Below are 57,671 nucleotides of genomic sequence, written 5' to 3'. Positions count from 1 at the left end.
TCGTACGTTCCATCTTCAATGTCCACTAAGAAATGTCGGATAACGTTCGTTGGAATCAGATATCCGATATTCTCTCCTTTGGTAGCTACTTGAAAGGCTACACCCACTACTTTATCGTCCTGAATAGCCGGGCCGCCCGAATTACCCGGATTGATTGCCGCATCCACTTGAAGAACGAGATGACTATCGACGGACGAATGGGAATATTCCGATTGTTCCTTCCGGGAAACGATACCTCTTGTTACGGAAACTTTGTTCCCGCCGATCGGATATCCTACGACGATTAATGGAGAATTCAGCTCGGGAATTTCTCCGAGCTCTAGATCACGGGAATCCTTATAGAATTGTCCATCTTCCGCTTCCAGGATGGCTAGGTCGCAATCATGGGCAATAAATAGGATCTTTACCCGATACCACTCGGTTTGATTATAACGTTGCACTTGAATGAACTTTGCGTTCGATACCACGTGAGCGTTCGTAAGAATTCGTTTCTTACCGATCAAAAAACCGGTTCCAGAACTTGCGCGTACTCCGTCGGTTGTCCATGGGGAATATGGATTAATAGCTTGGGAGTAGACTTTGATTTGAACTACGGCCTTCCGAACGCTATCAAAGTCCGTTTTCTCCTCTGCAAAGGAAGGTAGTGAAAATACGAAAAAAACAAAAGAAACGAATGCAACTTTAAGAATAGGCATCAAACTTCAATGGCCTTCGAATTCGCAGATAGAATAGACATCGACTCCTAACTCTTTTTTCAATTTGGAAGCTCCTCCCAAATCGGGTAAATCGATAATTACGCCCGCTTCCGTAACCACTGCGCCTAGACGCTGCAAAAGTTTCGTCGCAGCGATCATAGTGCCTCCGGTCGCAATTAGATCGTCCATTAGCAGAATTTTATCACCCGGAAAGACCGAGTCCTTATGAATTTCAATGATATCCTTTCCGTATTCAAGATCATATTCTTGGGCGACGGTTTCCGCAGGCAGTTTTCCCTTTTTCCGAATCGGAATGAATCCGGCTCCCAATTGAAAAGCGACGGGGGCGCCGATTATAAAACCTCGAGCTTCGATTCCCGCAACTTTCGTAATTCCTTGGTTGGAATACCTGTCCACAAAGGTTCCGATAGTAAGTGCTAGACCTTCCGGATCCAACAGGAGAGAAGTGATATCGCGAAAAAGGATTCCTTTTTTGGGATAATCGGGAATGGTGCGAATTTTTGATTTAACGATGGACATAGGCTCGAAGTCCTATTCCAATCTTCGGAAGCGCGGGAACAATTCTTTTTTGATGAAACCGCCCTTAATTTAGGGCGGCTATCAACCTAATTTTAATATGCTTTTGCTCGTAAGGCAGCAATTCTTTCCTCTAAAGGAGGGTGGGTAGCAAATAGGGAAGCAAATCCGCCTGCGCGATTTGATATTTTAAGAGTCGCAATCGATTCCCCTCTTTGATCTACAGGGTCGACGGTAAAGGCAGCTTTAAGCCGTTCGAGCGCGGCAATCATATTACTTCTGCCTGCTAATTTTGCACCGCCGGCATCCGCACGATATTCTCTGGCTCTCGAAACGTAAGCGACCACGATGGAACCCAACAATCCGAATACCATTACGAGTACTTGTTGAATCATAAACCGCATAAAGAAGCCTCCGCCTCCGCGATCGTCATCGCTCCTACTGAGCTGGGATGCAATTAGAGTGCTCACAATCCAAGCAAAGAAAAATACGAATGAATTCACCACTCCCTGCACTAGGGTCATAGTTACCATATCTCCGTTCGCAACGTGAGATAGTTCGTGTCCGAGAACTCCGTCGATTTCTCCGCTATCCATTCCATTTAAAAGTCCGGTAGAAACTGCCACAAGCGCGCTAGATCGGCTAGGCCCGGTTGCAAAAGCATTCACTTCCGGAGACTGATAATAGCCGACTTCCGGCATCGGTAAACCAGCCGCGTCTGCGAGTCTTTTGACTCGTGCGACCAAATCTCTTTGCCATCCTGCTGCCGTACGAGGATCTATAATCTCGACTCCCATCGACATTTTAGCGGTAAATTTGGAAATGAAGAGTGAAATAAATGCACCGCCCATCCCCCATATCGTGCAGAAAAGAAGCAATCCTCCGTACGAAATACCCGATTTTTCCAGATAGCTGGCGAGACCGGTAATTCTTATTAAGAATGCGATCGTTGCTATCACTGCGAGGTTTGTTATCGCAAACAATCCGAATCTACGAATCATCCACATAGGTGACTTTTTCTCCTTATATAGAAACGTTCGGGACGAATTTCATCCCCGGGTGTTCTTCCCATATCCTATTAGACCGCTCTCGGTTCCTTCCGTAAGAAGGAAGCCAGCAGAAAAAGTAAGACTAAAAGCAAATATCCTTTCACAAACGGGCCGAAATTCGGCTCAAATGGAGTTAAAATTGCGTTTCCACGCAGCGAATAAGCATGAATAAATCCCGTCGCGGAAAGAAAAACTCCCGCTAAGCTCGCCAGAATCGCCTTCTTAAAATCTCGATCGATCACAAACGTCGCAATCGCCGCCCATACCATGGAAGATAGAAGAAATCCTTGAGAAAGACTTAAGAGCCCCTCTAACGGATACGGAAAGATGGGTTGATTTGCGGGGACCAATGATAGCCAAATATTCGGAGTCTGGGAAGCCGCAGCAGTTCCCTCGATCGCCTTCGTTAAAATCGGATCCGCGTAATTAAAAGTACTCTGGATTAAGAGAACGCCCCAACCCGCAATCGCAGGTAGTAAACCGATCACTACGGCGGGCGCATGCCGAGTCGGAGTCGCTTCGAAAGCTTGGGAGCCGATTACGATTCCGATCCATAAGACGATTGCCATTCCTGCCTCGATAGGGATAAGCTTAGAAAGGAATCCCATAAGCCCCAAGAAAGCCGCGACGGTCATAAAAACTCCGTTCAGCGTAGAGTAGCCGGCCCTCGCTCCTAGCGCTTTCCAACCGGGATGACCGATATAAATCGTAGTAGGGAAGGGCGAACCGAAGAATGAACCTGCAACGGTTCCGATTCCGTTCGCTAGAAGAGAATTTCGAGTATTGAATTTATCTCCGGCCGCCTCGGCGGATTCTATATTTTGAAGAGATCCGATTACGTTGAAAATTCCCATCGGGAGAATGATCGAAAGATACTCTCTGATATCCGCTTCCTTAAATACGGAAAAAATTTCACCTGCGCTCCAGATCGGAAGATACAATCCGATGCCGACCGAGGATTTTAACGCTTCCGGATCCATAATCGGTTTTCCCGAAAAATAGGGAGAATACCAAGCCAAGATAGTTCCGACTACGACCGAAATCAGGCCGCCCGGAATTTTAAAAGGAAAAACCACGCGTCCAAAATATTGTAATAAAATAATTCCGAAAGGAACGAAAGCGACTAGAGGATTCTGAAAGGTTCGAATTAAAAAATCCATCGAGATGAATGTGAGAGCGATTCCTGCAAGAGCGGAAAGAAGCGCAGCACGGGGCGTGGCTTTCCGAATCCTTTCCGCAACAAAGGCTCCTAACATTTCGATCAATCCTGAGAGAAAGCTCGCTAGTAGGCCCATCGCCCAGGCAGCCTTATAACTTCCCGTTTTTAAATAAACGGGAAACATTACGAAAAATACGAAAGCGAAAAGTGATACGGTGTTAATCCCGTATGGTAGCGCAGTGACATCGGTTCTACCTTCCGCTTTTGCAAGTTGCCTCGCTTGAAAGGCGTAGAATAAGTTTCCCAATAACAAAGAAACTGCCGCGCCGGGAATAATAACTCGAAAAACGAATTCTTGAGGCATTCCGCATGGCCCGACGCAGAGGGCGACTAACACTAAGATCTGAATTAAATTGTCGATCATTAGGCCGAAGAAACCGTCGAGATCTCCCGGTACGAACCATCTGTAATTACTCATTTTTTGTTTTTACTCCCGAAATCCACTTCAATGACGTTGTCTTTGCGCTTCTTTCCTTTGGCCTTCGATTCTGTAACGAATTCTCCGGACGAGGGCAAAGAATCGGTTTCGGCGAATTCAGGACCAGTTCCCGCGGAAGATTGCAGCTTGCCTAAGAAAATTCTCATTTGCGAAACGGTTTGCTGAGATTTATCGAAGTACCGAAACACTGCGTCCCAAGGAATGAAAACTTGCTCCCAAGTGTACCCGAATTGAAGTTCTGCGTAAGCCCAATCCTGTTCTATACGAATGTCCCTCGCGGCTCGCGGACCTATGACTAATATAATTCCGGATTCAGATTCATCTCCGATTAAGCCTCTCTTTCCGATTTTTAAATCGGGATGAGGCATAGCATGCAGATAGAAAGTACCGAACCTTTCCCAATAGAGGGAGAAGAGTTGTTTTTTAAAATCGCGAAGTACGGTGATATCTTCGGGGTTATGATCCATTCTTTTCTAAGGCCCTGGCCTCTTCTTCAGTAATGTAATCCTTATGAACTTTGTATTCCGGAACTAGCTCTTTAAACCGAGTAAAGATATCTTTTTCCTGGTTGGAACGTGCGGCGTTCAAAAGGGCCTGAAACCTGGCCTGGAAGCTGCTAACATCGCTATCTTCTAAAGGGGCGGCAATCCTGATTTTTGGATGGTGAGTTTTTTTGATGCCCTCTAAATCCAATAACAATTCTTCGAAAAGTTTTTCTCCGGGTCTTAGGCCGGTAAATTCGATAGGGATGTCGACATACGGTCGTAAGCCGGATAAACGAATCATTTCCTCGGCCAGGCTGAGAATTCGTACCGGTTCTCCCATCTCCAATAAGAATATTTCACCGCGTTCACCCATGGAACCCGCTTGAAGAACTAATTGGGTAGCTTCCGGGATCGTCATAAAATATCGAATGACTTCCGGATGAGTTACCGTCACGGGTCCGCCGCCCTGGATTTGCTCCCGAAATCTTGGAATTACGGAACCGTTGGATCCTAACACGTTTCCGAATCTAACCGTAATGAATTTGGTCCGAGTCTCCCGAGATACATGTTGGATGTATAATTCCGCTACACGTTTGGAAGCGCCCATTATATTAACGGGGTTAACGGCTTTATCGGTCGAGATAAGTACGAAACGTTCTACTCCGGACAAACGGGCAATGTCCGCGACATTTTTAGTGCCTAATATATTATTTAAAACAGCTTCCGAGGGGTTTGTTTCCATCATCGGTACATGCTTATACGCCGCGGAATGAAATACGACTTCCGGTGAATGCGCTTCGAAAACGGAACTCACGCGCGAAAGATTTTTAATATCTGCGACGACCGGAAAAAACTCGATTCCGGAATGCGGAAAAATTTTGCGCAATTCATAATCTATTTCGTATAGAGGGGTCTCTGCAGAATCTAGTAGAACTAGTTTAGAGGGCTGAAAGATCGCGACCTGTCTACAAATCTCGCTTCCGATAGATCCGCCTGCGCCGGTAACTAAAATCGATTTTCCTCTGATATAAGAACGAATGGATTCGATTTCCAGATCGACCACCGGCCTCCCAAGAAGGTCCTCGACTCGGATTTCCCGCAACTGTTGAATTTTGGGAGAATCGAAGAAAAGCGAACCGATGGAAGGAAGGATTTTAAAGCCCACTTCAGTGGATTCGAAAGTCTTTAGCAATCGACCGATCAGCTTCCCGTCCGGATTTTTAATAGCGATAATTACTTGTTTAATCCCTAGTTTGCGAATGGTTTCTTCTGCTTTCGAGATATTCCCTAAAATCGGGACTCCTTGAATCAATGCGCCGATTTTACTTTCGTCATCGTCCAAAAACCCGACTGGATTTAATTTCAATTCGCTGTGTCTGCGGAATTCGGATAACAGGGACGCCCCCATTTTTCCGGCTCCTAGGATGAGAGTTGGAGCCCCGTGCTCCCTGGTTTTTCTAATGATATACTGATCCCGAAAGATACGCCAGGAAAGGCTTCTGAGACATAGGAAACTTAGCAAGAGAATGGTGTCCAGAACAGGGACCATCCGCGACATTTGGTCGAAGCGATTATAGAAGAGTAACACGGTTGTCGCAATAAAGGACGAGAGAACCGTGATTTTAATGATTTCCAGAAGGTCGTGAATCGAAGCGTAAGCCCAGATGGAACGATAAATATTCGAAAATAAGAATACGACCGATCGGCATGCGACTACGATCGCGAGAGGGATTAGAAATGTGTCCGGTTTTTGCAGGAAGGACAAGGATTCGAATCGAATTAAATGTGCTAAAAAGTAGGACAGGACCATAAAGCAAAGGTCCAGAGGGAATATCAAGGTCCGGCGATTCCAATGTTCCATTAAGGAAAAAATTATCGCTAAATGGTAAAAGTCCAACCTTTTTGGGTTTTTTCGGTTGCGGAAAACCCGGATCTTATCGATTCTCCAGAGTGCCACCTGTGAAAGAATTAATTGTCAATCTCCAAGGCAAACTCGATTCGGTACTTGGGACCGCCTTTCGGGAAAAGATAGAGCAAGTCCTATCGTCGGAAATTCATCGAATTTTATTGGACGCGGGTGGGTTGACCGCCTGGGACCATGAAGGGTTAGTCCTTCTCAAGAATTCGGCGACAAATCACCCTCAGTCCAAATTCTCGGTCTGTTCTTTGCCCGCCACATTGGTCGAAGATTGGAAGAAACTCGGACTAGACGTAATCATTCCGTTTTTCTCAACCCGCGAGGAAGCGAAAGCTTTCTTAGTGCAGGATAGGAAGAAAGATATAGAGGAAGGCATGGTTGCCTGTCCGATCTGTTTCCAGTTTTTGCGAGTGAAAGGACAAGGGAATTATCGATGTCCCGCCTGCTCTCATATTTTTTATTTAACTTCCGACTATCGAACAGCGACCTTCGAAAAACTCTTCTAAAATCTTTCTAAAGAATTCGAAAAAATCGAATTGGTAAAGAAATTTCTCAAAGTATATTGCTTGCCATACCGTCCCTTTAGGGACTTTTTTTCCTATGAACAAGAATTCTTCCCCAATTGTAAGCGGGTTAGTAAATCGCATTCTTGACAGTGGACTTGGAATTTTTCGCCTCCTATATTCCGGGATTCGAGCAAAGCTTGCCTTTTTTACGGGTAGCTTGATCGCTTTAACCATCCTAATTCTTTCCTTCATTTATGTGCGTCAGCAGACCGAGATTCTCACCGAAAGTTATGAACGGGAGGCCGCCATTTCTAGAAGATATATATCGTCTCTCGTTTTGGAATTGGACAATATTTCCCAAAGTTTAATTAGGATCGAGGAATTTAGGGATCGAGTTAGTAAGCAAACCGAAGCTCTTAAGAAATACAGAACCACGAAAACGTTAGTCCAGGAAAAAAAAGTTTCCCTATTCGGAATCAAAACAAGCCTTTTCGGAGCATTAGGAAAAAGCAAAGTACGTAAAACTCTCGACACCTATTATTCGGAATATCTTTCCAAGGCAGATATTGAAATTCTAGAGAAAAATATTAAGGCGCAGCTGCAACAAGAAGGCAGTGAGCGTGTGGGGGAAAAGGATTTTTCCGAACTACAATCGTTGGCAAGAAAATTCGTGTTTGCCGATAGGGACGCATCCTTACTTCGCAAGAGATTGTACGAGATTAAAGAAAATCAGGAAAAAACGGATCCGACTGAACTGTCCGCGTTGGAAGAGGAAGTAAAGAGCAAATTTTTGATCGCTCGAAAACATCGTTCTAAAATGGATTCGGCGATCGTTCAGCTTCTGGCCGATTCCAGGCGCAAGAAAATCAAAGATTTAGGGTTGGATACGGGACGTTTCAGAATCCAGACCTTTGCTTTGACAGGAATCGTCCCCGGAGAAATATCCGAGCCTACCTTAGATACGCAAATTTTCGATCCGGATTCCCCGTTAAACGAAATCCCGTTTGATAATACATTGGAGGACGGTCTCAAAACCGCCCTATCGACCCTTGTCGAGAAAGTCGGGATTACCGGAGAAATCCCTCCAAATTCCTTTCAACAATCGAATCTTGAGTTGCAAGCTTTGTATTCTCCGCATTTTCGAAATCCGGCTTCGACCGAAAGAGCCAAACTGATCGAATCCGTTCGGAGGCATCCTGGTACTTGGAACGCTTACCTTGGCGAAGAAAGGGCCATCTTATCAGAACTAAGTAAGATTCCCCCTCTTTTAGAAGCAAGGCTTAAGGTTTTGAGAGAAAAGAAACCTCCGATTCCTCCTTTTAAGGATAAAGAATTTAAGAATTATTATGCGAACTATTCCTCTTTAGTTCGGAAACGAGACTTGCTATTTGCAACCTATCGAAGAAACAATCCGCCTAAGGAAGAAGACGTGGAAAAAGTGGAGGCTTTGGGGTCCGCTAGAAACTCCGCGCTTGAAGATCAGGTTCTTCTTCGCTTTCGACCCGACGGTTCCGATTATGAAAAATCGATTCAATCGGACGAGGGGGGTCAGTTATTCAAGAATAGATGGAGTGCCTTACGAGATTGGATTTATTCCGGAGAAAGCGAGACCCCGACCGCAAAGTTGAAAAATTTATTTCCGGACGGTATCATCGGAAATAGCCGAACGGAAGCGGAGCAAATCCTTTGGAAATTAGACACGACTCCCTTATTGGCGGAAGATGTGGACGATGTTCCTACCGTCATACTCGCATCCAATTTTTCCGGTTTGATTCGTACTATCGTGGATAGAACAGAGGGATTGAAATCCATTCGAAGTAATCGAGATAGGGCGGTACTTTCCGCCTTGGGAATTTGCGGGTTCTCCATCTTTTTAGCGATTTTCATATCGGGCATTGTCGTTCAGAAAATCAAACGTTTGATTCGTAACGCAGAAGAAGTTGGAAAAGGAGATCTAAACGTAGAGTTCGAGCCCGGCGGGAATGACGAATTCGGAAATTTATCTATCGCTCTTAATCACATGGTAAGCGGCTTGCGGGAAAGGGAAAAGATCAAAGGAATTCTGGGTAGCATGATCGATCCGGTTGTTATCGGCGAAGCGATGAAGGATCTAGCTGCGCTAAAGCGCGGAACCGAAAAAAGGGTCACTGCTTTCTTTTCCGATGTCGCCGGGTTTTCGGCGATTAGCGAAAAGTTAAGCTCAGTAGAACTTGCCGAATTATTAAACGAATATCTTTCCGCAATGACTCTTATCTTAAAGGAGCACGAAGGAGTTCTGGATAAATACATCGGAGACGCGATCGTAGGTATTTTTAACGCGCCGGTGGACGTAGAACAACATTGTATAAAAGCAGCTAAGGCTTCTTTGAAGATGCTCGCAAAGTTAGAGGATCTCCGGAAGACTTGGAACAAAGAACATCGTTATATTCCCGAAGCCCGTGACATGAATATACGCATCGGCTTGAATACCGGTTTGGCGAAAGTCGGATTTATGGGGACGGATGCGTTAGCTTCTTATACTATGATGGGTGATACGGTAAATTTGGCGGCTCGTTTAGAGGCTGCCGGAAAAGATTACGGAGTATCGATTCTTGTTTCGGATTCCGTGTATGAAGAAATTAAAAATCAAATCGTAACTCGAAAATTAGATTTGGTTAGAGTTAAAGGTAAGAACGATCCAGTTGTGTTATATGAGGCGGTTGCCGAAATTGGCGATAAAATTCCTTCCTCTCTAAAGGAATCGGTCGGTCTATATGAAGAAGGTTTAAGTCTGTATCTCGACAGAAAATGGGATCAAGCGATTCGTAAATTTCAAGAATCGCAGACAGCTAAAGGTCATTCCGATAAAGCAGTCCTTTTACTCACTGATCGATGCAAGGAATACAAACTGAATCCTCCTGCTTCAAACTGGGATGGAGTATATACTAGAGACCATAAATAGAGTATTCGACGCCTGGATTTTGAAGAAGCTCCCACAGAATTTGTACCTTCAAAAAAGACTTTTCAGATTCCGAAGGACGTGATACTAACGACATTGCGAAACCGCCTCACCGGCCCCCACCCAGTAGGGGTGGGGAATCATATCCTAAAGTCGAAACCCGGTAACCCGTTCCGATTTTTTGCTCAGGGATAAGCCTAATAGTCCGTCATCTGCGAGTAAGACGGCTCTCCGCTTTGCACGAGTTAGAGCGGTGTAAAGAATTTCCGTTCGGAAGAGTTCATTAGTCAAATTCTTGCTCTCGGGTTTTTCGGGATCCGGAGGATAAAGAATAAATATATTATCATATTCCGAACCTTGGGACTTATGCACCGTAATTGCAAACGCAGGTTCGTGCGAGGGTAGGGTGTCCAAAGCAAAGTCTCGAATCATTCCGTCCAAAAGAAATATCGCGCGAAGCTCGGGGTCTCCTGAAATTGTTTTAGCTTCTAAAATGACCCCGGTGTCGCCGTTGAACATTCCTCTTGAACGATCGTTTTTTGTGATCATGATCGGAAGCCCCGGGAAATATGTACGGTTCCCGATCGTTAGGGTCTTTTTATACCCTTTCTTTATTAGTATCCGATTGATGTCCCGATTGATTCCCTCGCTTCCAAAATCCCCTTGTCTAAGAATAGTGAGTATTCGGGAATGATTCAAATCCTTCGAAAGATATTCAATTAGTTTAATGCTTTCATTATTCGGATCCGGAAGTTTTGCCAATCTAGGTTGAATCCAATTCTCTATATATTTTTCCAAAAAGCGGTTCCGGTTCTTCGGAAAATCCGATAGAATCCGATAAAATCCCGCTTCATTTTCGGATGATGTCGAATCTACTATTTCGTCTAGGGAAATATTAGTTCGCGCTGCAAACATGGATTTTAAGAGAGAATCTACATTCGAGTTTTCGCCGATACACTCTTGAGCAGCGGCGAAAATCGGAGACGCATTTCCTTCCTGCCGATGGCTTCTATTTAGGCGAAAGAAATTCGAAGATGAGGAAATCGAGGCAACTATGTCCGATAATATTGCCCCCGCTTCCACGCTCGGTAATTGATCAGCATCTCCTAGAATAATGAATCTGAATTTCTCCCGTTTCCGATTCGGTAAGGATCTCAGCAAATTGGACATCAAATCTAGATCGACCATTGAAACTTCATCGATTACGATGACGTCGTAAGGTAGTCGAAAATCTTTTCCGAATTTATAAGAATTATTCTTAGGGTTATAACCTAAAAGCCGATGGATCGTTGCCGTCGGCAAATTTAAAAGTTTTTGATCTAATCCGTTTTCGGCCCGGTTTAGGTTTAAAGTATTTTCTAAAGATTCTTTTAATCTCTGTGCCGCTCGGCCTGTCGGCGCGGCTAATCCGATTTTTTCGGTTTCATAACCTAAACGAACCAGCGCTCGCAAAAGACTCGTAATCACCGTCGTTTTTCCCGTTCCGGGACCACCGGTCAGTACAAAGAAAGAAGATTTAAGTGCCGCCTCTAACGCTTCCTTTTGTTCCCCCTCGCCGCAAAGAGTTACTTTAATCCCGTTTTTTTGAAATTCCAGAGGATCATTTTCGGTGATGTCTTTAATAATATTCTGAACTCGATCTCTCTGGTCTTTAGGGACTTCGCGAGCTAGTAGGTCGCGGAAGGAGTCTTCAACTTCAGTTAAAGTTTCAAAAGTTTTTCTGTAATATAAAATCCCGTTGCGAGATCTAAAAAACGGGGACTCGAAATTCTTCCGGATTTGATTTTCGGATACGCCTAAACTGCCGGTTCTCAACGCTTGCAATAAACGCAGATTCAATTCGTACAAGTCTTCTTTCTTGACTTCCGGTAACACGCGAGACATTTCAGCGGAAAGGAACATTACGTAATCTAGATCGACGATCGGAGATTCCTCTATCATTCTTTTCCCCACGAATCATTGTGTTTCGTTTCGAGTACTTCTAGAAGCAGACTTTTCGATTTCTCGATAAAAGAAGTATCAATGTGTTGGAAGAATGTCCCGTTTCCATTTTGTAAGGGGTCCATCCCTCGTAGAAAAATAAAATACATACCTCCTAGCAGACAGGGATCGTATTTCGGTCCGTATTTATTGCGAAGCCAATCGTCTAGGACAAGGGAATAAAGAGCCAACTGAATCGAATAGGATTCGTTGACCTTAATTTCTATATTTTTCTCGGAATAAGATGGCTGATTTCCGGGCTGGCCTAGCTTATTAGATTTCCAATCGGCAATCCAATATTTTCCCCCGGAAAAGAAGATAAAATCCACGGTTCCGTTTAATAATTGGCTTTCGTTCTCGATTTTACGATTGGGAATCCTCAGAAAGAAATCGACTTCGTGTTTTCTTTCCTCTGAGCTCAATTCGGCTAAGCAATTCAAACTTTGAGTATAGGGGAGTTGGCTTCTCAGAGTATTCCAAAGAAAGGTAGCTGCCCTTTCCGTATAAAATTCGAGCAGATCTTCGTCCTTACCGTATCCATGTATCCGAAGAGAGTTTTCTATTTCTTTCCACGCGGGGAAATCCTTCAATTCTATCGGATTGTTTGCACGTAAAAAATATGAAAAATCAATCGTTTCTAATAACGCATGAAGGAGATTTCCCATTTGATTTGAAGATGGTAAGTCGTCCTGAGCGGACTGTAAGAATTCGAGTTCGTCGCCTTTCGCATTTTCAGTCTCTATCCGATATCCATTTTCTCTCTGAATGCTCGTATAGCGATCTAACGAAGAATAACTCTCGAGAATGATCGTTCGTTTCTCGCAGCCGTTTGGCCAATGAAACACATCCCTAACAGCTCGGTGTTCCGCGAGATCCGATTCGGTATCTTCGGGCAAATCTGTATTTTCTTGGAATCTTGTGAAGAATTTAACTTCATAACCCGTTTTCGTTTCATTCTGATAAATCTTGGCGACACTCGACGTCGGATCAAAATTCGGCATCGCTGCTTCGAACGATCTACGGAATAACTCCAAGGGTCTTTCCGGAGCGGGCGAAGATAACAGGGGAAAATAGAACTTATACATAGCTCTTGTGACCGCCACGTAATATAATCTTTTGTCTTCGTTTATTAAATACTCTTTAAATTTCTCTAGTTCTTTCTTTTCCAGATCGATTATTTTTACGCTCTGCAATTCGTGATCCGCAATCGCGGTCGTTTCCCGATATTCGAAGTATTTTCTTTGAGCAGGGGACCATCCCGTAAATCCTCCTAAAAGGAATACGAAAGGAAATTCTAAACCTTTGCTGGAATGAATTGTTAGAATTTTGATCCGATCTTCCTCGGTTTCTCTTTCCAGATAATCGTCTTCCTCTCGGGTGGACGAATTAGTAATGCAAGAATCGAGATGCTCGATCAGTTCGCGCAGAGAAAGATCACTTAAGGACGCTTGTTCCGATAAAAGAAAGAAGATTTGTCGAAAATTCGTAATCCTGCGTTCCCAATCTCGAGTTTTCTCGGTATCTCGAGGTTTAGCTAGTAAACTTTCGGTCAATAAGGAACGGAAAAGATTTGCGTATTCTTTTTTTCTGGCATATCGACGCCAAGATTCTAACAGTCGCTTTTCTTTGGATTCGACGGAATATTCATCGAATCGGTGCAAATCTGTCGGTCGGACTTCGAATAAATCCGAGAGTAAGAGTTTATAAAATGAATCGGGACTTCCTTCTTCGTTTATACAAGAAAGAATTTGTCTGCAACGATAAGCTTCGTTTGAGGAAAACAGTCCTCTCTTTTTGCTATAAGTATATGGAATTCCTTCCGCTCTTAGATAATTTTCCAATTCCTTTGAATCGTCTTGGTTTCGGATCAAAATCGCTATATCTCCGTAACGCACTTTTCCTGCGAACGGAGGCCGCCCGGGTCGTTCTTTTTGGATTAAGATTCTAGATTCGCGGGATACCAAATGCAGAATTTCCGAAACTATAAATCTAGCATAAGGATCTCTTAATGCTTCTTTGCTGGAAGCGGAGGGCAACTGAAATGCGTTAAGAGCGCCGCGCTCGCTCCTATCCGAATATAGGACGGCTTTTCTACCGGACGCAGCAGAGTTTACTTTCGCGTACGGAATCGGATCAAAGCCCGGCTCTCTTAACGGAAACCAATCTCCTTTTGGGGCGGAAAAAAGGTCGTTATACGCCGCAATCAATTCCGGTAATGAACGTCGATTCGTATCTAATTCCGGGTAAACGACGGATCGGTCCGCGAATTTTCCGTTTAAATCCAAATTTTTTTTTGCTGATAAATACGTACCGATATCCGCTCCGCGAAATCCGTAAATTCCCTGTTTGGAATCTCCGATCAGAAATAAACGAGTCTCTGAATCGGCAATGCCACTCTTTTCGAGAAAAAGATTTCGGAAAATGCTGTACTGTTCGGAATCCGTATCTTGAAACTCGTCTACGATCGCATAGTGGAATCTTGTCTTTAATTCGGTTGATAATACTTGATTAACGGACAAAGATCGGGACAAATTCCGGATCATATCACCGTACGTAATTTCGCCTTCTTCGGCCTTTTCGGAAGGAGTTTGCTTCACGATAATTTCCGAAATTTGAACAACGAATGAAACGGCTATCGTCTCCAAATCGGAAAGAGCTTTTTTCACTTTTTCTCGTTGTGCGATATAAGTACCGCATGCTGGATCGGATTCTCCTTTCTTTAATTCGTCGTCTGAGAAAAGAACGCTTCCGACTCCGGATTCTTTTCTTTTTAAACGCCTGATCTCCAAGATCGCTTTCGTTACCCTGATCGGATCGAATGGCTCCATCGCGGATAGGGCTTTAGCTAGGATTTTTTTGAAGGCGAGTTCCCGGTCTAAAAATGCTTTTTTGGTGTTTGCATGTACGTATTTCAATAGCAATTCTTGTAACGGCAGGATGGCCGAATACTCGCGAGATAATGTCTGAATACATAGACAGATCTCTTTTTTTCCGGGTAAAAGATTTGGACGAGGCATCAGCCTAACATTCGAGGGGGAAATCTCCTTTTTTCCGGCAAGTTCCGATATAAAATCTTCCCAAGTATTTCCAGTGAATCCGTTATCAAAAAAATTACGTAATTCTAATAGAGTTAAAGCTAGGCTTTCTTTCGGTATCTCGCCGACGAATTCAGAATGCATCCTGGAATATAGAATCCTATTCAAAGGCTCGGATTCCGGAACAAGCTTGGCATTTACGGGATATCCGGTTTCTAAGGAATATTCCCTGAGAATCTTACTACAAAATCCGTGGATAGTGGAAATATAGGCTTGATCGAGTCGGCCTGCTTGCGCCAAAAAAAACTGACGTTCCGGCTCTAAAATCGGATTAGTTCGAACCGCTTCCTCCAAGTTCCGAATTCTTTCCTTAATTCCGGCCCGAATTCTGGATCTTAATTCCGAAGCGGCCTTATCGGTATACGTTAGAACTAAAATCGATTCGATTCCGAGCGGAGGAGAAGTTTCGGCATCGGAGTCCCAGGCAAGAAAAGATTCTCTTAACAATTTCAATACTAAGTATACGATTGTGTGGGTTTTCCCCGTTCCGGCGGAAGCGCCGATAAAACCGTTTCTTTTGGAATCGATTCCATCCGCGAAAGAGGGAGGAAAATCGATTGAAATCGGCCTCATGATAGACTCCGCAAAACAGGTTCGTATAATTTCTCGGATAAATCCAAAGCATTTACCGGAATATGATCTTTAGGAGACGGTAAAAGTCTGAGCGTAGGATTTAAATATTCGGATAAGTCGTATTCTAGAGATTCCCGAATCCAAAGCGAGTATTCTTGAGAAAGTCTTTCTCGATCCTCTTTTTTTGCACTTTGCGAGATTTCTTTTCGAAGCGGAAAATCTTCCCAAAATTGCGGAGAAATTAATGCAGTACAAGGACGGAGGTATTCTTCTACAAGATCTTTTAGGAAATTTTTGCTTTCCAATCTTTCCGATTGTAATTGATATTCGTCGGGCGCCCCTTCTTTAGAGACGTATCCGAATAACACCTGCACTGTCTTTTGTTTTTTCGATTCCGTCGGTATGAGATCCAGGAGTGATTGTATTATTAGCGGCTCGATTCCGTTTTTCAGGTTTTTTTTCGAATTTGGATAGATTAAGATTATGTTTGCATTCTCGTCGGAAACGAACACCGATTCCTTCAGTCCGCTAAAGTACACTCGAATTCCTTCGGAAATATCTAAGAATGGGCTCGGCAGAGAAAGGATAGATCCTTGTTTAGCGGTCTCGCCGAAAGAAAGCGCGTCGTAAAAATAACTTTGATTTATCAGTGGTCCGATTTTTTCCCAGGACCGTTCGAACTTTTCCGCATTGAGAATCTCTTCTACGTCACGGTAGGTTCCTCGCGGAAGTAAGCCGCGTTTGCCGAAATTCTGAATCGTTTTCTCGTATCCTTGTAAAAATATGGGGAGGGAATCGGTGGGTATCTTTTTCCCGGAAAAATTTTTTCCGAAAAGTTTCCAAGTTTCCGAAATTAAGGAAAAACTTTCCGAAATTCGAAACGGCTCTCTCTGGGATGCAGATTCTTCTTCTTCGAAGTCTTGGACGTACAGCCCGAAATTTTTCCTAAGAAAATAAAAGAGAGGTGATCTCCAAAATTGTATGAGCTCACTCAAATCGATCGTAAGTTCCTTTTCGATCTGTAATGACATTGCGGAATGCGAGGCCGTTCCGAAATTCAATATTTTTTTAGCGTATTCTCTTTTTCCTTCTTCTTGTCCGTAAGCCGTGATGGCGGACGCGTCGTACGTTTTAAAGAAAGTGGACCGAAAATCCTTTTCGCGGGGAATAGTCCTGGCTTCGAAATATTGTCTACTATGTTTGTTTAACGGCAGGGGAATCCTGACACTTTCTTCCGGATGTAGAATGAATTCTTTTAACGCTTGCTCGATTTGTAATAAGGAAGGGGAGGGCGCTAACTCCTCGTCCTTACCCGTATCCTGGGAAACGAAGGAGAAATTCAGGCTTTCTTTCGCGGATAAAATCGTTTCATATAACAAGGATTCATTCGTCTGTCTAGTCGTAATATCGCCTATACGAGGAGACAGATGTCTGAGGTTGAAGGCGGAGCGATCGTCGATTCCCGGAAACGCCCCCTCCCCGAGTCCTAGTATAAATATATGCCGAAACGGAATCGGGCGCATCGGTTGCAAAGCTGAGACGGTAATTCCGCCGGTAAGATATTTCCCCTTTCTGACCGGAATTCCGTCGCAGGACTCGCGAACAAAAGTTTCAAAAAATCGAATTCTATCCTTAGCATCGCCGGCATCCCACGAAATCCCTTTTAAGGATTCCAGTCGGGAAAACAATTCCAACGCTATCGCTGCTTCTTCCGGTTCTTCTTCGGCGGGAACGAGCATTGCCTGCGCGAATCTTAAGAACGAATCCAGTAATTCGTCGGATGAAAGACTTGGATCCGATAAACGATCGGAAAAGGAGTTCAGAAGGGATTCAACTTTTTTCCAAATACCGATCCAATTCTCTACGGAAATTTTATTTTGGGAAGGATAAGGCGAGACACCGGTATCCGCCTCTGCAGATTCGGGTAGGACTTCAGACATTGCCAATCGAATAAATCCGTTCCGAAAGGAAAATGACTGTGGATCACCTTCCAAGGAGTCGTCTACGTAAAGGTTTAGGTTTTTTGCATATATACCCCATTCTTGAACCGCTTCCGGGTCGATACCCCATTTTGCCTGGAAACAAGAATTTCGAAATAGGTCGAAGAATTCCTTTCTTGATTTTTTTCCAGTGAGTAACGGGAAAATACATAGCAATCCGCGCAAAAAGGAACTTGTCCCTCCGGCACGCACGTCTCGTATCGTATAAGGAAGAGTCTTTGGAGAAAATTCCTCCTTTCCATTCCGGTTCATTTGCTTCGCAAGGATTCCCCCTTCGAAGATGCTTTCAATTGCCGGCCGATAATCGGGAAGGTCTACGCAGAAAATACCGATATCCGTTAAGCGAAGTGTCGGATCATCATCTAGCTTGGAAAGAATTGCGTGAAAAACCGACTCCACTTCTCTTAATTTTCCCGAAGCCTCAGCTATTATTAGGCTTGCGTCGGCACGGAATCGCCTGTCCGACAGAGCTTGTTTTCCGCTTAAAAGATAAGTCTGTAGCGCTTCAAGCAGGGAATCTTGTTTTTTTTCGCGGTCTTGAATCTTATGAATTTGAGCCCCTGAAGCTAGCCAACTTTGATGGAGTGTGCGGAACGGAGTTGCCCAGCTACGACAAGTGGTTAGCCGCGATGCGTCAGTCGCGACCGCGTCTTGCGGTAGACCGAATTGGAATACTTCTACGGAAAGCTCAGGTAAAAGTGCGTTAAACAACGCTATATAGGTAGAAGATAATTGTGAGAGTCCGAATAAATATATTTTTCCGTGCTTTGCTTTTTTAGTATTCGGCGTTTTTTCCGAAGAGCGAGTTCGCATAGCAAATTGAATAAGTGTTTCGGCGTTAGCGCTTGCTGCAGTCGCTGCATATAACTCTTTTTGTAAAAAGAAAACCGGCGATTTCGTAGCATTCCATTCTTCGATGTCCTCGGCTCCTATGCGAAGCATTTCGTATCGATTGCCTATCCAATTTCGAATCCAATCCTGTCTTTGCAGTTCGTAATCTTTGAAATATTTAGCGAGTCTTCCGGATAATTCGAATAGTCGAACAGGATCTATCTTTTTTCTTCCTGATGGTAGAAGATACGCGCTTAGAATCGGGTAATCCGAGAGAAAGCCGGGTGTTTTTTGAATGTATTCGTAAATTAGAAAACGCCTAGCTTCCGGTAGAAGAAAGGGACGCGAATTAGGTTTTAGATCCGGAGAATATTTTTTTAATAAAAATTCTTCGATTGCCTTTTCTAAAAAGAGAAAACGGATATTGAAAACGATTCCGGCTCGCTTTACAAATTCCAAGTATAGCCACGTCTCCATACTTTGATTTGGAATTACTATAATCGGACTGTACAATCCGTCTTCTTCTCGTATTTCGGCGGAAACGGAAGAGAGCAGATTTTCCGCTAAGAGAGTTAAGTCGTCGGAAGAAAAAACTTTGATAGGCATCTTCAGATTCCAATTCTATCGACGGGAGTTTGCGAGAAAAGAGATTATTTCATTCACTACGGTCCGGCAACGAGCACCTAGGTAGACTTTCTAAATGTGACGATGCTAATCGGTTTTTCTTCATCGTGTGCGACCCGTAATTTGGCGCCTAATTGTTCGGCTAACAATTCGATGAATTCCACGCCTTGCCCCAAAACGATCGCAATCCCGGTAATTTTCAATTCCACTAAATCCGTTTCTAATTCGTCGATTTCTATATTGATAAGTCGTTCTGATACGGACGATTCGATTTGAGAATTCATTCCGGTAGTGATAATTTCTCCAGCAATCATCGCCATAAAAATTGCGTCTTTGATCGTAAGAAAGGTTTCATTTTTCGGGATATTTATTTTCGGGAATCGAATCGCTTCGGCCGCGATTCGATTCAGGTAGTCGGCGAATACGATGCTCATTGGGACTTTACCAGGATCCGATGGATCACTATCGATATCATGAACGCTGGATAAAGCCAAAACTCTGCGTTCCAGAATATTTAATGTCGGCGCGGCCCATTCATTGGAAGCTTTCAACAGCGAAATCAGTCCTAAGACGACCTGTAAATTATTTCTGACTCTGTGGTTCAATTCTTGGATTAAGGAATTCTTCTGGAGCAGAAGTTTTTCCAAATCAGTGGCGATCATTAATCCGATTACGGAGAGAACGATTAAGGAGCCGATAGAGTCCGTTAATACTCCAAAATTTAATTCTTCTCTTCTTAAATATGCTTGGATAAAAGAAAGTAACAAGCAAAACACGAAAACAAAAACGGTATGTTTTTTCGAGGCAAAGAATAAATGAAACAGCACGACTGTCGGAAACCAGAACGCAATATTATGAGTACCCCAAAAAGTCCCGACGCAAAGAGCCAAGCAAAAACTAATCGAGCAAATATAAACGGCTGCTATATATTTCCCGTATAAAATTAAGATAATGCTAATGAAAGAGGCAATTCCTCCGACGATTAAACCCAGTCTTTGAATGGAATATCCTAAAATAGAATCTGCGATCGGGATAATGACGGATATGAAAAAAAATAATAGGGAGGCAGGTAGAAGAAATTTTTTTCTACAAAACCTCGAGGTAATTCCGATGCCAGATTCATTTTTTTCGTTCAACATGATCTTCAGTTTAAGAATTTTCGTTTAGGACGCAGTTTTAATGAAAGTCTTACACTCGTATACTCTAATTATTCGAAGAGCAAGCCGATTTACAAAAGGAGGAAGATTCTTTTCTATTTTAGATGAAAGTAAAGTATACTAAACGAATTGGGTATCCTTGTTCCCCCTGAAATAGTATTTCTTCAAACAATTTTGAGAAATTAGAATTCGCTATAATCCTGAATTTCTAGCGTGCGAGCGACGAGATTTCCATTTGGTTAGTATACTGAGAGACAACCACAGGCGACCCGATTCTATTTTCTGGAGAATACTCGAAGGAGTTTTGTCTCATTAAATTGATTTAGTATTTTTAACTTACAATTCTTTGAGCTGAGGTAACTCCGTATAAGTCTCCTTCTCTAATAAAAATCGAAAAGAAATAATATATTGACTGAAATGAGAATTTCATTAAATTTTATACTCCGTTCAATAGTTTGTAAGTTCCCTATACTTACTTTGCATCTTTCCGGATTCATTTGGAGTAGATTGTTACGTGAGGTAACAAGGTACTTCCGATAATCGACATTATGTCGCTTGAAATTTCGACACTGTGTGCTTCGGAGGTTCAGTTCTTACTTTGCATTAGATACTCAATATTTCCTCTTATAGAAAAGTGCTAAATAAATCATAATTGTTACGTTAATTGAAACAGTACAAGGATCTTATATTGCAATTCTTTCCCCGCATAAATATCGATTACTCGAGTCCCGATTGATAAAAAAGAATTCTTGCAAGCGTCTATCTGCGATGTCTTTTAGTCCAAGCTGGTTCCTCTAGAGCGGATGAAGGAAAGATTGACAACCGCACAATAATTACCCCTTAAATCATTTGCCTGACAATGATTTCGTTTATTGGATAATATGCTTCAGGAAGAAATTAAGGATACTCTTCTCGATGGTTTGCGGTCGTCATCGGAAATTCATTTTTTAATCCTTCATGCGGTCGATGATTATTGTACTTGCATTGAAAGTAGTCATCTTTCTCCGTTTATCTTTTAGCCCGTCAATGTCGAATTCAGCATATTGTTTCAGATATTGATAACCGTTTACTCTGCTGGTTCCGAACTCTTGGCAAAGGCCAGTCATTGTCCATCCGTCCTGCTTCTGGCCACGAGAACTCTATTCTTTCTTGGTACGCAAGTCTCCTTCCAAGACATCTGGTTTTCTCCAAATGCTTGGATTATATAAGAGACAAAATTTTTCGGTAGATCTAGATCTATCTGTGAATTATAAGGTCTGAATCTATTTTTTGGCCGGCCGTACCGCTTAAAAAATCCGATCCTTCATTTTATTCTCCTGTTGCTTTTTTACCAAAGTTAAGTCCGACGACACCGCATTTGAATGTCGTGGAACTTATTAGTTTTAAATTGATCTTATCCTTAATGTCTTTAAATAACGGGATTCCATTACCCAAGATGACAGGATTGACATTGATCAAAAACTCATCAATCAATCCCATATTCATAAAGGAATGAGTCAGTCTGGGGCTGCCGAATATCATCATATTTTTCCCGGGTTGTTTTTTGAGTTTCGAAATTTCTTCCTCGACATTGCTTTTTATTAATCTTGTGTTATTCCATTCCGCTTTTTCGAGAGTTGTAGAAAAAACAATTTTTTGAATATTCTCCACCCAATCGGCATGATGGAGTTCCATTTTTGTCGCTGCCGGATTTTTCGGCACTGTCGGCCAATAGCTTTCCATCATCTGATAAACGACACGCCCGTACAGACAGGTATCAACCGATTTAAAATGCTCGGTGACATAGTGGAACACTTCATCATCATGTGAGATCCAATCCATTTCCCCATTCGGCCCTCCGACAAAGCCGTCCAATGACGTATGAGCGAGTACGCTTACTTTTCTCATTTGATTTCTCCTTGTTTAAGTTTCAATATTTAGGACACTGCTACAACCTGCCTGCTAAAAAAATCGCAAGTAGCCGCGCCAGAAAATCGCTCCCGGGGCCTACTTTCAACTGAAAATTCTACCAGTAATTACCAATATGTTGCGTAAACAGGGGCGAACTATGTCTGCGGTTCCATACTGACTTTACACTATATACTCCTGACCGAGTTCTCATTTATGAATCGATCTCAAATCGGAGATAACTCATTTATGGATAATGGTGGTTTGAAAAAGTTATGCGCTATGCAGCTGCAGTGCAAACTTTAACCGACCGACATGAAAATTGATAATTTATTTAAATAAAATGAAAAAACTAATCGCAGTAATGAATATGACACTGGACGGGTTTTACGACCATACGGCAATGAGTGCCGACGATGAAATACTTCAGCATTACAACGAGTTATTAAAGTAACTCAGGAACCCTTTTATATGGAAGGATAACATATCAACTAATGGAAAGCTATTGGCCAACCGTAATAAAAAATCCTACCGGTAACAAACCAACGGATGAATTTGCCGTAATAATAGACAATATTCCCAAAATTGTTTTTTCCCACACCCTGAAAAATGTTGATTGGAAAAATGCGAAATTGAAAAAGGAAGTTTTAGAACTCAAACAACAAGTAGGTAGAAACATTTTGCTTGGCAGCCCTAGTTTAATAGTGACCTTAATGCTACTGGGCTTAATTGATGAATACCAACTCAGTGTTAGGCCAATTATTTTAGGAAGCGGCCTGTCGTTATTTAAAAACATCCAAGATAGAATTAATCTTAAACTCTTAAAAACAAAAACATTTGATTGCGGTGCGATAACTCTTTACTATGAGTCGACAAATGAACGACTAATAGTATGAAGCGGATCGACTTCGGAGGAAAAGTGCCAAAAGTCTATAAAGTCTCCAAAATAATCCGAATGCAACATTGCGATGCTGCCGGAGTCGTCTTCACTCCACAGTATTTCAACCTTTTCGTCGAAGCTTTAGAAGATTGGTTCCGCGAAGAACTGGATTTTGGATTTCCCCAGATGGTTGTGGAAAAAAATCTAGGGTTGCCCGCAATGCGTTTTGTTGCTAAGTTCTTTAAACCGTCAAAACTAGGTGATGTCCTTGACTTTCGAGTTAAAGTAAAGCGGCTTCGAAGGAACAATGTTCTTGTTAATATCGAAGGTGTCTGCGGTAGCGAACGCAGGTGCATGGCAGATGTACTACACGGTTTTGCAGATCTTGATACTATGGCTCTGACTGATTGGCCGAATCATTTATTACTTAAACTTGAAGAATATTTGCATCAGCGCTAAGAACAGATGTCCTATAAAAAACGTTCTTCACTTTTCAGAATGGAAAGACAAGAAGTGGGAATTTTAGCAAATTATTATTGAAGAGTAAATTAATAAGTTGCTTATCTAGATTAATTCTTTATCGGAATCTTATCTAAAAAGTATATATTTGAATATAAAGTAAATTCTGGAATCGGAATGCCGCTATTTAATTAGGAAGCTTTACATTACTCCAGAATTTACTTTACCGGTTTTTGGCCAATGAACGGCACTGGGGATTCTCTGATTCTCTATAAGGATCGCGTTCATTTTATTTTTAATTTTGACCGATTTCGACTATTTTGTCCTGCTTCCGGTTAACGGATTCTGAAAATATCGGATACTTTCTATTCATCATCGCGGGCCGCCCGGCTGTTTTAGAGCGGCTTTGAATGAAAATCAGTATTTGATACATAGAGGAAAGAAATGAAAGTAAACCAAGCAATCGCATTAGTTACGGGATCGAATCGAGGAATCGGAAAGGCGCTTGTGGAAAGTCTGTTAGAGGGAGGAGCTCGGAAAATATACGCCGCTGCAAGAACTTGGAACGGAACAATTCCGCCGGATAAAAGGATTGTTCCCGTCGAATTGGATGTCACAAGTAAAAAGAGTGTTGCCGAGTTATCTAATCGAGCGACCGACGTGAATCTTTTATTCAATAATGCCGGGGTTCTGGATTTTAACGATATTTTAAATGCATCCGAGGATCAATTTGAACGAAACTTTTCCGTAAATTTTTTCGGAAACTTAAATATGGCCCGGACATTTACATCCATCTTGGAGAAAAACTCTGACGGAACGATCGTGAACATTCTTACATTATTGTCTCTTGCCAGTATGCCCGGTCTATCCGCGTATAATGCGTCCAAGGCAGCGGCTTGGTCTATGAGTTTATCTCTTCGTGCTACTTTAGTAAGTCGAGGTGTAAGGGTGTGTAACGTTTTTCCGGGCGCCGTTGATACGGATATGCTTTCCGGGGTTGAAATGCCGAAAACCAGTCCGAAAGATGTGGCGAATGCGATCCTTAAAGGTTTGGAATCCGGACAAGAGGATATTTTTCCGGATCCGATGTCCGTTTCCGTTTATGAAGCTTGGAAGAAAGACCATAAAGCGGTGGAAAAACAATTTGCTTCGATGTAATTAGGACGGGGCGTCGATAGGAGTTTGCAATGAAAGTAAGAGGCGGTAAAGGCGAGTTACAGACTACCGAATTGCGGACTCCGACGACGGTAAAAGTCATAATTGCTCCTGAAACATTGAAAGGGATGCCCGAAGTCGAAATGATTGCTTTTGGAGCCGACGGGAACTCCGCGATTATTTATAAAAAAATAATAAAACATCTACCGGAGCGAGAAGTCTTTGCAAAGGCCGCTTCTCTTACTATCGTATGTCGCGGTAAAAAAAGGATCACTTCCTCCGGCGGGGATTTTTTCGAGGTGGGAGAAAACGAGGCAATTTTTCTACCACCCGACCTTTATATGATTTCGGAATTACTTCCGGCAAAAGGCGGTGTATTTGAAAGTTATATTTTCTTTTTTCAGGATTCTCTAATTGAGGAGTTTTTAAAGTCGAAAAGAATTCGCCTCGTGTCCGATTCTATCGGTGATCTTTTTCGGATACCGTACGGCGGAGGCTTAAAGCTTTATGCTGAAAATCTCAGGCCTTTATTCGCTAGTCTCGGACGCAAAACGGAAGGATTGCTTCGAATCAAACTTCTGGAAGCTTTACAGATTTTTGCAAGTTCGGATAAAACCGGAGTTTTCCCAGATTGGTTATTCAAGGTTTCGAAGGATAGAGATCGGGATTTGAAAGGATTTATGGAAAAAAATTTCGATAAACTTCTTAATGTCGAGGATTTTGCTGCACTGACCGGCCGAAGCGTTTCTTCCTTTCAAAGAGATTTTAAACGTAGATACGGTGTTAGCCCAAAAAAATGGCTAATTTCGCGTCGGTTGGAAAAGGCGAAAAATTTATTAGAAGGGGGCGGCACGAGCGTAGCGGAAGCTGCATTCGTGATCGGTTACGAAAATACCTCTCATTTTATCCGAGCCTTTCAGAACCAGTACGGCGTCACACCGGGTGAATTTTTAAAAAATCGCGGTTTGATCGTATGACTTATCCTAATCCGTAGAGGGAGAAATCAGAATCAAATTCCAAAGGCATTGTATGTCACTAACGTAGGAGGAGCCGCAAAGCCCGACCGGATTTTATTTACCATTTCTTGGGCAAGGCCACTTCTTTCGTACGTCGCTGCATCTTCTTCGGTCTGCCAAACGGTAATCGCCAAAAAGCTCTCGGGATCTGTCTTTTCTTGCAGAAGCGCCGCGCTAATATTACCTTCAGCTTTGCGAATCGTTGGGATAGCTTCCTTTTCATAAGTCAGACATATCTCAACTACCCTTTCCGGCTTTGCTTTAAATTTACCGATTCGAACGAATGCCATTTTCCTTCTCCATCCGACTATATAGGAACCTTACTCGATCCTGCATCAATCAAAATATCCTAACTGATTGAGCGGTAATTTTTAGTTTTAAAAAATGCATTTCGCATTTTTCAATCGTATAATATAGACATAATGTATCAGTAAAAAGAATCGGTCAAACACAAGTAATTCCATCCATTTTAAGAATCAAATTTTTCTTACGTTGTTCGATTTCCAATTCAGCTGTTCGACATGTACAATTCTCAGTATATCCTTGAACGACTACGCATAAAAGTGTCAGAAGCTACTTCCGGTCATGATACGCTCCAATTCTTTCGCGCTTTGTCTCTATATACCGGAGATGTTTTTAGAAACAGTATCCGGAAAAATATCTTCCTGGTCCTCTTCAATGCCCTTAACAATTTCTTCGGCAGCGCTATCTGACGACGCTTTTTCAATCGGGAAACCCTTGTTCATATCCGTGTCGATCGGACCCGGGAATATTCCAATGACCTTAATATTTTTAGATTTTAGTTCCCAGCGTATGGATTGAATGACCGAATGCAAAGCAGCCTTCGACGCGGAATACCCTGCATAAATTATCTTTACATCTGTTTTCAAGAAGGCGCGAACGAGGGCAGCGCCTATGCCGCGATTAGCGCCGGTAATAAGAATTGTTTTATTTGCAAGATCCATAATTTTCTCCATATTTAGATTAGAAACCGTCTAGTTGATTGATCTTTTTCTCTCGACTATACGATTTCTTGACTCTTAGCAATTAAGTCCCGTAGGCTAGTATTGATATAATGGTCCCAAGCATTTGAACAGTCGCTATAACATTCACAGTCGGGAACTAAACCTAGATGCGTAAAAAGAACTTCAGTTTTATCTCCCTTTTTCTTGATTTCAAAAATAATTTCTGTGCCATCCCACTCTTTTTTGTTTCCAACAAAATTGAGGGAGCTTTCTAACACGAGCCATACGACTTTTTCGTCCGGAACGAAGTCCGTTATCTTTTGTTTGCTGTAATGCACGTCTTCATGGCGATAAGTAAACTCGTCGCCTAACTTATCCGTGCTTCCCTTAATTTCTCCAAACCACCAGGCGCGAACATTATTAATAGCGTCAAAGGCAACTTTGGAGGTTTGATCCACAGTAATGGATTTGGTTAAATATTTATCTTTCATCGATTTTCTCCTTGGGTAACAAAAATTCCCGGATAAATTTCAAAATCCTTATCGTTAATTGAACTGATTCCCTGACCTAGCGCATTCCGGTCTCCGAATTTAATCCCGAACCATTCACTGAATTCTTCGCGATTCATGACAATACGCCGCACCTTGAGACCGGCATTTCGAGTTCGATTTACTTTTTATCCGATTTTTTATATGCTACCAATAGGTTGCATTATGGCAAAGGTCAAAATTAATGCAACTATTTTGTTGCATTAATAGAATATTTCATAAATCCCCGGACTTCTCGCTTATTCGGTACGCAGCCCGTTTTTATTATGGTATTTGATGGGTGGTAGGATTTAGCAAATTTAAGTATAATACTATTATAATACGTCGACAGGTCTGATAACGGCGGGGATAGTCGTCAATGACTCCGATTCGAAGAAAATGCTCGGATGGTTTCAATTTATCGAACGTTAAATGAGCTTCGAAGATTTACTTGAAATTATTCTACTGCGAGAATTACGGAGGATGAGTTGAAGAATACATGAACCTCTTTTTCGGCTTCCAAATTCAAAAGTTTTGTAGCTTGGCTAGAAATAATAGAAACTAACTTATTTCCTCCCGGCAATTCAACGATGATCTCATCGTTTACGCTACCTCTGGAAATCGAAAAAATCCTTCCGAACAATTTGTTTTCTGAACTAAGCGAGGAGATGGAATCCGTTGAGATTGAGATAAAGGAGGCCTTAATAAGGGCATAAACCGGGATACCGATCTTTAATCCTAAATTTTCCACACTATGATTCGTAATCGTTGCGATAATTTCCTGATCTCCTTTTAAAGAAATTACGATTTCCGAATTAACCGCTCCTTTTTGTACGCTTTTTACCTTTCCATAAAATTGATTTCTTGCACTGGTTTTCATTGCTATTCTGTTTAAAAAATTTAGTAACTCTATAGGATTATCCATTCTTTCGCTCAATCGATTCAAAAATTTTTTATGCTCCTCCTCTATAATTTGATAAAATTGAATGATTTCACGAGCCTTAGCGGTCAATTTTGCACCGCCTCCGCTCGCTCCTCCCACACTTTTTTCGACAAGCGTTTCCTTATGTAGGTTATTAATTAAATCGATGGAGTCCCAGGCGGTTTTATAACTGATTCCGACTTCCTTTGCAGCTTTGGAAATGGATCCGCACTTATCGATGGCACGTAACAAATCGATCTTTTCCTTACCGAGAGTATTCGCTTTGTTATACTTTAACCAAAGATTTCCGTCTATCTGCATCTTATTCTTCATTAGCTGGAATATTAACTCTCTACGGACCCAAGATTTCAAGATTGAAAATTTCGTCAAAAAGGGATTTTCCGGGATTTTCGGTTTACTACCGTTATATACTTGAAAATATAGCGCTTTTATAAATGTTTGAGAGAGAAGAATGAAAAAATGCTTTGTAAGCAGTTGAGGAAAATTGAAATCGTTTTTGCCCGCTATTTAATTGTATTGCTTACGATTTTGCCGAATTTACTCGGTGCCGAAGAATCGCCCCAAAATATACCTGCTTCCGGAACGATAGAAGATGGTCTTCGGAAAAATGATAATGAAGTGAGGCCGGTCTCGGAATCTACGACGCCTGTGCCGCCGAAAGAATCCTTATCCGGACCGGCATTATCAGCGGATTCGATTCCAGTGCAAGAAACTCCGTATAAAAGTCCGATGGTTGGAAAGATGTCGGGAGAATACTTGCGCTCTTTGCAATTGACTCCGGAGCAAAATAAAGCGGTTCGATCAAACAAAGATCTTTGGTTTCAGGAAAAGTACCGAGCTGGATTTGCTCTTAGGCCTAGATATGAATCTCAATTCAATCCCGATTTCGATAAGACCACTCCGGACAATAAGAACGTTTTTACGAACCAAACTCAGGCGTATCTAATCGGTGACATTAATAAAAATTTAATATTCAAAATAACTCTCGAAGATATCCGCCAATGGGGAGGAAGCCAATTCCCGAGCGGAACAGGCGACGGCAGATTCGGTTTAGCAGGGAATGCGGGAGTTACTTATAATACTGCCACCCAAAAAACGGTCCCGGCTTCGAATCCTACCTCCTTTAGAGAAGCGTTTTTGGACGTTCGCAGTTTGGACGAATCGTTCAGACTTCGAATCGGGCGACAAATTGTGGAATTCGGAGACGGAAGAATCGTCGGCGCAAGAAACTTTAACCAAATCGGAAACTCTTTCGACGGATTAAGATTCACTGCAAAGAGGGGTATTCAAAGTTTAGATGTTTTCGGTTTCGTGATAAGTTCTCAAAATAATGCAAGCGGATTAGTGACTGCGAACGGCACCGCGAACAATTCCATAGGTGATGCGTATTTTGTCGGAACGAATTATTGGATCAAATTTGCGAATTGGATCGGGGGCGATTTCTACGATTTCACTTTACTAAAAAGGGCAATAGTTAGTCCCACCGCCCCTTTATACGATTCGGAGTTACGATCTCGACAAAGCGATCAATTAAATACTTATGGATTTCGCTTAACCAATAGAACCCAAAATAATTTTTTGCCGGAAGGGGTTAAATGGGATTGGACGATAGAGGCAGCATGGCAGGGGGGATCGACCGGCCAGAAAGTCGGTACTTCTTGGTTACAAAGTCCCGGAACAACTAGTATTAATGTAAATGGACAAGCGATTCAAAATGAAAATCAAAAATACGACGCTCATTTTCTCGCTCTACAATCGGGATACTCCCCGATTAATCCGCTAAGAATCGGTATCCAATACGTTTATGCTTCGGGAGATCCTAATCGAAACGATTCTTCGGTTTCGACTTGGAATCCTCTATTCGGAGCGAGAAGAGCGGCAGGCGGTTCGATTCCTTGGTCGGGAGCTAATCTTTCCGGTGTCGTTTTCTGGCAGAACGTAAAAGATTATTCGATAAATATTAAATATGATTTCGGAAAATTGGGAACGTTCACCTTTGTATCTCATCTTTATTATAAAGCGAAACTTCAAGACGGTTACTATAATAATAACGGATATGTCTCGGGAAGTACGGAAGATTCGTCCAACCAAAACTCGAATAATGCCAGCGCTACTCACTTAGGAAAAAAAATAGCATCTGAAATCGATCTGATTTATCAGGTAACTCCGTACGAAAATCTTTCGGTCTGGACCGGAATCGCTTTCTTGCATGCAGGGGATGCGATTACGAATGCGAAAGTCAATCCTTTGAATTCAAACCCGGCATTGCAATACACGAATCAACCCAATTCGACGTATTTCTTTTTACAAACAGTCTTCGCAATTTAAACATAGAGGCCACAAATGAAGTTTATTAAACGAATAACAATCTTTTGCATATTGTTGCTATCGTTTTCCGTTCAGGCGGAAAAAATCACGGTCGCCGCCGCATCCGATCTCAAGTTTGCGATGGATGAGATCGTTACGGCCTTTAAAAAAGCCAATCTTGGAAGCGAAGTGGACGTTGTTTACGGCTCATCGGGCAAGTTTCAGACACAAATTCGAGAAGGCGCGCCCTTTGACATTTACTTTTCGGCGGATATCAATTACCCTCGAGAATTAGAGAAAAACGGTTTTGCTTCTTCCGAAGTAGTCCCTTACGCGATCGGCCGTATTGTACTTTGGAGCGCCAATCAAGATGCTTCGAAAATGACTTTGAACAATCTTCTCGACCCGAAAATCACGCGGATAGCCATAGCCAATCCTAAACACGCGCCTTACGGCAAGCGAGCGGAAGAAGCTCTTCATTCGGCGGGCTTATGGGAAAAAGTGGAATCGAAATTGGTATTCGGAGAGAATATCGCACAAACCGCGCAGTTCGTTCAAACCGGGAATGCGCAAGTGGGAATTATCGCTTTATCGTTAGCAATCAGTCCTGAACTATCAGGCAAAGGCGGATACTTTTTAATACCGAACAACCTCCACCAACCCTTAGAGCAAGGGTTTATAATTACGAAACGAGCGTCTAAGAATCCGCTGGCAAAGAAATTTGCAGAATATGTAATGGAAAAATTCGCGCGGAGCGTAATGGCGAAATACGGTTTTGCACTCCCTAACGAAGCCTCCGATAAATGAATTTTCAGTAAATCTATGAGTCGAGCTCCTGAATGATAGTTATGTGTTTTGTTTTTTTCCACACTACCCTATGCGCCGTCCGTCATTTTTCGGAAATAATTTTTGAATTACCGATAGATGGCAGATAATGATTTCCCTTTCTGACAGCGATCTTCAGGCCATTTGGTTAACGGTAAAACTCGCTAGCGTAGTTACGATAATTCTTCTTTTTATAGGAACACCTTTGGCTTGGTGGATAGCCAGGACAAAGTCTTCCTGGAAGGGACCGATAGGAGCGGTCGTATCGTTGCCCTTGGTACTGCCTCCTTCTGTTCTAGGATTCTATTTATTATATGCAATGGGGCCAAACGGTCCGATCGGTTATCTCACTAATCAGCTTGGTCTCGGAGAATTGCCGTTTACTTTTTGGGGGCTTGTGATCGCCTCCGTCTTCTATTCGCTTCCGTTTATGGTTCAACCTTTACAGACGGCCTTCGAAGCAATCGGCGATCGTCCTCTGGAAGTTGCCGCTACGCTGCGCGCCTCCCCTTTGGATGCTTTTTTGACGGTCGCAGTACCCTTGACTTTTCCGGGGTTTATGAATGCTTGCATACTATCCTTTGCGCACACTGTCGGTGAATTCGGTGTGGTCTTAATGATAGGCGGAAATCTTCCGGGCATTACAAGGGTGGCTTCCGTTCAAATTTACGACTATGTTGAAGCGTTAGAATATCTTCAGGCACGTAGATTGGCGGTAATATTATTGGTATTTTCATTTTTCGCATTGTTGGCTCTCTATATCTTGCAGCCGAATTCCCGAAAGAGAGTATAATGTGAATGAAATCGTAATTCGCCTACTTCTCGATCGTGAACGATTTACGCTGGACGTAGATCTTAATTTACCTGAGCGAGGAGTCACAGGTCTTTTCGGTTCTTCCGGTTCCGGAAAGACGACATTACTCAGATGTATTGCAGGGTTAGAGAATTCGACACGAGGGTTCTTGAGCGTCGGTGGAACGATCTGGCAGGACGATAATTACTCATTACCGACCTACAAACGTCAACTCGGCTACGTATTCCAAGAACCCAGTTTATTCCCGCACCTATCAGTATCAGGCAATTTATCATACGGATTAAAACGAACCAAAGGCGATAGACAAATTAATCTGAATCAGACTATCGAGTTATTAGGAATCGAACATCTTCTGGAAAGAAAAACGGATAATCTGTCGGGTGGAGAACGCCAACGAGTTGCGATAGCACGAGCCCTAGTCACGAACCCCCGACTGCTGCTTATGGATGAGCCGATGGCTTCCTTGGACAAAAAAAGGAAACAGGAGATTTTACCGTATTTAGAAAGATTGAATAGAGAATTGAAAATTCCGGTCCTATACGTCAGTCATTCACTGGATGAGATCGCAAGGTTGGCGGATCATATTGTCGTAATGGAGGACGGCAAAGTGTTGGCAACCGGACCGGTTTCTGCAACTCTCGCGAGGGCCGACCTCGCTCATCGCCTTAGCGAAAATATAGGAGTAATCATAGATGCGACGATCGGGGAAATTGACGTAGACTGGCATTTGGCCCGATTGGATTTCGCTGACGGAAATCTTTGGATACTAGATCGCGAATTTCGCGTAGGTTCTCGAATGAAAGTAAGAGTATTTGCGCGAGATATAAGCATTTTTCGGGAAGATTCGAAAGAAATTAATACTCGTAATATTCTAAATGGAAAAGTCGAGGCGATTGCGGAAAGCGATCACCCGGGCTTATTACTTATACATCTTCGCGTGGGACAGGCGATCTTTATCGCCAATATCACTAAACTAGAATCGAAGAAAGTGGATATCGCAGTCGGGAAACGGATCCCGTTTCGGGTAAATACCGTGACTAACTTAATGGATCTCTGACGTATTAGTGCGAGAATGGTATATAGAATTTTAATATTTTTTAATATTTCGTTGTACGTTTAAAATCATTTTGTCTCTCCTTAGAATGAATCATTAATCGACAAAAATCGACTTATGACTCGTTCTAAGGTCTGTGGTCTAAAACTTCAGCTACATATCGAAACGCTTAAGAGCACTACTGCGACCAAGGGCGGCAAGCCCTGAATGATTGCTGCTCTTGCCATCGAAGGTTTGGATATCAAAAGCACCATGCCTGCGCCGAAGACGGAAAGACAAGAGAACAGCATGATTGCAGGAGCAAAGCTAGCATGGTGCTGGAAAAAAATCGCACCGTAAAGTACCCCGATTGCGAGAAATAAATTATAATAACCTTGGTTTAGGAAAATACTTTTCATCATCTCCGCTGTCTTTATATCCGATACACCGAAGCGTCTATGAATTGCCGGGCGCATCCAGAGAACGCTTTCCATCAGAAAAATCCACACATGAAGTGCGCCGACGATTCCGGCAATAATCCTTGCGGCTATTATCATTTCATTATCTCCTTGAGACCTTAAATTAGTTCCGTGAGTTTAGCGGACATACACTCTTTTGTAAAGGTCTAGGTCCGCCAATTTTCGACGTGATTACGCCATATTTTTCATTGTAAAAAATATCTTTTCGTTGTGATTGGGCCATACTATAGGCTAAATGCTAATATGGACGTGATTATCCTACTCATTCCGGACTCACCCGCTTCGGTTATTACCGGGTTATTCGAGTTCTTTGAATTTGCCGGTATCGACATGGAGAATCGACGTAAACCGAGGATTTGCAGGGTAAGAACCGCGGCCATGCAATCGGAACCGGTTCAGCTTCATGGTAGTGTTCAGATCAAACCGGATTTGATCGGAAGATGTGAAAAAGTCGATTTGGTTATTATTCCTGCAATTGGGCCGAACGTTATAAATGTTAAGCGAAGATGCAGACTAGAGATTGAATGGATTAAAGAAATGGCCTCGAGAGAGAACCGTATTGCGAGCGTTTGTTCGGGAGCCTTCGTACTAGCCTCGACCGGGTTGCTCGACGGACTCAGAGCGACTACTCATTGGGTGTTTGCTCCCCTTTTTCGACGAATGTTTCCGTCAGTACACCTGGATGTGGATAGATTGGTCGTAGATCAAGGTCACTTTCTAACTTCGGGAGGAAGTAACGCTTTCTACGATCTAGGTCTCCACGTGTTAGAACAGTCGCTTGGAAGAGATACAGCGCTTAAATGTGCAAGGCATTTCTTGCTCGACTCCGATAGAATTTCCCAAACACCTTTCATGGTATTTGCGGCTCAAAAGCATCACGACGACTCGTCTGTCGCCGAAGCGCAAACAATCTTAGAAACCGAATTCGCATCTTCGATTTCGATGGAGACTTTGGCACGCAGAGTCGGTTTGAGTCCTAGAACTCTGAAGCGAAGATTCAAACAAGCGACCGGAGACTCGCTATCTACGTATTTGCAACGTCTACGCATCGAATGGGCAAGACGTCGTCTCGAAGAGACCGGCGATTCGATCGAGGAAATTAGTTATGCTGTGGGTTATGAGAATGTCGGTTTTTTTCGCCTGCTATTTAAGCGATACACCGGGAGCACACCGCTCGAACATCGGCGAAAGCATTCTCTCAAGATTTTTCCGGCGAATGTCCCTCGATCCTATTAATTCTTACATTACTTGCTTCCAGTAGGCTTTGGGACGTATCGATTGGAAAATATTCGGAATTTGATATACATTAATATTTAATTATTCTAATTTTCCGATTTGTTGATGATTATCACCCTTCAGGTTTCGGCTATCTTTTGCAATTTTTATTGATGAGTTATGTAATTAGTTGGTAATTTGTGTCTTATGTATTAATTAAGAGCGCAAGCCGATATGACTCGATTTCAAGTTAGAGTAAACAACTGGTTTTTCCGAAAGACGGATTATAAGGCTGCGAAAGTTATTTTATGAAAGAACAGGAACTAAAAACGGAAGCCAAAAAGAAAATCGCAATTGCCATTTGTATTTTACTAGAAAGAAGCATCAGATATAAATTCGAATGGCATGAATCCATCCCTGACTGGTGGAACATTTCGGAGCCGGATTGGATTGAATATTACCGATTCGAATATAACGAAACGGAGAAGCTTCGAGTTTGTGAAGCTTTCGATTCGCGGTTGGAAGCGCTTGTATGTTTTATGAATTATACGAACGAATTGTTGGTTGATCCGATCGACAGCATTATCGACGAAATTTATGCTGAAAGAAATAAGGTAGTCCGTCAATCCAGCTACTCCGGTATCCGCAATAAGCTTCTGCTCGCATCGTAATTCTTACAAATCATTTTCCATACAGCGACGCCAGTTTTGCTGCCTGAGTATTTAAATAGTTCCGCTCCGGAACGCTTGTAGTACGTCCTGCTGCCGCGAGATAATATTCAATTGCCGCCTGGTGGTTTCCCGCCATCTTGTGCAAATGTCCACGAACCGCATCTAGTCTGTAGTGCCCGGCAAGTCGCTTATCGCCGTCTAAAGTCGCCAATAATTCGAGACCGATATTCGGCCCTTGGACCATTGCCGCCGCGATCGCATGATTGAGGGTAACCATGGGATTATCGGACATACGCTTAAGTAAGCCGTAAAGAGCTAAGATTTGTTGCCAATCGGTATCTTCCGAGCGTCCAGCTTCGTCGTGGACGGCTGCGATAGCCGCCTGAAGTTGATAGGCTCCGATCGAGCCGCGGGAAAGCGTGTCGCTTATCAGCGCGATTCCTTCCGTGATTGCTTCTCGATCCCATAAAGTTCGATTCTGTCCGGCAAGTGGAATCAACTCACCTGCCGGACCGGTGCGAGCGGGACGTCGGGCATCGGTTAAGAGCATCAATGCAAGAAGGCCTGCGACCTCGCCGTCGTTCGGTAGAAGATTATGAACGGCCCGTGTAAGTCGTATCGCTTCGTTCGAGAGATCGCATCGCTGCAAGGTGGAGCCGATACTGCTAGCATAGCCTTCATTAAAGATTAAGTATAGAACGTGCAAAACGGAATCCAAACGTTCCGATCTTTCCTGATCCGTAGGCAAATCGAATCGAATACCCGAGTCTTTAATCCGCTTCTTGGCCCGACTAATTCGCTGAGCCATTGTCGCCTCCGGAACCAGAAACGCATTAGCGATTTCTGCGGTCGTTAGACCGCCGACGGCACGTAAAGTAAGAGCGATAGCGGAGGATGGATTGAGTGTCGGATGACAGCACATAAACAATAATATCAATGTGTCGTCTTGGCCTCTAACGTCCGACGACTCCTGGAATTCTATCGTCGATTCTTCGAAAGGTTCTTCCAAAACCCAAGCTTCTTCTCGTCTCCTTCGCGCAAGTTCGCTTCGTATATGATCGATCATTCGGCGGGAAGCGACTTGGATCAACCATCCGCGCGGATTTTTCGGCGTTCCTTCCAAAGGCCATTGTATAGCCGCGGCCAATAAAGCCTCCTGGACCGCGTCTTCAGCGGAGGAAAAATCCCCGAATCGTCGGATCACTGCGCCCAGAACCTGGGGCGCAAGTTCTCCGAGCAAATTGTCAGGGGTAGAATGGTGGGATTCTTTCCTCATTCGTTATCGTACTCTTTTTAAAAAATCCTCGAGTCTTCTTTCATATCCGGTCGCGTCGACATCCCATATCGCACCGTGACTTCCGATTTCCGGAAACCAAAGCGTCTTGGGTCCTGCATACAGTTCGGCAAGTTCTTGAGTATGTCTAAAGGGATTCACTATATCAGCTTTGCTTTGAATAAAGTAAATCGGTATCGATTTTACGAGGCGAATGGAATTCGCGGGACTCAGTAATCCGTCGAATTTCCCGCGTAGCATCGTAAGTTGGACGAGAAGATTCTTGAACCAATTCGGAAGAAATTTTGGTGCTGCCGGGGATTCGATAATCAACCTTTGAAAATTGAAGATCGGATTCTCGGCAATCACTGCGGAGAGTTTGTGCATATCAGGCATAGCGATCAGAATCGATGCGGCTCCTACCGATGAACCCATCGCATAAACTTTCGAGTATCTATCTGCGAGGTAACGATAGCCCCCGAGTACATCTCTCGATTCCCGATGCCCGTATGTCAAACCGGGTACAGGACATTGTGCCTCACCGTGACAAGAGAGATCAAACGTAAGAACGTCGAATTTACGGTTTAAAAAAAACCGAATATATTTTGTTACTTCCCGTCTGTCGCCGCCGCCGCCGTGAACTAATAAGATACTAGCATTCGCGGGAGCCATTCCATTTTCCGCCGCTACGATTAGCCAACCCGGTAATTCGTAACCGTTAACCGATCCGATTTTGACTTCGCTAAATTTGAACTCACGCGATTTTCGAAGGTTACCGCATTCTCTTCCCCAGTATTTTGCGGTTTCTTCCTTACAGACGGACAAATCCTTAGTTACTCCTCTCCAAACCGGAAAAAGCAGTTGATTACTCGCGTCCCAAAGACCGCTTACCGGCAAAGCAAGTACTAGGATCAACAAAATGGCGGGTATCCATACTTTCTTGCGGTTCATAAGTATAAATTTGAATGATGAGTTTCCATTTTTCATGTATCGAGATCTCCTCAAATTACCTTAAAGATCGCCGTTCGGAACATTCATAACTGCGCGCACTTCGATAGGAATATTCGCAGGAACTCCGCCTTTTCCCGGCATCGCCGAAGCGCTTGCTGCAATTTCATATGCGCGTTCCGGACTATCGACATCGACGATCCAATAGCCCGCTAGAAACTCTTTCGATTCCGGGAATGGCCCGTCCGTGATTGCGGGTGTTCCATCCTTTTTTGCCCGTATAATTTTTATTTCTTCCGGACCCACTAATGCCTCTACGCTTACCAATTCTCCCGAATTGCGGAGGTCGGTATTGAAACGGTGCAGAAAATCGATATTTCTCTTAACATCTTCCGGTGGCCAAGTGCCCAAATTGCTTGTTTTCCAGTCTATAACCGGGAATTGCATCATTAGTATGTACTTCATCCGTTTACTCCTTTAGTTAGCGCCTTTTAATTCCGCGCTTTCATTGATAGTCGTAGCGATTCCGAAGGTCTCGACATTTCTAATAGAATTTTGCGGCGATTGTAGAGGAATTTTCGCCAAATTAGAACGGTTCGAAAAACGCTTATAGCGGCCTATTGTTCTGCTTAATGGCAGACCGTCGCATCGATGCGAGGGTGAACCAACTCTAAAATATAGGGGTATTCCCAAGATTTCTTCTCAATTTTTTCTTCCTCAACTGTTAATTATCCTGAATCGTTCGGCTAGGTAACTTATCGTGTTGTTATTATGTGAAAAGAAAAAAGGATCGTCCGGTTTCCGTATCGAGCTGTACTTTCAGCGCCGCTTAGTCGTACTCCTTTTGCTTGTCTTTGCATTTCTTTTTTACGGGTGTAATAAAGCTCTACCTTTGAGCATCGATATGAGCCATGGAGCGGGATTTTTGCTCTCCCTCATTCTTGAGAATCGCCCTGCTTCTTCCTGTGTTCCCCCGACCGCATTGACCTTAGGAGAAAGCGCCACAGTAGTGTTGGGTCAGTCCGATTACGTAAGTACGTCGTTCGGTTCGGCATCGAACCGAATGCATAATCCTCAAGGGATCGCCATCGATTCTAACGGAGGAATTTGGGTTGCAGATAGCGCAAATAATAGGGTCCTGCATTTTCCATCTTCGATCGCGTCCGGAGGAAATCCGGATATCATATTGGGCGGTACTTCGGGTACTGGATTAAATCAGTTTACCAGTCCTGGAGGAATTGCCCTTGATTTATCGGGAGGCTTATGGGTTACGGATGGGTCAAACCAACGGGTTTTACACTTCCCAAGCGGGGTCACCACAGGCGGCAGCGCAAATATCGTAATTGGAGTCACGGGTTCGCCAGGAACGACGAATTCATTACTAAACAATCCATCCGGAGTGGCGGTTGACGCGTCGGGCGGGCTTTGGGTAGTCGATTACGCAAACTTTAGGGCTTTGCACTTTTCCGCCCCATTAACTAGCGGAATGGCAGCTGATCGCGTTCTCGGACAGCCGAATTTTACGATTTCTTCGGTAGGTAGCCCTCCTAATGCCGTCAATTTGGGCGGCCCCTCCTCGATCAAAGTTGATTCCAGTGGAGGAGTTTGGATTTCAGATACCGGAAATTCTCGTATTTTACATTACTCCGCCCCCATTACCAACGCAATGAGTGCGGACTTAGTGATTGGCTCGACAAATTTTACAAGTACGCTCAATGGAGTCACATCCGCGAACGCCCTTTGGGCTCCGAGCGGAGTCTCGCTAGATTCGAAAGGAGGAATGTGGGTAAGTGACAGTCAGTTCCGACGAGTCACGCACTACTCTCTTCCGTTTTCAAACGGAATGAATGCGGATAATGTTTTGGGTGAACCGGATTACGTTTCCTTCAATTCCAGTCTCACGGTCTCCGCATCGAAGGTGGGAAATCCTTTCGATTTAACCGTCACTCCCTGCGGACAGCTTTGGGTGACCGATTACACCTTTAACAGGGTACTTTTTTATCCGTAATTCGAGAATTAACGCTCTACTATTTTTCAACTTCTTAGGATAATAGTTAGCATATAATAATATAGTGGAATACCAACGATAATATTGATCGGGAAAACTACGGACAAAGCTACGGTCAGATAAATACTCGGATTGGCTTCGGGGATAGAATCTTTCATCGCCGCCGGGACCGCGATATAGGAAGCGGACGCGCAAAGTATGAGGAACATTAATCCGTCTCCAATCGGCATACCTATTATTTTTACCAAAATCGATCCCAATATAACGTTAATCGCCATGATAGAGAGAGTTGCAACTATCAAAAATAGGCCAACCTTCCGTATTTCTTTAAATCGCTTTGCCGCCGAAATTCCCATATCCAAAAGGAATAATGTTAGAATTCCTTGAAATAAATTTTCGGAAAAGGGGGATTCTTTCTTCCACCCGGATTCTCCGGTAAAGTAACCTACAAAAAGCGAGCCCAATAATAGATATATGGAATAACCGAAGAAGGCTTCGTGTAAAAGAATTTTCCAGGAAAAAGCCGCCTCCCCAGTCCTTGCTTTCCTTGATCGATTCATCCTGTCTAGCAGAACGGCAACGATAATTGCGGGGGATTCCATCAATGCCATTCCCGCCACAATGAATCCGCCGTATTCTTGCCCAATATTATGTAAAAAGGCGCCGGCAGTTACGAATGTTACAGCGCTAATCGAGCCGAACGAGCCGGCTAACGCCGCCGCGTTTGGGGGGTCTAATTTAATTTTTAAGATATAGTACGCATAAACTGGAATTACGGTGGCCATGAGTCCGCAAGCTAAAAGAACATAAAGATGTTCGTCGGTAAACGGTGTTTTAAACAATTCATGTCCTCCCTTGAATCCGATTGCGAACATTAGATAGATCGAAAAGAACTTCCCTATCTGATCGGGAATAGTCAGGTCGGATTTAAAAAGAACCGCCCCCATCCCTAAAAAGAAGAAAAGAACAGGCGGATTTAGCACGTTCTCGGCAATGGCATGAATATCCATGAAATCTCCCGGAGATTCCGCGCTGTAAAGCATTCGATAGTATTGAACTGCCAGCGAGTATTCTCGACCTTAATTAATCGGAAACAATTGCAAAATTGAAATCAGAAATTTTCAAAATATATAAAATTATAGAATCATTGCTTTAAAAAAATGCATATATAATCAAATATTTATATGCAATATTCTCCGGTAATTTTCTTTTCGTCCCTTTTCGGTTCTTAATCGTAGACTCTAAGAGTGCCGATATTGTGGAAATCTTTCGACAGGGGACCTTTTTCCGGTCGGAAATCGAGACTCCATTTAGGTAAACGAACGTTATGTTTTACTACCCGAAGGTTACTTAAATTTTGAATCACCCAAAAATTCCTCCGCTTCCCGCGCTTGAAAATAAATTATTACAAAGAATAATAAATTAATTAATAATTAACTATATAATATTTTAATTGATAGTTTTAATTTAGTCATTTAATCTAAAGCCTAAATATTTTGCTAAAATTTCAGCAATAAGACTGAGATGTAAGTATTCTCGTTCGGTTGGGGGCTTGTGGATATATGGATACTTCAGAATTATTTAAAACAATGCCTGACGCGATCATTGTAACCGACGTAAACGGAAAGGTTTTGGATTGGAATTTAGCGGCGGAGACGATATTCGATTATTCGCAAGAGGAGGCAATAGGCCAATCGGTAATCGATCTTATTTTTCCGACCGATCTCAGGGGAGAACAGGAGAAAATTCAACACGAAGCGTTGGCTTGCGGTCTTGTGGTATATGAATCCGTTCGAAAGAGGAAGGACGGATCACTGGTCCACGTGAGTGCATCCACCAAGAGTATATTTGACGATAATAATAAACTAATATGTTTTCTTTCGGCAAAAAAGGACGTAACAAGTTTGAAGGTGCTCCGAGACGCAAAATTAGTCGAGGCAAAGTACAGCCACTTTCTTGAATTGACGCCCGACGCGATAGTAATGGTAAACGTAACGGGGCGAATCGTACTTGTGAATGCTCAGGCTGAACGAACATTCGGCTACAAAACAACAGAATTGATAGGCCAGCCAATCGAGATTCTTCTTCCGGAAAGGTTCAGAAAAGATCATTTAAATCATCGTGCCGGCTTTTTTGCTCAGCCCAGAAACAGAACGATGGGTGCTGGTTTAGAATTATACGGCCTTCGCAAGTCAGGCGAAGAATTTCCGGTTGAGATCAGCATTAGCCCCATAGAGACGGACGAGGGTATGATGGTTATGAGTGCCATTCGCGATATAACGGATCGAAAAAAGGCGGAGCAAAAATTTCGAGGTCTTCTAGAATCCGCTCCGGATGCGATGGTCATAGTCGGAAAGGACGGCAGGATAATCTTAGTTAATTCTCAAACTGAAAAAATATTCGGATACAAACGTGAAGAACTTTTAGGAGAAGAGGTTGAAATTCTAGTCCCGGACCGCTTTCACGCAAATCATCGGATCTATCGAAACGGTTTTTTTAGCTTCCCGATTGCGAGGTCTATGGGCGCCGAGCAGGAACTATTTGCGAGACGTAAAGATGGCACGGAATTTCCAGTCGAGATCAGTCTTAGTCCGCTTGAAACCGAGGAAGGAACCCTCGTAACGGGAGCTATCCGCGATATCACGGATAGGAAAAAGGCAGAACAGAAATTTAAAGATCTATTGGAAAGTGCGCCTGACGCGATGGTGATAGTGGATCGTACAGGAAGTATCGTATTAGTTAATTCGCAAGCGTTAAAATTGTTCGGCTGGGGAAGAGACGAACTATTGGGACAACAGATAGAAATATTAATCCCAACGAAATTTCGGGACGTGCATCCCGGACACCGAACCGATTTTTTTGCGAACCCGAAAGTTAGAGCCATGGGAGCCAATCTGGAACTATTGGGAATCCGTAAAAATGGTACGGAATTCCCCGTAGAGATCAGTCTTAGTCCGCTTGAAACCGAGGAGGGGCTATTCGTTTCCAGTGCGATTCGGGATGTAACGGAACGAAAACGATTCGAACTAAAACTTCAAGAGGCAAGTCGTCTGAAAAGCGAATTTCTCGCTAGCATGTCACATGAGTTACGCACGCCGTTAAATGCAATCATCGGTTTTTCCGAATTCCTTTTAGATGAGAAGCCGGGAAAATTAAACGGCGAACAAAAGGAATATCTTGAAGATGTGCTGCAAAGCGGAAGACATTTGTTGAATCTGATAAACGATGTACTCGATTTGTCGAAGGTCGAAGCCGGAAAAATGGAACTTTTTCCGGAAACATTCTCGGTTGCAAATGCGATAGAAGACGCCATTGCGATCGTTTCGACTCTTGCTCACGAAAAGCAAATAGATATCAGCAAAGTTGTTTCAAAGGGAAATAACGATGTTACTCTCGATCACCAAAGATTTAAACAAATTCTATTCAATCTACTCTCTAATGCTGTGAAGTTTACGCAAGAAAAGGGAAAGGTGGAAATTTATTCATCCTTCGATAATCTCGATCGATTGGAAATTCAAGTGAGGGATACGGGAATAGGAATCAAAGAGGAGGATTTAGGTCGTTTGTTTAAGGAGTTCCAACAATTGGATTCCGGAACGAATCGCCAGTATCAAGGTACGGGGCTCGGACTCGCGCTAACAAAAAGATTTGTCGAGCTACTTCAAGGATCCATTGAAATAGAAAGCGAATTTGGAAAAGGCTCCACATTTACGATTAACTTACCTAGAATACTTGATACGAGCCATGCCTTATGAACGTTAAAGTCCTAATTGTCGATGATAATCCGATCAATTTAAAACTAGCTTGTAATGTATTAAGAACGGCCGGATTCGAAATCATAACCGCAATCGACGCTGAAGATACGTTGCATAATTTAGAAAAGATTACGCCGGATATCATATTAATGGATATCGAATTACCCGGCATGGACGGCCTTACTCTTACGAAATTGCTTAAAGAAAATGACAAAACTAAACATATCCCGGTGGTAGCTCTTACTTCGTACGCTATGAAAGGGGATCAGGAGAAGGCGTTCCAGTCGGGCTGCATTGGATACATTACTAAACCGATAGATACAAGAATCTTTCCTTCTCAGGTGACCGGATTTTTAGGAAATGTTCGCTATGATTGATGATATACTTACTCCATTAATATTGCATGCCTCGATGTGTTTATGAATATTCTGATCGTTGAAGATGACCTTGTACAAATGAAGTTAGCTCATGTCGTACTTTCGTACGCAGGATATAATGTTTCGAAAGCTCATGGAGCCGAAGAAGCCTGGGAGACGATAAAAACGAACCGTCCCACGATTATACTTTTAGATCTTTCGCTGCCGGGAATCGACGGATTCGCTTTGGCTCGGAAGATTAGAAACGACCGAAACGTTTGCGAGATTCCGATCATAGCAATCACATCCTATCCCGACCGGTACACTCGTTTTGAGGCGTTGGAAGCCGGCTGCTCGGCATACATGGTTAAGCCCATCGATACTAGATTTCTATCTAAGGCGATCGAAGATACGAAACGCGATTTTAAGACAATTTATAAGAAAAATTTAATAGATCCTCTTTCCGAGACGGAGTTCTAACTATGAACGTGCTCGAGGAACCGATTTCAATACTGATAGTCGACGATCAACCTACGAATCTTAAACTACTGAGAGTTCGTTTACAAGGAGACGGCTACATAGTGTATGAAGCTTCGGACGGGGTAAAAGCATTATCCGTTTTGGAGAATCATAAAGTAGAGGCCATAATATCCGATATCCTTATGCCTAATATGGACGGTTATGAATTTTGCGCGAATATAAGAAGGAATAAAAAATATGATTCCGTTGCTTTCATTTTCTATACCGCCACTTACACCTCCGCCGGTGATGAAGAGTTCGCTTTAAAACTCGGAGCGGATCGGTTTTTCAAGAAGCCCTCTCCGGTCCAGACAATACTAGATTCGATTCATTCGATCCGCGAAAATGCGAAAGATCGAATTTTGTCCCCCATCAATTATTCGAACGAGACGATACTTCGCGAATATAGTCATAGTCTTGTGGAGAAACTTGAAGAACAAAATATGAGGCTCATAGAGCAGAATAACAAACTAAACTTTGAAATGCAGGAGCGAAAAAAAGCCGAAGATGAGTCGATCCGACAAAAATATTTCTTTAAACTCCTTTTTGACGTATCTCCAATCGGTTTAGCGATATTAGATACGGAGAACCGTCTTATCACGGCGAACAAAACTTTCCAGGAAATGTTTCAGTTCACGGAAGAGAGTTTAAAAGGAAAGGATTTATGCGATTATATAGTGCCTGCATCCAGTTTAAACGAGGCAAAATTGCTGATGCAAAAAGCGCCGAGCGGAGCTATTTTAAACCAAGAAGTCGTTTTAAAACGGCACGACGAGCGTATACTTCAAGTTACGTTGCATATTTTCCCTTTCATCGTCGATTCGCAAACGACCGCGATTTGCGAAATTTTCATCGATAGAACGAAAGAGCGTTCGCTCGAAAAGCAACTTAGAGAAGCTCAAAAAATGGAGACTTTGGGAAATTTCTCGAGCGGCATTGCCCACGACTTTAACAATATTTTATCTATTATTTCTGGCCACGCATTTCTTTTACAGTCCAAACGGGAGGACCAAAAACAAATTGAGCGTTGCAGCGACGCTATTCAAAAAGGCTGCGAGAGAGGAGCGGGGATCGTAAGGCAATTACTTACTTTTTCCAGAAAGACGGATACTGTATTCGGATTTACGAATATAAATACGATTGCCGAAGAGATCAGAACATTTCTTGTCGAAACGATTCCTAAAACGATACGCCTTAATTTTCAATTGGAAAAGAATCTTCCTGCGATAAAATGCGATGCAACTCAAATCCATCAATTATTGCTCAATCTTTCGATCAATGCAAGAGACGCGATGCCTGACGGCGGTACCCTTACGATTACCACCCAGATTATTGAGCAACCGGATCCGAACGCAATGAACCCGAAATTGAAATATAACCGCTACGTTACGATTCGAGTTTCGGATACAGGAATCGGCATGGACGAAAGAACGAAGGAAAGAGTTTTTGAACCTTTTTTTACCACGAAGCAAGCTTACAAGGGAACGGGCTTAGGTCTTTCGGTCGTTTACGGAATTGTAGAAAATCATGAAGGTTTGATCGAAATAGATAGCACGTTATCGGTCGGAACTACATTTTCGATCTTTTTGCCGGTAAAGAAAAATGTACCGGAACTTATCGTGCCCGTCTTAAAAGAAGGAAGCCCTAGTTTACATAAGCGTAAAGGATTTATATTATTCATCGAAGACGAGGAAATGTTAAGAAGTTTAATATACGATTATTTGACCCCCAAGGGTTACCAAATATTATTGGCCCGCGACGGGGAAGAGGGATTGGATATTTATAGAAAATATCAAACTGAAATATCGATCGTTATTTCGGATCTCGGATTACCATATTTAGGTGGCGAAGAGGTCGTTCGTAAAATTTTGTCCATCGGTCACGACGTAAAACTTGTTGTTGCAAGCGGATTCATCGGTTTGGAAGTTAAAGAACGGATATTACGCGATGGGCCAGTCGAGTTTATTCAAAAACCGTATAGACTTACGGAATTATTAGAGTTGATCGAACAGGAAATTCAAGTGAAGTGAAGATTCCTCCGTGCAATTGATATAAACAATTGCACGGAGATTTATTTAACCCTCGATCGGAATCCAAATCTCGAGACCGCCTAATCCCGTCTTCGGATTAAATTCGAGGCCATAGCGCTCAAAGTTCGGACCTTCGACCGCCTTTACTCCCGATTCAGGAAGTAATTTGTTCCATATCGCTACAAAACTTGCGCGTATTCCCGCAATATGATCTTTATGAATGAACACCGCATATCTTTGAGCGGGTATGCGAAGAGTATTTAATCCTTTCGGAATATTAGAAAGATCGTTAACTTCGACTCCGCTCATATGCTCGAAGTTTCCGTCTTTATCGAAGTTGAAATTAATGCCGTATGCGGCATCTCCGACCTGACCCGGAATATTGCCTAGGTACGGAGCGAAACGTTGCCACTGGTCGGGAATTCCTCCAGGGGATTGACAGTCATAGCGTTCTACGAGACCGGCAAAAATTCTCGGTTTAAGCGTCTCGAATCTAGGCGAGTCCATGTTTGTAATTGGGACGGCATTCATTGTTATAGGCTCCACTAAAGTAATATTGTTCAGGTGACCCTGAGCTCGAATCTGCTCCGGTGTCAGGGCGAACTGATCACGGAACGCACGAGTAAAAGCCTCGTGGGAGCCGTAACCGACTTCGAGCGCTAGAGAAAGGATATCCGTATTTCCTAACGCAAGCTGTCTCGCTGCTTCGCTTAATCTGCGAGCCCGAACATATCGCATTAACGAGACACCCATGGTTGCCGCAAAAGTGCGGGTTAGGTGAAATGGAGAGACTCCGCACACATCGGCTATTTCTTCCAGAGAAATAGTATCCCGTTTGTGGCTTTCGACAAACCAGAGCGCCTTTTGGACAAAATCCATGATAGTCTCGTTTTTTGCTTAATATGGATAATACGCGAGGCGCCGCTTGCCTGCTTGATAGTTCTTGCTATCTTTAAAAAAAAGACGAAAAAGAGTCAAATAAATTCCCTTACATTTGATTTACTTTCGAATTCGGTTAATCGAATCGGTATTTTATTCCGCGAAAATATTCGGTTCGAGTGAACGAATTCGTATATATGAAAAGAACCTAGATCCGTAAAAATTATCGCGATTATCTTTGATTCGCGACGACTTACATTAAACTAAATTTAATGAAATGTTTATTTTAATCTAGATTTGAAAATTCCGCAATTTTTCGACCGATAAATATCCTTTCCACTCGGTTTTGTGTTAGGTTCAATGCTAAGAGATATTCCTCTTTTGCCTTCTTTTTATCGCTGGTTCGAGTCAGCATATCGGCACGGGCTAAATGATATGGCGCGAATAAGTTTAACTCTTCCTCTAACGTTTCTAATAAAAGAAGTCCCTCGATCGGATCGCCTGCCATCGATATTGAGACGGCGTAATTCAAGCGAACGATTGCAGTATCGTTAAAGAGAAGAAGTTGATTATAGAGTTCGGAAATTCGTTTCCAATTTGTTGATTCGGCATCGGGAGCGCTTACATGAAGTGCATTGATTGCTGCCTGAAGTTGATACGGCCCTAAGCAGTTTAAATGCAATGCAGTATCCAGTAAGGCTAATCCTTCCTGGATTTCCGCTTTCTCCCAAAGCGAGCGTTTTTGATCGCTGAGTACGATCAACTCCCCGTCCTCTCCGACTCTGGCTCTTCGTCTCGAGTAAGTTAAAAGCATCAACGATAGTAGTCCGAGAACCTCGGTGTATTGTTGGTCAGGAATATCCGTTCGAACTTCTTTCCTGCGAATCAAAAGTTCGATAATTCTGCAGAGCCTGATCGCCTCATCGCATAGCTCCCGTCGAATGAGCGAATCTCCGGAAGTCGCCGCATAGCCTTCCGTAAAAATAAGATAAAGAACTGCTAAAACCGAGTCTACTCTCTCTCCGAGTAAATGAACCGGGGGTACATAGTAAGGAATTCCCGCATCTTTAATTTTTCGCTTAGCGCGCACCAGCCTCTGTGCCATAGTCGTTATCGGGATAAGAAAGGCGGATGCGATTTCCGCGGTGGTAAGTCCTCCTAGCGTATGAAGAGTGAGCGCGATTTGATGTTCCGTAGGTAAAGCCGGGTGGCAGCAAGTAAAGATCAGTTTTAAGCGTTCATCGGGAATTTCGGAATCATCGGTTAAGTTTTCAACTTCGAGAGTTTGAACGGAATCTACAATTTCGAGCGACAACGGATCGACTGATCTGGACCGATTTCTTCGAAGGCGATCCAAAGCTTTTCGGCGAGCAGTAGTGGTTAACCACGCTCCCGGTTTGTTAGGAACTCCCAGCCTCTCCCAATGTTCGATCGCGGCAAGAAATGCATCCTGAAGGGCTTCTTCCGCCAATTCAAAGTCTCCCAACCATCCGATGAGAGTTGCAAGAATTTGGCCGTATTCTTGCTTGTGGACTCGTTCTAAAAGCTGCCTTGTTAAATCGCTCATCGTAAAGTTTATTGGAAGCGACGGTTTAACAAATTCCGGGGAACTAACCGTCACTTCCATGAAACTACTTCGTTTATTTCACCGGGGCCATATCGAAAACAGGACGAACCTCTACTGAACCGCGGTGGGCGCCCGGACATTTGGATGCCCAGTCGATCGCTTCGTCCAAGTTATTGCATTCGATTAAATAATAACCGCCTAGTTGTTCTTTTGTCTCCGCAAACGGACCATGGGTAGTCACTTTCTTTCCGTTTTGGATTCTTACGGTTGCGGCGGAGGCGGTCGGATGTAATCTATCCCCGCCTAGCATAACCCCTGCTTTAAGCAGGGTTTCAGTGTAAACCTTATACTCCTCGGACATTTTACCCATCTCTTCCATAGGTACGCTCGCGCTGGCTTTCTCATCGATGTAGATAAGCAATTGGTATTTCATTGTTTAGCTCCTTTAAATGAAGAGGGGTTTTCCCCATCTTCTTACCTGACCGACGCAGTCGGCCAAGCCGGATCGACATTTTTCTGAAAAAAAATAAACGAATAGTTAGGCTGAAAAACCGTCAAAAATCCGAATCGGACTTAATTAATGAGGTTTTACTAATCGAATTCAATGCGGGATCGCCTGAATGATTTGCTCCAGCGTAGTATGGGAAAGAACTTCAACGACTGCTTTGTCGGCGTCTTTTAACAACGGCTTCAATATATGTTTGATATTGGAACTAACCGGACAGGCCTTTAGGATCGATCCGTCGTTTTCCTTTAAAACCGGAGACGGTTCGAGGGCTCGGTAAATATCTCCCAGAGTAACCAAGTTAGGATCGCGAGAAAGAAAAAGTCCTCCGCCCTTCCCTTCTTTCGATTCCACGATTCCGGCTGCCTTTAACGAGCGAATCAGGTTGCGTATTACGACCGGATTCGTATCGACGCTTTTTGCCACATCCTCCGAAGTAACCGGCAGAGAATCTATTCTTTGGTGATAACCGACAGTCGCAAGAGTATGGACTGCCACCGAAAATCGTTTGTTTGTAGCCATAAAACTTGGTGTCTATGCTACTCTCGGACTGAAGTCGGTCAACCGAGTTCGGACCCTCTATTAGATAAAAATTGGGAAAGAGCGGATTCGAATTTTCGCAAGGCTACATAAACTTGGAAATAATTTTCTGGGTTTCTTCCCGGATTTTCTCTCTAAGTTCTGAATTAAGCGCCGGACCCCCTAGTTTCACTTGCTTTCGATCTTCGAAATACTGTCCTGAAACTGTTTCTAGCCCGGGCGCGTCCGCCAGATATATGGAGGTTTGCGCTCCTTTTTCGGGAGTGATAAAAAAAAGATTCTTAATCCCGGAAAAAATAAACCCGAGAGGGCCTTTTAAGTCGCGGGCAAGTTCCGTGTTCACCACTCCGGGATGAAGCGCATTTGCCGTGACTTGAGTGCCTTTTAGTCGATCGGCTAAGTCTTGCACAAAGAAAATATTATAAAGTTTTGAATCGGCATATGCTCCCATCCATGCGTAAGATTTCTCCTTCGCGAGATCGTCCGGATTCGGGTTCGCATTCCTGTATAATTTGGAGCTGACCGAAATCACTCTCCCTTGGGTCGCCGCTTTTATATTCGATAAAAGCATTTCGGTTAATAATGCGTGTGATAAATGGTTTACCGCAAAATTAAGCTCATACCCGTCCTTGGAAATTTTTCTTTCCGGAGACATTAATCCGGCGTTGTTAATCAATGCGTCGATTTTAGGAATTTTTTTCCTCAAGACGGTTCCCGCACTAGCTACGTTTGATAAGGATGAAAGATCGCTAGTAACAAAATCTAGGTTTTCATTTCCAGTTTTGCTTCTAATTTCGGAAATCGTCTTTTCCGCTTTTAACGGGTTTCGAACGACCATTGTGACCGCCCATCCCCGATCGGCTAAACCGCTCACCGTTGCCTTGCCGATGCCTTCAGTTCCGCCTGTAATCACTGCATGTTTCATTTTATCTTTCCTATTTGGAGTCTCGATTCATTCTGACTTTACTTAGACTGAAGCGGGAATTGATCGTTGGACCGGGCCGAAAAAAGGGAGTTCCAGGAATTCTCCGGCAGAAAATTTCAGGAAAAAACTTTCTGCTTGGAGTTGGAGGATTGGAGGTAAATATGAAAAGAAATAGCCGATATTCGCCATAATAGAGCTAGTTCTAACGCAAAAGTTTCGGTTTTGAACTTAGGCTTTCGTTAATCAAAGTTTGCTTTTTGATCAAATTTGCGGCTAAGTTAAAATAAGAACACACGGTCCAATATAATCGCTAAACCTATGACTCTCTTTATGAGAGTTTCACAAACGATTTCGATTGTTGCAACTGGATATTAATTGCGTTTCGACAGTCGAATCATGGAACAAGAAGGAACTTAGAGAGCGCCGATCGAGATTTTTGAATTCTTCCTTCCGTACTACGGTTTACTTGGTCAAAAAATACGCACTCAAGAGTCCCCCTAACAAGAAATCACGAACAACTTTGGAATGAATAATTCGTCTCGGCTTTCCGAAACTTATTAATAAATGACTTCGCTTATAAAAGTCTTTTGAATTAAGCGGCTGTAAAGCAATTGCTACTTGGACGAACATTATAGTCGACAATAGGAACGGAGAAAAAGGGTCAAGTTCGGTTAATATTTTTAGTATACTTAACGATTATGATGATTCGGACTCTTGAGATGATGGCTAAGGTCAAGTTGGCTTGTTTTTTCGTTTAATTATCGGAAAAAGAGTTTCGGTAAAGCTAAAGGTAAGGAACACTATCCACCGACTTAAAACAGAAACTAACACCTTATTCACGGTGAGTCAGCGATCGCAAGGCAAGGCTATGGATTACGAAAAGGAAAAAAAGAAACTACTCTCCGCCAAAACACCGGAGCAATATATCGAATTTTCCATAAAATCAAAACTAGAAGGACCGAAGAAATCTAGTATTACCACAGAATGGTTGAATAAATCAGGTTATACAATAGATGACATAAAATACGCAAGAAATCGGCATCCGTTTTGGCGCGAGAAAAGAAACCAAGGATCTTATGAAAGAAACAGTCGGAGACTTGAACATCATAATTACTACAAGTCCGATGAAAAGATCATCTGGGATGAAAGTAAGTTGATTCGGTTTTACGATTTGAATCAAGAAGGACATGCCGACCATGAATTGGCTAAATTATTTAAAACCTCAATACCGGCGGTGAATCATATCAGAAGGAAATTCAGATTTGCCACCATTCTACTGGAGTTAGAAAAGAAAAAACCGACGAAGGCCGCCGTGATTAAACTGAGTAATCACTCGGAATCCGTCCTAAAACGTTTGATTAAAGAAAAAGGAAAGAAATAAATAAATTCCAACTCGCTCTTACGATTATGAGGGCGAGTTTTTTCGTTCGACGAATAGGTTTACTTGGGACTCAAGCCCAAATTTTGGTTCGGAAAATCGATCAAATCAAAATCAGTACCCTGAGCTTGATTAAGATTCGCTCGTACACCCTTGTGCGGTAAACGGTTGCGGATACAAGGTAGTCAAAAAAAATGGGCGGTGACCTTTCCTCTTTGAGAGAATATGAACCGTTTTCAACGACCTACCTTTGCCATCATCTTCGTATCCTTATTTATTTCCTCATTTACCATCGACTCTACGCCGGTTAAAAACTTTTTGAATCCGGACGCTTCTAAGGAGAAGAAGGATCAGGAAGCTGCGAAAAATAAGCCGCCTTTGCCGAAACCGCAGGTCACGGAAGCGGAACCTTCGGCAAATACTGCAAAATCTGAAAAGCCGAATCTTGAGGCAAAAACGACGGACAAGAAGGAAGAATCGGATCGCCCGGAAGAGGAAGGTTCTCCATCTACCGTAAAAAAGAAGCGAAAGGCAAAAACGCGTTCTAATAATCAAAATATAGATAAAGAGACAAAAAAAAACCAAGGTTCGAAATCTCCTAAATCGTATGAAAATGCCGTTCCTGGCGTTTCCGGATTGCCGCCAAAAGCTAACTACGATGCAAGTAAAGAAAATTCGAACGGCTCCGGACATGGGAAGGGAATTCCTGTCCTCTGTTATCACCATTTGGTTGGTAATGGGAATCCGATGGGGGGATATAATCTAGATCCTAGTTTATTAGAAGAGCAGTTCAAATATTTGAAGAATCTAGGATACCAAACGGTGAGCCTGGATCAATTTTATGCATATATTCAAGGAAAGGCCGCTGCGGATTTCCCGAAAAAGCCCATTCTATTGACCTTCGATGACGGCTCACTTACGCATAAAACCGTTCTTGTCCCCTTATTAAAAAAATACGGATTTAGAGCTTCGATATTCATCTACCCGACCGCAATTTCCAATCCAAAGTATAAATTCTATTTGAGTTGGTCCGAACTGAAGGAAGCTTTGGATAGCGGGGTCTTGGATTTAGGTTCGCATACGGTGTACCACCCGAAACTGCCTGCGATGAAACGGGCAGAGATTCGTAAGCAGTTGAAAGATTCAAAATCAATATTGGAGTCAAAAACTGGAAGAACCATTCAGGATCTTGCCTATCCATTCGGATTGTACGATGTACGAGTAATCGAAGAAGCTAAGGCTGCCGGTTATCGAATGGCATTTACCGTGAATCCGGGTAAAAACGTCGTTAATACTTACGCATACACCATTCATCGTTCCTTAATTCCTTGGGGGCAATCCCAATCAAGATTTAACTCGATTTTGAGTGCAAGCCCACCGGATAAAATCAAACTAGGAATTCTAGACGGCTCTTGGGTAAAACCTGGGGAAACGTTCAGCGTGACTGTCGAAGGATTGGATCCAAATACCGTTAAAATGCAAATTCGCGGAAAGGACGCCCTTCAATCCAGAAAATCCGGAACGGATTATCTGGTCAGAATCCCTGATTTCAAAACGAAGACGAGTTATCCTCCCTTTGTAATATCCGGAAAAACGATGGACGGTCGAAAATCCGAGACTCAATTTCTCTTCGTAAATCGGAAGGAATTTTCGAAAGATCCTGATTGACCGTCGAATTCGGTGGCTCGAGCAGGATTGCGGTTCTATATCAGGGAAAATTTTCCGATTTCGTTAATAACCAAATGGATCCGAACTCCGAAAATCTTTGACATTCTTCGCTTACGGTGGAATCTTTTCCGCTATATGCGAGAAGGCTTTAAACGATCAAAGATACGAAGTAAAACGTTTGTCCTAATTTTACTGGTTCTCGCATCTTCTATTCTCTTCTTTGCGACCGAAAAAAAGGCGGAGTCGGGAAAAAGTCCGTCCGAAAATTCGGAACCGCTTAAACTTGATAATCACTCTCCTGAAGAAATTCCCCTATCCAAAGAGATTTTCTACATGAAGGATTCTAGCAAATCGCTTCCTGCAAATGAAATAACCGGCGGAGAATATGACTCGGCATTTCGAAGAAATACCAATCGAATTCCGAATTTCGGCTATGATTCTAGTCCATATTGGCTGCATTTTAAGATAGAAGTTGAGGAACCTCTTTCAGAGGAAAGATTCTTAAAAATCGAATACCCTCATTTAGACAAAATCGATCTTTATTGGAAGGATACTCTCGGTAGAGAAGGCGAGTTTCATACCGGAGATTCGCTTCCTTTTAAAGAACGACCGATCAACGATCGATTCTTCGTATTTCCGCTTCCATTGGAAGATAAATCGATCGTAGAAGTTTATTTCAAAGTTCAATCGGAAGGTTCTTTAACTGTTCCGACATACTTGATCACTCGTACAAAATTGGAGGAATCCTCTAAGATATCCCTTTTGCTGAACGGAATTTTTTTCGGTGCATTGGGAGTGATGGTTTTTTATAACTTTTTCCTATTCCTAGGAATTCGAGAGAAGGCCTACCTATATTATACGATCGTAGTATTTGCATTTACCTTATTTGCGGTCTTAGGGTCCGGGTACGGATTCTGGCTATTACTGCCGGACGCCCCTAAATTTTTAGCTTATTTATTCGTAATAGTCGCGGCAGTCGCGCTGATTTTTTTAGGTTTGTTTTCCGCAGAATATCTGCAGACGAAGACCGTTCATCCAAGATTACATATCGCTCTACAAGTCGTCATTGCACTTTGGGTTGTCTATCTTCTCTCCGCAACATTCGTGCCTCTTCGAATTCTGTTGCCCATCAGCGCGATCCTACCGATTTTTGAAATTCTCTTATTAGTCGTAATTTCGATTTTAAGAGTTTTCCAAAACGATAGAAGGGCTAAAATTTTTCTGGCTGCCTGGGTCTTGGGACTGATAGGGACAATCATATTTTCTTTAAATAGATTGGGAGTTTACGACTCGGAGCCTGTCGCGAGCGGTGCGTTAAAATTCGGATTATTGAGTAACGTCATACTCCTTTCGCTCGGGTTAGTGGATCGCATCAACGCATTCCGCAAGGAAAAAGAAGAGTATAAAGAAAGAGCCGATCAGCTACTGGAACTTTCCCTATTAGATCCCTTAACGGGCGTTGCAAACCGAAGATTCTTTGATCAAGAATTGGATCGGGAGTGGAACCGTTCCGTCCGAACCGAGCGCCCTTTGTCGCTTCTTATGATCGATGTGGATTATTTTAAGGCCTTTAACGACACGTACGGCCATTTAAAAGGTGATGAAGTTTTGGAACGAGTCGCGCAATCTTTAAAAGAATGTTTAAATCGATCGTCCGATATGATTTCGCGGTACGGAGGAGAAGAATTCGGGGTTATTCTTCCGGATACTCCTGTTGAAGGGGCTATTGTGGTAGCATTGAACATGTTGCAAACGGTGGAAGACATGAACATTCTTCACGAAAAAAGTCCTTTCTCCCGCGTGACGGTTTCGATCGGAGTATCGAGCAATCTAGATAGAGAAATACATTCTCCGGAAGAACTTCTTGGAATTGCGGATAAGAATCTGTACGACGCGAAATCTTTCGGTCGAAACCATATTCGTCATTAAACGAAAATAAATCGTCGATATTAGGATAAATATTAAAAAAACTATAAAAAAGTTTTTAAATATTCAAATTTTCCTGGACCCTCACTCTTCTCAAGGTTACAATCGGTTCCCGCTATGGAACCCTCCAAACTGCCTTCTCTAAATTCACAGACGTTATATTATTTGATGAAGGTTTCCGCCGAAACTTTCAAGGATCATCCGGCTCAATTTTATAAACCGGATGGAAAATCATACAGAGCGGTTTCCTACGGCGAATTGTATCAAATTGTATTGCGAATTGGACTGGGATTAACTTCGATCGGAGTCAATAGAAAGGAAAATGTAGCGTTGATCGCGGATTCCGGGCACCGTTGGCTTTGGGTTAGTATGGGTATTACGAATATCGGATGCGTGGACGTCCCCAGAGGAACGGATTCTACTTCCGAAGATTTAATTTACATCCTAAACCATTCGGAAGCTCGAGTAGCATTCGTTGAAAATTCGGTCGTGCTACGAAAGATAGCTTCGAATCCGGATTCGTTTCCTTACCTAAAAGTCGTAATTTTATTCGAACCTTCCTCTCATATAGGCCCGAACCTACCATTCAAATTATTGCATCTAGACGACTTAATCTCGTTAGGCGATCGTTGGATTCAGGATAAGGGAGAAATGGAATTTCATAAGCGCGGAGAATCCGTTTCCGAAGATGAATTAGCCACAATAGTCTATACTTCCGGAACGACTGGAAGACCGAAAGGAGTGATGCTTTCTCACAAGAATATTCTTTTCAATGTGGATATGTCCCTTTCCATCGATGATATTCAGTTCAATGCGGATGATCGTACCATGGCTTATTTGCCTCCGTGGCATATCGCGGAAAGATTGATCGAAACCGGATGTATTCGAATCGGGGCCTCCGAGGCGTTCACGTCGATTTCTAGTCTTGGTCAAGATTTACAGGAAATTCGCCCTACTTTTTTGCTCTCCGTTCCCCGCGTATGGGAAAGTTTTTATAATAAGATTCATGATAAGCTAAGAGAAGCATCCCCGTTCGGTAGATTTCTATTTAAAATATTCCAAGGAACTGCTTCGACATTTCATAAATATAAAAGTCGCTTACTCGGCCTTGAATATATGTTGGAACGAATTTCGATCTTTCGCGAATTCGCTCGAAGAGCGGTCGCATTGCTCGTGGTTGCCTTCTTATTTCCCGCAAATCTACTTGCCATGACTGCTTTTTCCAAGATTCGGAAAGGATTAGGAGGAAAACTTAAATTCGCCCTTTCCGGGGCCGGAGCATTGCCGGAATACATTGATCGATTCTTCAATTCCATCGGAATTCCCATCTTGGAAGGTTACGGTATGACCGAATTAGGTGGAGTCTCAACAAGAAGGCGATTAAACTCCATTACGGTCGGAACATTAGGTCGTTGCATTCCGGGAGTCGAGATCAAACTTATCGACGAGCAAGGTAAAGAAATTCATGAACCCGGCGTAAAGGGAATCGCATGGCATAAAGGCCCGCATGTCATGATGGGTTACTATAAGGATCCGGAGAAAACGGCGGAAATCATAGTGGATGGATGGCTAAATTCGGGCGACTTATTGCTTTGGACGGTGCAAGGGGAACTTAAATATGCAGGCCGAGCCAAAGATACGATCGTTCTTTTGGGTGGCGAGAATTTAGAACCTGAGCCGATAGAATTTGCACTAACACAAAGCGAATTAATTCTACAAGCGATGATAGTCGGGCACGATAAAAAGGCCTTGAGCGCATTATTGGTGCCCGATTGGGAAATTCTGGATAAGCAATTAAGAGAATGGAAATCCAGACTATTACAGGAAATCCAGGATCCGAACTCCGATCCGGATGTAAGAGAACTCTTTAAGAAAGAAATCAAGGATCTGGTCTCCTCAAAGAACGGATTCAAGAATTTCGAAAAAGTCTCAAACTTCTATCTCTTACCGAAGAAATTCGAACCGGGAGATGAACTGACGATGACGATGAAAGTGCGAAGGAATATTGTCACCGATAAATATAAAGACGCGATAAACGACTTGTATCAATAAATGTTTATTTCAAGAAAACTGTAACCGATCGGATTTATTCCTCGAATTGGGGAAAAGGAGTTCTAAATGTTGTCTCTTACTCAGCCAATTAAGAATCGAATTTCGACAATTCTATCTATT

The 57,671-nt window shown here is 42.9% G+C and carries 48 protein-coding genes (2 of these 48 only partly in view); 22 read left to right on the top strand and 26 right to left on the bottom strand.

Annotation, left to right across the window (positions count from 1 at the left end; all coding sequences use genetic code 11):
- The 6 genes from LEP1GSC050_RS03915 to LEP1GSC050_RS03890 form a co-directional block, all read right to left on the bottom strand.
- Positions 1-695, bottom strand: partial view of a S1C family serine protease gene (locus LEP1GSC050_RS03915; RefSeq protein ID WP_010568511.1) — the beginning only. It extends 769 nt beyond the left edge of the window; only the first 695 of its 1,464 coding nucleotides appear in the window; the start codon lies at positions 693-695; its stop codon lies off the left edge, out of view.
- Positions 696-701: 6 nt separating this feature from the next.
- On the bottom strand, positions 702-1,235 hold the full coding sequence (locus LEP1GSC050_RS03910) for an adenine phosphoribosyltransferase (RefSeq protein ID WP_010568512.1): 534 nt from the start codon (positions 1,233-1,235) through the stop codon (positions 702-704).
- Positions 1,236-1,327: 92 nt separating this feature from the next.
- Positions 1,328-2,239, bottom strand: coding sequence for a protease HtpX (htpX, locus tag LEP1GSC050_RS03905; protein ID WP_010568513.1), 912 nt, complete (start codon positions 2,237-2,239; stop codon positions 1,328-1,330).
- Between the two features lie 71 nt (positions 2,240-2,310).
- Positions 2,311-3,918: a permease gene (locus tag LEP1GSC050_RS03900; protein ID WP_010568514.1), complete on the bottom strand. Its 1,608-nt coding sequence runs from the start codon at positions 3,916-3,918 to the stop codon at positions 2,311-2,313.
- A complete protein-coding gene (locus tag LEP1GSC050_RS03895; protein ID WP_010568515.1) occupies positions 3,915-4,406 on the bottom strand; it encodes a ClpXP protease specificity-enhancing factor SspB in 492 nt (163 codons plus the stop codon). The genes LEP1GSC050_RS03900 and LEP1GSC050_RS03895 overlap by 4 nt, the downstream gene beginning before the upstream one ends.
- Positions 4,396-6,285 carry a polysaccharide biosynthesis protein gene (locus LEP1GSC050_RS03890; protein WP_040911087.1) on the bottom strand — a complete coding sequence of 630 codons (1,890 nt, stop codon included), beginning with the start codon at positions 6,283-6,285 and terminating at the stop codon, positions 4,396-4,398. Before LEP1GSC050_RS03890 ends, LEP1GSC050_RS03895 begins: the two co-directional genes overlap by 11 nt.
- Before the next feature lie 98 nt (positions 6,286-6,383).
- Here LEP1GSC050_RS03890 and LEP1GSC050_RS03885 point away from each other — a divergent pair, with 98 nt between their 5' ends.
- Together LEP1GSC050_RS03885 and LEP1GSC050_RS03880 are read left to right on the top strand one after the other, a co-directional pair.
- Positions 6,384-6,848 carry an STAS domain-containing protein gene (locus LEP1GSC050_RS03885; RefSeq protein ID WP_040911023.1) on the top strand — a complete coding sequence of 155 codons (465 nt, stop codon included), beginning with the start codon at positions 6,384-6,386 and terminating at the stop codon, positions 6,846-6,848.
- Positions 6,849-6,942: 94 nt separating this feature from the next.
- On the top strand, positions 6,943-9,789 hold the full coding sequence (locus LEP1GSC050_RS03880; protein WP_010568518.1) for an adenylate/guanylate cyclase domain-containing protein: 2,847 nt from the start codon (positions 6,943-6,945) through the stop codon (positions 9,787-9,789).
- 144 nt (positions 9,790-9,933) lie between these two features.
- On the opposite strand, the gene recD is transcribed toward LEP1GSC050_RS03880, so the two are convergent.
- From recD to LEP1GSC050_RS03850, 5 genes are all read right to left on the bottom strand, one after another.
- Positions 9,934-11,727 carry an exodeoxyribonuclease V subunit alpha gene (gene recD, locus LEP1GSC050_RS03875; RefSeq protein WP_010568519.1) on the bottom strand — a complete coding sequence of 598 codons (1,794 nt, stop codon included), beginning with the start codon at positions 11,725-11,727 and terminating at the stop codon, positions 9,934-9,936.
- The gene (locus LEP1GSC050_RS03870; RefSeq protein ID WP_010568520.1) at positions 11,724-15,434 is read right to left on the bottom strand and encodes a UvrD-helicase domain-containing protein; all 3,711 of its coding nucleotides are present in this window, start codon (positions 15,432-15,434) and stop codon (positions 11,724-11,726) included. Before LEP1GSC050_RS03870 ends, recD begins: the two co-directional genes overlap by 4 nt.
- Positions 15,431-18,871 (bottom strand): exodeoxyribonuclease V subunit gamma, encoded by a 3,441-nt coding sequence (locus LEP1GSC050_RS03865; RefSeq protein ID WP_010568521.1) that lies wholly within the window; start codon positions 18,869-18,871, stop codon positions 15,431-15,433. Before LEP1GSC050_RS03865 ends, LEP1GSC050_RS03870 begins: the two co-directional genes overlap by 4 nt.
- A 77-nt stretch (positions 18,872-18,948) precedes the next feature.
- Positions 18,949-20,028, bottom strand: coding sequence for a histidine kinase dimerization/phosphoacceptor domain -containing protein (locus tag LEP1GSC050_RS03860; protein ID WP_010568522.1), 1,080 nt, complete (start codon positions 20,026-20,028; stop codon positions 18,949-18,951).
- Between the two features lie 1,326 nt (positions 20,029-21,354).
- Entirely contained in the window at positions 21,355-21,933 is a 579-nt protein-coding gene (locus tag LEP1GSC050_RS03850; protein WP_010568524.1) for a dihydrofolate reductase family protein, read from the bottom strand.
- 494 nt (positions 21,934-22,427) lie between these two features.
- On the opposite strand from LEP1GSC050_RS03850, the gene LEP1GSC050_RS03845 reads away from it, so the two are divergent.
- The 4 genes from LEP1GSC050_RS03845 (at position 22,428) to LEP1GSC050_RS03830 (ending at position 25,404) form a co-directional block, all read left to right on the top strand.
- Positions 22,428-22,829 carry a dihydrofolate reductase family protein gene (locus LEP1GSC050_RS03845; protein ID WP_232225649.1) on the top strand — a complete coding sequence of 134 codons (402 nt, stop codon included), beginning with the start codon at positions 22,428-22,430 and terminating at the stop codon, positions 22,827-22,829.
- On the top strand, positions 22,826-23,272 hold the full coding sequence (locus LEP1GSC050_RS03840; protein ID WP_010568525.1) for an acyl-CoA thioesterase: 447 nt from the start codon (positions 22,826-22,828) through the stop codon (positions 23,270-23,272). The genes LEP1GSC050_RS03845 and LEP1GSC050_RS03840 overlap by 4 nt, the downstream gene beginning before the upstream one ends.
- A gap of 444 nt (positions 23,273-23,716) precedes the next feature.
- Positions 23,717-24,430: an SDR family oxidoreductase gene (locus LEP1GSC050_RS03835; protein WP_010568526.1), complete on the top strand. Its 714-nt coding sequence runs from the start codon at positions 23,717-23,719 to the stop codon at positions 24,428-24,430.
- A gap of 29 nt (positions 24,431-24,459) precedes the next feature.
- Entirely contained in the window at positions 24,460-25,404 is a 945-nt protein-coding gene (locus LEP1GSC050_RS03830; RefSeq protein ID WP_010568527.1) for a helix-turn-helix domain-containing protein, read from the top strand.
- A 32-nt stretch (positions 25,405-25,436) separates the two neighbouring features.
- On the opposite strand, the gene LEP1GSC050_RS03825 is transcribed toward LEP1GSC050_RS03830, so the two are convergent.
- The 5 genes from LEP1GSC050_RS03825 to LEP1GSC050_RS03810 all read right to left on the bottom strand — a co-directional run bounded on the left by LEP1GSC050_RS03825 (position 25,437) and on the right by LEP1GSC050_RS03810 (position 28,229).
- A complete protein-coding gene (locus LEP1GSC050_RS03825) occupies positions 25,437-25,733 on the bottom strand; it encodes a putative quinol monooxygenase (protein ID WP_010568528.1) in 297 nt (98 codons plus the stop codon).
- Positions 25,734-26,060: 327 nt separating this feature from the next.
- The gene (locus LEP1GSC050_RS20340; protein ID WP_010568529.1) at positions 26,061-26,408 is read right to left on the bottom strand and encodes an SDR family NAD(P)-dependent oxidoreductase; all 348 of its coding nucleotides are present in this window, start codon (positions 26,406-26,408) and stop codon (positions 26,061-26,063) included.
- A gap of 56 nt (positions 26,409-26,464) precedes the next feature.
- The gene (locus LEP1GSC050_RS03815; protein ID WP_010568530.1) at positions 26,465-26,899 is read right to left on the bottom strand and encodes an SRPBCC family protein; all 435 of its coding nucleotides are present in this window, start codon (positions 26,897-26,899) and stop codon (positions 26,465-26,467) included.
- Positions 26,896-27,036 carry a hypothetical protein gene (locus LEP1GSC050_RS20805; protein WP_156895933.1) on the bottom strand — a complete coding sequence of 47 codons (141 nt, stop codon included), beginning with the start codon at positions 27,034-27,036 and terminating at the stop codon, positions 26,896-26,898. The genes LEP1GSC050_RS03815 and LEP1GSC050_RS20805 overlap by 4 nt, the downstream gene beginning before the upstream one ends.
- Before the next feature lie 356 nt (positions 27,037-27,392).
- Positions 27,393-28,229, bottom strand: a complete 837-nt coding sequence (locus LEP1GSC050_RS03810; RefSeq protein WP_232225648.1) for a TOBE domain-containing protein — start codon at positions 28,227-28,229, stop codon at positions 27,393-27,395.
- Positions 28,230-28,337: 108 nt separating this feature from the next.
- Here LEP1GSC050_RS03810 and LEP1GSC050_RS03805 point away from each other — a divergent pair, with 108 nt between their 5' ends.
- The 4 genes from LEP1GSC050_RS03805 (at position 28,338) to modC (ending at position 32,881) form a co-directional block, all read left to right on the top strand.
- Positions 28,338-30,206: an alginate export family protein gene (locus tag LEP1GSC050_RS03805; RefSeq protein ID WP_010568532.1), complete on the top strand. Its 1,869-nt coding sequence runs from the start codon at positions 28,338-28,340 to the stop codon at positions 30,204-30,206.
- A 15-nt stretch (positions 30,207-30,221) separates the two neighbouring features.
- A complete protein-coding gene (gene modA, locus LEP1GSC050_RS03800) occupies positions 30,222-30,992 on the top strand; it encodes a molybdate ABC transporter substrate-binding protein (protein WP_020987074.1) in 771 nt (256 codons plus the stop codon).
- Positions 30,993-31,119: 127 nt separating this feature from the next.
- Positions 31,120-31,803: a molybdate ABC transporter permease subunit gene (modB, locus tag LEP1GSC050_RS03795; protein ID WP_010568534.1), complete on the top strand. Its 684-nt coding sequence runs from the start codon at positions 31,120-31,122 to the stop codon at positions 31,801-31,803.
- Between the two features lies 1 nt (position 31,804).
- Positions 31,805-32,881 (top strand): molybdenum ABC transporter ATP-binding protein, encoded by a 1,077-nt coding sequence (modC, locus tag LEP1GSC050_RS03790; protein WP_010568535.1) that lies wholly within the window; start codon positions 31,805-31,807, stop codon positions 32,879-32,881.
- Positions 32,882-33,027: 146 nt separating this feature from the next.
- Here the strand turns inward: modC and LEP1GSC050_RS03785 are convergent, their stop codons facing one another.
- Positions 33,028-33,414, bottom strand: a complete 387-nt coding sequence (locus LEP1GSC050_RS03785) for a DUF1304 domain-containing protein (RefSeq protein WP_010568536.1) — start codon at positions 33,412-33,414, stop codon at positions 33,028-33,030.
- Positions 33,415-33,579: 165 nt separating this feature from the next.
- On the opposite strand from LEP1GSC050_RS03785, the gene LEP1GSC050_RS03780 reads away from it, so the two are divergent.
- Entirely contained in the window at positions 33,580-34,572 is a 993-nt protein-coding gene (locus LEP1GSC050_RS03780) for a GlxA family transcriptional regulator (RefSeq protein WP_010568537.1), read from the top strand.
- 287 nt (positions 34,573-34,859) lie between these two features.
- Positions 34,860-35,222 carry a hypothetical protein gene (locus LEP1GSC050_RS03775; RefSeq protein ID WP_010568538.1) on the top strand — a complete coding sequence of 121 codons (363 nt, stop codon included), beginning with the start codon at positions 34,860-34,862 and terminating at the stop codon, positions 35,220-35,222.
- Between the two features lie 10 nt (positions 35,223-35,232).
- On the opposite strand, the gene LEP1GSC050_RS03770 is transcribed toward LEP1GSC050_RS03775, so the two are convergent.
- Genes LEP1GSC050_RS03770 through LEP1GSC050_RS03760 form a run of 3 tightly spaced genes read right to left on the bottom strand, consistent with a single transcriptional unit; the run spans position 35,233 to position 37,908 of the window.
- Positions 35,233-36,498, bottom strand: coding sequence for an RNA polymerase sigma factor (locus LEP1GSC050_RS03770; protein WP_010568539.1), 1,266 nt, complete (start codon positions 36,496-36,498; stop codon positions 35,233-35,235).
- A 3-nt stretch (positions 36,499-36,501) separates the two neighbouring features.
- Entirely contained in the window at positions 36,502-37,482 is a 981-nt protein-coding gene (locus LEP1GSC050_RS03765) for an alpha/beta hydrolase (RefSeq protein WP_020987098.1), read from the bottom strand.
- Between the two features lie 24 nt (positions 37,483-37,506).
- Positions 37,507-37,908 (bottom strand): YciI family protein, encoded by a 402-nt coding sequence (locus LEP1GSC050_RS03760; RefSeq protein ID WP_020987063.1) that lies wholly within the window; start codon positions 37,906-37,908, stop codon positions 37,507-37,509.
- A gap of 295 nt (positions 37,909-38,203) precedes the next feature.
- Here LEP1GSC050_RS03760 and LEP1GSC050_RS03755 point away from each other — a divergent pair, with 295 nt between their 5' ends.
- Positions 38,204-39,451 (top strand): NHL repeat-containing protein, encoded by a 1,248-nt coding sequence (locus tag LEP1GSC050_RS03755; RefSeq protein ID WP_010568542.1) that lies wholly within the window; start codon positions 38,204-38,206, stop codon positions 39,449-39,451.
- A 26-nt stretch (positions 39,452-39,477) separates the two neighbouring features.
- Here LEP1GSC050_RS03755 and LEP1GSC050_RS03750 read toward each other — a convergent pair whose 3' ends face one another.
- A complete protein-coding gene (locus LEP1GSC050_RS03750) occupies positions 39,478-40,461 on the bottom strand; it encodes a sodium-dependent bicarbonate transport family permease (protein WP_040911078.1) in 984 nt (327 codons plus the stop codon).
- Between the two features lie 552 nt (positions 40,462-41,013).
- Here LEP1GSC050_RS03750 and LEP1GSC050_RS03745 point away from each other — a divergent pair.
- From LEP1GSC050_RS03745 to LEP1GSC050_RS03730, 4 genes are read left to right on the top strand one after another with little or no spacing between them, the layout of a single operon-like run.
- Positions 41,014-43,206: a PAS domain-containing protein gene (locus tag LEP1GSC050_RS03745; protein WP_010568544.1), complete on the top strand. Its 2,193-nt coding sequence runs from the start codon at positions 41,014-41,016 to the stop codon at positions 43,204-43,206.
- On the top strand, positions 43,203-43,583 hold the full coding sequence (locus LEP1GSC050_RS03740) for a response regulator (protein WP_010568545.1): 381 nt from the start codon (positions 43,203-43,205) through the stop codon (positions 43,581-43,583). Before LEP1GSC050_RS03745 ends, LEP1GSC050_RS03740 begins: the two co-directional genes overlap by 4 nt.
- 42 nt (positions 43,584-43,625) lie before the next feature.
- Positions 43,626-44,042, top strand: a complete 417-nt coding sequence (locus LEP1GSC050_RS03735) for a response regulator (protein ID WP_010568546.1) — start codon at positions 43,626-43,628, stop codon at positions 44,040-44,042.
- Positions 44,043-44,044: 2 nt separating this feature from the next.
- On the top strand, positions 44,045-46,111 hold the full coding sequence (locus LEP1GSC050_RS03730) for an ATP-binding response regulator (protein ID WP_010568547.1): 2,067 nt from the start codon (positions 44,045-44,047) through the stop codon (positions 46,109-46,111).
- A 45-nt stretch (positions 46,112-46,156) separates the two neighbouring features.
- Here LEP1GSC050_RS03730 and LEP1GSC050_RS03725 read toward each other — a convergent pair whose 3' ends face one another.
- From LEP1GSC050_RS03725 to LEP1GSC050_RS03705, 5 genes are all read right to left on the bottom strand, one after another.
- On the bottom strand, positions 46,157-46,990 hold the full coding sequence (locus LEP1GSC050_RS03725; RefSeq protein WP_010568548.1) for an AraC family transcriptional regulator: 834 nt from the start codon (positions 46,988-46,990) through the stop codon (positions 46,157-46,159).
- Positions 46,991-47,276: 286 nt separating this feature from the next.
- Entirely contained in the window at positions 47,277-48,617 is a 1,341-nt protein-coding gene (locus LEP1GSC050_RS03720; protein ID WP_010568549.1) for an RNA polymerase sigma factor, read from the bottom strand.
- 13 nt (positions 48,618-48,630) lie between these two features.
- On the bottom strand, positions 48,631-48,990 hold the full coding sequence (locus LEP1GSC050_RS03715; protein WP_010568550.1) for a YciI family protein: 360 nt from the start codon (positions 48,988-48,990) through the stop codon (positions 48,631-48,633).
- Positions 48,991-49,158: 168 nt separating this feature from the next.
- Positions 49,159-49,584, bottom strand: coding sequence for an RrF2 family transcriptional regulator (locus LEP1GSC050_RS03710; protein ID WP_010568551.1), 426 nt, complete (start codon positions 49,582-49,584; stop codon positions 49,159-49,161).
- Between the two features lie 103 nt (positions 49,585-49,687).
- A complete protein-coding gene (locus LEP1GSC050_RS03705) occupies positions 49,688-50,527 on the bottom strand; it encodes an SDR family oxidoreductase (RefSeq protein ID WP_020987092.1) in 840 nt (279 codons plus the stop codon).
- A gap of 868 nt (positions 50,528-51,395) precedes the next feature.
- Here LEP1GSC050_RS03705 and LEP1GSC050_RS03700 point away from each other — a divergent pair.
- The 5 genes from LEP1GSC050_RS03700 to LEP1GSC050_RS03680 form a co-directional block, all read left to right on the top strand.
- A complete protein-coding gene (locus tag LEP1GSC050_RS03700) occupies positions 51,396-51,908 on the top strand; it encodes an LB099 family protein (RefSeq protein ID WP_010568553.1) in 513 nt (170 codons plus the stop codon).
- Positions 51,909-52,130: 222 nt separating this feature from the next.
- A complete protein-coding gene (locus LEP1GSC050_RS03695; protein WP_040911019.1) occupies positions 52,131-53,573 on the top strand; it encodes a polysaccharide deacetylase family protein in 1,443 nt (480 codons plus the stop codon).
- Between the two features lie 135 nt (positions 53,574-53,708).
- The gene (locus LEP1GSC050_RS03690) at positions 53,709-55,502 is read left to right on the top strand and encodes a diguanylate cyclase (RefSeq protein ID WP_010568556.1); all 1,794 of its coding nucleotides are present in this window, start codon (positions 53,709-53,711) and stop codon (positions 55,500-55,502) included.
- A gap of 114 nt (positions 55,503-55,616) precedes the next feature.
- The gene (locus LEP1GSC050_RS03685; RefSeq protein ID WP_010568557.1) at positions 55,617-57,551 is read left to right on the top strand and encodes an AMP-binding protein; all 1,935 of its coding nucleotides are present in this window, start codon (positions 55,617-55,619) and stop codon (positions 57,549-57,551) included.
- Positions 57,552-57,617: 66 nt separating this feature from the next.
- Positions 57,618-57,671, top strand: partial view of a DoxX family protein gene (locus tag LEP1GSC050_RS03680; protein WP_010409554.1) — the 5' end (the start) only. Its footprint extends 339 nt past the window's final position; the window shows 54 of its 393 coding nt (coding positions 1-54); it begins with the start codon at positions 57,618-57,620; its stop codon lies off the right edge, out of view.

The sequence above is a fragment of the Leptospira broomii serovar Hurstbridge str. 5399 genome (assembly GCF_000243715.2).
Lineage (GTDB): Bacteria > Spirochaetota > Leptospiria > Leptospirales > Leptospiraceae > Leptospira_B > Leptospira_B broomii.
The sequence above is the reverse complement of the archived record's forward strand: the minus strand, read 5'-3'. Positions and strand labels throughout refer to the sequence as shown.

Bases quoted from the DNA above. Each gene is read 5' to 3' on its own strand.
- LEP1GSC050_RS03740 (WP_010568545.1), top strand. From the start codon at position 43,203: ATGAACGTTAAAGTCCTAATTGTCGATGATAATCCGATCAATTTAAAA.
- LEP1GSC050_RS03845 (WP_232225649.1), top strand. From the start codon at position 22,428: ATGGAAAGCTATTGGCCAACCGTAATAAAAAATCCTACCGGTAACAAA.
- LEP1GSC050_RS03890 (WP_040911087.1), bottom strand. From the start codon at position 6,285: ATGGAACATTGGAATCGCCGGACCTTGATATTCCCTCTGGACCTTTGC.
- recD (WP_010568519.1), bottom strand. From the start codon at position 11,727: ATGATAGAGGAATCTCCGATCGTCGATCTAGATTACGTAATGTTCCTT.
- LEP1GSC050_RS03715 (WP_010568550.1), bottom strand. From the start codon at position 48,990: ATGAAATACCAATTGCTTATCTACATCGATGAGAAAGCCAGCGCGAGC.
- LEP1GSC050_RS03705 (WP_020987092.1), bottom strand. From the start codon at position 50,527: ATGAAACATGCAGTGATTACAGGCGGAACTGAAGGCATCGGCAAGGCA.
- LEP1GSC050_RS03835 (WP_010568526.1), top strand. From the start codon at position 23,717: ATGAAAGTAAACCAAGCAATCGCATTAGTTACGGGATCGAATCGAGGA.
- LEP1GSC050_RS03850 (WP_010568524.1), bottom strand. From the start codon at position 21,933: ATGAGAAAAGTAAGCGTACTCGCTCATACGTCATTGGACGGCTTTGTC.
- LEP1GSC050_RS03690 (WP_010568556.1), top strand. From the start codon at position 53,709: ATGCGAGAAGGCTTTAAACGATCAAAGATACGAAGTAAAACGTTTGTC.
- LEP1GSC050_RS03765 (WP_020987098.1), bottom strand. From the start codon at position 37,482: ATGAAAAATGGAAACTCATCATTCAAATTTATACTTATGAACCGCAAG.
- LEP1GSC050_RS03725 (WP_010568548.1), bottom strand. From the start codon at position 46,990: ATGGATTTTGTCCAAAAGGCGCTCTGGTTTGTCGAAAGCCACAAACGG.
- LEP1GSC050_RS03770 (WP_010568539.1), bottom strand. From the start codon at position 36,498: ATGAGGAAAGAATCCCACCATTCTACCCCTGACAATTTGCTCGGAGAA.
- LEP1GSC050_RS20340 (WP_010568529.1), bottom strand. From the start codon at position 26,408: ATGGATCTTGCAAATAAAACAATTCTTATTACCGGCGCTAATCGCGGC.
- LEP1GSC050_RS03870 (WP_010568520.1), bottom strand. From the start codon at position 15,434: ATGAGGCCGATTTCAATCGATTTTCCTCCCTCTTTCGCGGATGGAATC.
- LEP1GSC050_RS03720 (WP_010568549.1), bottom strand. From the start codon at position 48,617: ATGGAAGTGACGGTTAGTTCCCCGGAATTTGTTAAACCGTCGCTTCCA.
- LEP1GSC050_RS20805 (WP_156895933.1), bottom strand. From the start codon at position 27,036: ATGAATCGCGAAGAATTCAGTGAATGGTTCGGGATTAAATTCGGAGAC.
- LEP1GSC050_RS03685 (WP_010568557.1), top strand. From the start codon at position 55,617: ATGGAACCCTCCAAACTGCCTTCTCTAAATTCACAGACGTTATATTAT.
- LEP1GSC050_RS03745 (WP_010568544.1), top strand. From the start codon at position 41,014: ATGGATACTTCAGAATTATTTAAAACAATGCCTGACGCGATCATTGTA.
- LEP1GSC050_RS03895 (WP_010568515.1), bottom strand. From the start codon at position 4,406: ATGGATCATAACCCCGAAGATATCACCGTACTTCGCGATTTTAAAAAA.
- LEP1GSC050_RS03825 (WP_010568528.1), bottom strand. From the start codon at position 25,733: ATGGCATTCGTTCGAATCGGTAAATTTAAAGCAAAGCCGGAAAGGGTA.
- LEP1GSC050_RS03710 (WP_010568551.1), bottom strand. From the start codon at position 49,584: ATGGCTACAAACAAACGATTTTCGGTGGCAGTCCATACTCTTGCGACT.
- LEP1GSC050_RS03735 (WP_010568546.1), top strand. From the start codon at position 43,626: ATGAATATTCTGATCGTTGAAGATGACCTTGTACAAATGAAGTTAGCT.
- LEP1GSC050_RS03815 (WP_010568530.1), bottom strand. From the start codon at position 26,899: ATGAAAGATAAATATTTAACCAAATCCATTACTGTGGATCAAACCTCC.
- LEP1GSC050_RS03865 (WP_010568521.1), bottom strand. From the start codon at position 18,871: ATGCCTATCAAAGTTTTTTCTTCCGACGACTTAACTCTCTTAGCGGAA.
- modA (WP_020987074.1), top strand. From the start codon at position 30,222: ATGAAGTTTATTAAACGAATAACAATCTTTTGCATATTGTTGCTATCG.
- LEP1GSC050_RS03860 (WP_010568522.1), bottom strand. From the start codon at position 20,028: ATGTTGAACGAAAAAAATGAATCTGGCATCGGAATTACCTCGAGGTTT.
- LEP1GSC050_RS03700 (WP_010568553.1), top strand. From the start codon at position 51,396: ATGGATTACGAAAAGGAAAAAAAGAAACTACTCTCCGCCAAAACACCG.
- LEP1GSC050_RS03780 (WP_010568537.1), top strand. From the start codon at position 33,580: ATGGACGTGATTATCCTACTCATTCCGGACTCACCCGCTTCGGTTATT.
- LEP1GSC050_RS03775 (WP_010568538.1), top strand. From the start codon at position 34,860: ATGAAAGAACAGGAACTAAAAACGGAAGCCAAAAAGAAAATCGCAATT.
- LEP1GSC050_RS03910 (WP_010568512.1), bottom strand. From the start codon at position 1,235: ATGTCCATCGTTAAATCAAAAATTCGCACCATTCCCGATTATCCCAAA.
- LEP1GSC050_RS03760 (WP_020987063.1), bottom strand. From the start codon at position 37,908: ATGAAGTACATACTAATGATGCAATTCCCGGTTATAGACTGGAAAACA.
- modB (WP_010568534.1), top strand. From the start codon at position 31,120: ATGATTTCCCTTTCTGACAGCGATCTTCAGGCCATTTGGTTAACGGTA.
- LEP1GSC050_RS03730 (WP_010568547.1), top strand. From the start codon at position 44,045: ATGAACGTGCTCGAGGAACCGATTTCAATACTGATAGTCGACGATCAA.
- LEP1GSC050_RS03750 (WP_040911078.1), bottom strand. From the start codon at position 40,461: ATGGATATTCATGCCATTGCCGAGAACGTGCTAAATCCGCCTGTTCTT.
- LEP1GSC050_RS03785 (WP_010568536.1), bottom strand. From the start codon at position 33,414: ATGATAATAGCCGCAAGGATTATTGCCGGAATCGTCGGCGCACTTCAT.
- LEP1GSC050_RS03900 (WP_010568514.1), bottom strand. From the start codon at position 3,918: ATGAGTAATTACAGATGGTTCGTACCGGGAGATCTCGACGGTTTCTTC.
- LEP1GSC050_RS03695 (WP_040911019.1), top strand. From the start codon at position 52,131: ATGAACCGTTTTCAACGACCTACCTTTGCCATCATCTTCGTATCCTTA.
- htpX (WP_010568513.1), bottom strand. From the start codon at position 2,239: ATGTGGATGATTCGTAGATTCGGATTGTTTGCGATAACAAACCTCGCA.
- LEP1GSC050_RS03840 (WP_010568525.1), top strand. From the start codon at position 22,826: ATGAAGCGGATCGACTTCGGAGGAAAAGTGCCAAAAGTCTATAAAGTC.
- LEP1GSC050_RS03830 (WP_010568527.1), top strand. From the start codon at position 24,460: ATGAAAGTAAGAGGCGGTAAAGGCGAGTTACAGACTACCGAATTGCGG.
- LEP1GSC050_RS03805 (WP_010568532.1), top strand. From the start codon at position 28,338: ATGCTTTGTAAGCAGTTGAGGAAAATTGAAATCGTTTTTGCCCGCTAT.
- LEP1GSC050_RS03880 (WP_010568518.1), top strand. From the start codon at position 6,943: ATGAACAAGAATTCTTCCCCAATTGTAAGCGGGTTAGTAAATCGCATT.